At 41.4% G+C, this 56100-nt stretch carries 70 protein-coding genes, 1 tRNA gene and 1 pseudogene (1 of these 72 only partly in view); 25 read left to right on the forward strand and 47 right to left on the reverse strand.

The annotated features are described in order from the left end of the window. A partial coding sequence (locus B3J29_RS07350; protein WP_286964755.1) for an IS1595-like element ISAcra1 family transposase occupies window positions 1-485 on the forward strand: 485 nt, incomplete at its 5' end. A 33-nt stretch (window positions 486-518) separates the two neighbouring features. On the opposite strand, the gene B3J29_RS07355 is transcribed toward B3J29_RS07350, so the two are convergent. From B3J29_RS07355 to B3J29_RS07420, 14 genes are all read right to left on the reverse strand, one after another. Then, a complete protein-coding gene (locus B3J29_RS07355; RefSeq protein ID WP_286964759.1) occupies window positions 519-1265 on the reverse strand; it encodes an N-acetylmuramoyl-L-alanine amidase in 747 nt (248 codons plus the stop codon). A gap of 11 nt (window positions 1266-1276) precedes the next feature. After that, on the reverse strand, window positions 1277-1672 hold the full coding sequence (locus B3J29_RS07360; RefSeq protein WP_034171137.1) for a hypothetical protein: 396 nt from the start codon (window positions 1670-1672) through the stop codon (window positions 1277-1279). Between the two features lie 63 nt (window positions 1673-1735). Then, window positions 1736-1969, reverse strand: a complete 234-nt coding sequence (locus B3J29_RS07365) for a hypothetical protein (RefSeq protein ID WP_180011301.1) — start codon at window positions 1967-1969, stop codon at window positions 1736-1738. Next, window positions 1962-3950: a hypothetical protein gene (locus tag B3J29_RS07370; protein ID WP_286964764.1), complete on the reverse strand. Its 1989-nt coding sequence runs from the start codon at window positions 3948-3950 to the stop codon at window positions 1962-1964. Before B3J29_RS07370 ends, B3J29_RS07365 begins: the two co-directional genes overlap by 8 nt. Window positions 3951-3962: 12 nt before the next feature. Then, window positions 3963-4361, reverse strand: coding sequence for a hypothetical protein (locus B3J29_RS07375; RefSeq protein ID WP_286964767.1), 399 nt, complete (start codon window positions 4359-4361; stop codon window positions 3963-3965). Then, on the reverse strand, window positions 4358-4618 hold the full coding sequence (locus B3J29_RS07380) for a hypothetical protein (protein WP_286964770.1): 261 nt from the start codon (window positions 4616-4618) through the stop codon (window positions 4358-4360). The genes B3J29_RS07375 and B3J29_RS07380 overlap by 4 nt, the downstream gene beginning before the upstream one ends. Beyond that, window positions 4618-5832, reverse strand: a complete 1215-nt coding sequence (locus tag B3J29_RS07385) for a hypothetical protein (protein ID WP_286964773.1) — start codon at window positions 5830-5832, stop codon at window positions 4618-4620. Before B3J29_RS07385 ends, B3J29_RS07380 begins: the two co-directional genes overlap by 1 nt. A gap of 46 nt (window positions 5833-5878) precedes the next feature. Next, window positions 5879-7495 (reverse strand): hypothetical protein, encoded by a 1617-nt coding sequence (locus B3J29_RS07390; RefSeq protein ID WP_286964777.1) that lies wholly within the window; start codon window positions 7493-7495, stop codon window positions 5879-5881. Between the two features lie 9 nt (window positions 7496-7504). Then, complete coding sequence (locus B3J29_RS07395) at window positions 7505-9469, reverse strand: hypothetical protein (RefSeq protein WP_286964780.1); 1965 nt, start codon at window positions 9467-9469, stop codon at window positions 7505-7507. Further along, window positions 9459-9878 (reverse strand): hypothetical protein, encoded by a 420-nt coding sequence (locus B3J29_RS07400; RefSeq protein ID WP_286964782.1) that lies wholly within the window; start codon window positions 9876-9878, stop codon window positions 9459-9461. The genes B3J29_RS07395 and B3J29_RS07400 overlap by 11 nt, the downstream gene beginning before the upstream one ends. Beyond that, entirely contained in the window at window positions 9875-13624 is a 3750-nt protein-coding gene (locus B3J29_RS07405) for a tape measure protein (RefSeq protein WP_286964784.1), read from the reverse strand. Before B3J29_RS07405 ends, B3J29_RS07400 begins: the two co-directional genes overlap by 4 nt. 61 nt (window positions 13625-13685) lie before the next feature. After that, a complete protein-coding gene (locus tag B3J29_RS07410; RefSeq protein WP_286964786.1) occupies window positions 13686-14378 on the reverse strand; it encodes a hypothetical protein in 693 nt (230 codons plus the stop codon). A gap of 2 nt (window positions 14379-14380) precedes the next feature. After that, the gene (locus B3J29_RS07415) at window positions 14381-14662 is read right to left on the reverse strand and encodes a hypothetical protein (protein WP_286964788.1); all 282 of its coding nucleotides are present in this window, start codon (window positions 14660-14662) and stop codon (window positions 14381-14383) included. A 53-nt stretch (window positions 14663-14715) separates the two neighbouring features. Next, the gene (locus B3J29_RS07420) at window positions 14716-15276 is read right to left on the reverse strand and encodes a hypothetical protein (protein ID WP_286964790.1); all 561 of its coding nucleotides are present in this window, start codon (window positions 15274-15276) and stop codon (window positions 14716-14718) included. A 499-nt stretch (window positions 15277-15775) separates the two neighbouring features. On the opposite strand from B3J29_RS07420, the gene B3J29_RS07425 reads away from it, so the two are divergent. Further along, entirely contained in the window at window positions 15776-15946 is a 171-nt protein-coding gene (locus B3J29_RS07425; RefSeq protein WP_286964793.1) for a hypothetical protein, read from the forward strand. A 30-nt stretch (window positions 15947-15976) separates the two neighbouring features. Here B3J29_RS07425 and B3J29_RS07430 read toward each other — a convergent pair whose 3' ends face one another. The 26 genes from B3J29_RS07430 to B3J29_RS07555 form a co-directional block, all read right to left on the reverse strand. Further along, window positions 15977-16315, reverse strand: a complete 339-nt coding sequence (locus B3J29_RS07430) for a hypothetical protein (protein WP_159122992.1) — start codon at window positions 16313-16315, stop codon at window positions 15977-15979. Window positions 16316-16698: 383 nt separating this feature from the next. Continuing rightward, the gene (locus B3J29_RS07435; RefSeq protein WP_286964799.1) at window positions 16699-17442 is read right to left on the reverse strand and encodes an NYN domain-containing protein; all 744 of its coding nucleotides are present in this window, start codon (window positions 17440-17442) and stop codon (window positions 16699-16701) included. Between the two features lie 283 nt (window positions 17443-17725). After that, window positions 17726-18487, reverse strand: a complete 762-nt coding sequence (locus tag B3J29_RS07440; protein ID WP_286964802.1) for a hypothetical protein — start codon at window positions 18485-18487, stop codon at window positions 17726-17728. Next, window positions 18487-18657 carry a hypothetical protein gene (locus B3J29_RS07445; protein ID WP_162835337.1) on the reverse strand — a complete coding sequence of 57 codons (171 nt, stop codon included), beginning with the start codon at window positions 18655-18657 and terminating at the stop codon, window positions 18487-18489. Before B3J29_RS07445 ends, B3J29_RS07440 begins: the two co-directional genes overlap by 1 nt. Before the next feature lie 9 nt (window positions 18658-18666). Beyond that, a complete protein-coding gene (locus B3J29_RS07450; RefSeq protein WP_286715218.1) occupies window positions 18667-19089 on the reverse strand; it encodes a phage tail terminator protein in 423 nt (140 codons plus the stop codon). Next, window positions 19064-19561, reverse strand: a complete 498-nt coding sequence (locus tag B3J29_RS07455) for a phage virion morphogenesis protein (protein ID WP_180011240.1) — start codon at window positions 19559-19561, stop codon at window positions 19064-19066. The genes B3J29_RS07450 and B3J29_RS07455 overlap by 26 nt, the downstream gene beginning before the upstream one ends. Window positions 19562-19568: 7 nt before the next feature. Beyond that, window positions 19569-20021 (reverse strand): gp436 family protein, encoded by a 453-nt coding sequence (locus B3J29_RS07460; protein ID WP_034171153.1) that lies wholly within the window; start codon window positions 20019-20021, stop codon window positions 19569-19571. Window positions 20022-20028: 7 nt separating this feature from the next. After that, entirely contained in the window at window positions 20029-20388 is a 360-nt protein-coding gene (locus B3J29_RS07465; RefSeq protein ID WP_286964809.1) for a hypothetical protein, read from the reverse strand. Window positions 20389-20398: 10 nt separating this feature from the next. Then, window positions 20399-21472, reverse strand: coding sequence for a major capsid protein (locus tag B3J29_RS07470; protein WP_005236581.1), 1074 nt, complete (start codon window positions 21470-21472; stop codon window positions 20399-20401). Window positions 21473-21475: 3 nt separating this feature from the next. Then, entirely contained in the window at window positions 21476-21862 is a 387-nt protein-coding gene (locus B3J29_RS07475; protein ID WP_005236582.1) for a hypothetical protein, read from the reverse strand. After that, a complete protein-coding gene (locus B3J29_RS07480) occupies window positions 21859-22836 on the reverse strand; it encodes a hypothetical protein (RefSeq protein WP_005236583.1) in 978 nt (325 codons plus the stop codon). The genes B3J29_RS07475 and B3J29_RS07480 overlap by 4 nt, the downstream gene beginning before the upstream one ends. 502 nt (window positions 22837-23338) lie before the next feature. After that, window positions 23339-24544 (reverse strand): phage minor head protein, encoded by a 1206-nt coding sequence (locus B3J29_RS07485; protein WP_286964816.1) that lies wholly within the window; start codon window positions 24542-24544, stop codon window positions 23339-23341. A 3-nt stretch (window positions 24545-24547) separates the two neighbouring features. Continuing rightward, window positions 24548-26005 carry a phage portal protein family protein gene (locus B3J29_RS07490; RefSeq protein ID WP_286964818.1) on the reverse strand — a complete coding sequence of 486 codons (1458 nt, stop codon included), beginning with the start codon at window positions 26003-26005 and terminating at the stop codon, window positions 24548-24550. 9 nt (window positions 26006-26014) lie between these two features. Then, on the reverse strand, window positions 26015-27421 hold the full coding sequence (gene terL / locus B3J29_RS07495) for a phage terminase large subunit (protein ID WP_286964821.1): 1407 nt from the start codon (window positions 27419-27421) through the stop codon (window positions 26015-26017). Then, window positions 27411-27875 (reverse strand): DUF2280 domain-containing protein, encoded by a 465-nt coding sequence (locus tag B3J29_RS07500; protein ID WP_286964823.1) that lies wholly within the window; start codon window positions 27873-27875, stop codon window positions 27411-27413. Before B3J29_RS07500 ends, terL begins: the two co-directional genes overlap by 11 nt. A gap of 47 nt (window positions 27876-27922) precedes the next feature. After that, window positions 27923-28564 (reverse strand): putative metallopeptidase, encoded by a 642-nt coding sequence (locus B3J29_RS07505; protein WP_286964824.1) that lies wholly within the window; start codon window positions 28562-28564, stop codon window positions 27923-27925. After that, window positions 28524-28964, reverse strand: a complete 441-nt coding sequence (locus B3J29_RS07510; protein ID WP_286964825.1) for a hypothetical protein — start codon at window positions 28962-28964, stop codon at window positions 28524-28526. Before B3J29_RS07510 ends, B3J29_RS07505 begins: the two co-directional genes overlap by 41 nt. After that, window positions 28954-29130 carry a hypothetical protein gene (locus B3J29_RS07515; protein WP_180047644.1) on the reverse strand — a complete coding sequence of 59 codons (177 nt, stop codon included), beginning with the start codon at window positions 29128-29130 and terminating at the stop codon, window positions 28954-28956. Before B3J29_RS07515 ends, B3J29_RS07510 begins: the two co-directional genes overlap by 11 nt. Before the next feature lie 905 nt (window positions 29131-30035). Next, window positions 30036-30112, reverse strand: a tRNA-Arg gene (locus tag B3J29_RS07520). A 57-nt stretch (window positions 30113-30169) separates the two neighbouring features. Beyond that, window positions 30170-30406 carry a hypothetical protein gene (locus B3J29_RS07525; RefSeq protein ID WP_005262234.1) on the reverse strand — a complete coding sequence of 79 codons (237 nt, stop codon included), beginning with the start codon at window positions 30404-30406 and terminating at the stop codon, window positions 30170-30172. Between the two features lie 162 nt (window positions 30407-30568). Beyond that, window positions 30569-31075, reverse strand: a complete 507-nt coding sequence (locus B3J29_RS07530) for a hypothetical protein (protein ID WP_200230658.1) — start codon at window positions 31073-31075, stop codon at window positions 30569-30571. Beyond that, window positions 31072-31482, reverse strand: coding sequence for a DUF559 domain-containing protein (locus tag B3J29_RS07535; protein ID WP_200230656.1), 411 nt, complete (start codon window positions 31480-31482; stop codon window positions 31072-31074). Before B3J29_RS07535 ends, B3J29_RS07530 begins: the two co-directional genes overlap by 4 nt. A gap of 250 nt (window positions 31483-31732) precedes the next feature. After that, entirely contained in the window at window positions 31733-32476 is a 744-nt protein-coding gene (locus tag B3J29_RS07540; RefSeq protein WP_286964831.1) for an ATP-binding protein, read from the reverse strand. Continuing rightward, a complete protein-coding gene (locus tag B3J29_RS07545; protein WP_200230644.1) occupies window positions 32473-33372 on the reverse strand; it encodes a replication protein in 900 nt (299 codons plus the stop codon). The genes B3J29_RS07540 and B3J29_RS07545 overlap by 4 nt, the downstream gene beginning before the upstream one ends. A gap of 49 nt (window positions 33373-33421) precedes the next feature. After that, on the reverse strand, window positions 33422-33913 hold the full coding sequence (locus B3J29_RS07550; RefSeq protein WP_286964834.1) for a phage regulatory CII family protein: 492 nt from the start codon (window positions 33911-33913) through the stop codon (window positions 33422-33424). Window positions 33914-33970: 57 nt separating this feature from the next. Continuing rightward, on the reverse strand, window positions 33971-34195 hold the full coding sequence (locus B3J29_RS07555; protein ID WP_180047666.1) for an XRE family transcriptional regulator: 225 nt from the start codon (window positions 34193-34195) through the stop codon (window positions 33971-33973). Window positions 34196-34324: 129 nt separating this feature from the next. On the opposite strand from B3J29_RS07555, the gene B3J29_RS07560 reads away from it, so the two are divergent. From B3J29_RS07560 to B3J29_RS07585, 6 genes are all read left to right on the forward strand, one after another. After that, window positions 34325-35059: a LexA family protein gene (locus B3J29_RS07560; RefSeq protein WP_376745462.1), complete on the forward strand. Its 735-nt coding sequence runs from the start codon at window positions 34325-34327 to the stop codon at window positions 35057-35059. 186 nt (window positions 35060-35245) lie between these two features. Further along, window positions 35246-35749, forward strand: a complete 504-nt coding sequence (locus B3J29_RS07565) for a hypothetical protein (RefSeq protein ID WP_180033905.1) — start codon at window positions 35246-35248, stop codon at window positions 35747-35749. After that, window positions 35746-36228, forward strand: coding sequence for a helix-turn-helix domain-containing protein (locus B3J29_RS07570; RefSeq protein ID WP_180033906.1), 483 nt, complete (start codon window positions 35746-35748; stop codon window positions 36226-36228). Before B3J29_RS07565 ends, B3J29_RS07570 begins: the two co-directional genes overlap by 4 nt. A gap of 15 nt (window positions 36229-36243) precedes the next feature. Beyond that, window positions 36244-36612: a hypothetical protein gene (locus tag B3J29_RS07575; protein ID WP_180033907.1), complete on the forward strand. Its 369-nt coding sequence runs from the start codon at window positions 36244-36246 to the stop codon at window positions 36610-36612. 224 nt (window positions 36613-36836) lie between these two features. Then, window positions 36837-37784, forward strand: a complete 948-nt coding sequence (locus B3J29_RS07580) for a GGDEF domain-containing protein (RefSeq protein WP_034171175.1) — start codon at window positions 36837-36839, stop codon at window positions 37782-37784. A 46-nt stretch (window positions 37785-37830) separates the two neighbouring features. Next, entirely contained in the window at window positions 37831-38064 is a 234-nt protein-coding gene (locus B3J29_RS07585) for a hypothetical protein (protein ID WP_180011278.1), read from the forward strand. Between the two features lie 23 nt (window positions 38065-38087). On the opposite strand, the gene B3J29_RS07590 is transcribed toward B3J29_RS07585, so the two are convergent. After that, window positions 38088-38384 (reverse strand): hypothetical protein, encoded by a 297-nt coding sequence (locus tag B3J29_RS07590; RefSeq protein WP_180031395.1) that lies wholly within the window; start codon window positions 38382-38384, stop codon window positions 38088-38090. A 25-nt stretch (window positions 38385-38409) separates the two neighbouring features. On the opposite strand from B3J29_RS07590, the gene B3J29_RS07595 reads away from it, so the two are divergent. From B3J29_RS07595 to B3J29_RS07630, 8 genes are all read left to right on the forward strand, one after another. Then, complete coding sequence (locus B3J29_RS07595) at window positions 38410-38844, forward strand: hypothetical protein (protein ID WP_286964838.1); 435 nt, start codon at window positions 38410-38412, stop codon at window positions 38842-38844. Next, the gene (locus B3J29_RS07600) at window positions 38841-39377 is read left to right on the forward strand and encodes a hypothetical protein (protein WP_286964839.1); all 537 of its coding nucleotides are present in this window, start codon (window positions 38841-38843) and stop codon (window positions 39375-39377) included. Before B3J29_RS07595 ends, B3J29_RS07600 begins: the two co-directional genes overlap by 4 nt. Beyond that, window positions 39377-40453, forward strand: a complete 1077-nt coding sequence (locus B3J29_RS07605; RefSeq protein ID WP_286964840.1) for an ATP-binding protein — start codon at window positions 39377-39379, stop codon at window positions 40451-40453. Before B3J29_RS07600 ends, B3J29_RS07605 begins: the two co-directional genes overlap by 1 nt. Beyond that, a complete protein-coding gene (locus B3J29_RS07610) occupies window positions 40450-41595 on the forward strand; it encodes a hypothetical protein (protein ID WP_034171180.1) in 1146 nt (381 codons plus the stop codon). Before B3J29_RS07605 ends, B3J29_RS07610 begins: the two co-directional genes overlap by 4 nt. Window positions 41596-41671: 76 nt before the next feature. Next, entirely contained in the window at window positions 41672-41956 is a 285-nt protein-coding gene (locus tag B3J29_RS07615; protein WP_257227228.1) for a hypothetical protein, read from the forward strand. Continuing rightward, window positions 41956-42120, forward strand: a complete 165-nt coding sequence (locus B3J29_RS07620; RefSeq protein ID WP_180003601.1) for a hypothetical protein — start codon at window positions 41956-41958, stop codon at window positions 42118-42120. Before B3J29_RS07615 ends, B3J29_RS07620 begins: the two co-directional genes overlap by 1 nt. Next, window positions 42113-42265, forward strand: coding sequence for a hypothetical protein (locus B3J29_RS07625; protein WP_179992479.1), 153 nt, complete (start codon window positions 42113-42115; stop codon window positions 42263-42265). The genes B3J29_RS07620 and B3J29_RS07625 overlap by 8 nt, the downstream gene beginning before the upstream one ends. Further along, window positions 42265-42543, forward strand: a complete 279-nt coding sequence (locus tag B3J29_RS07630; protein ID WP_180053630.1) for a DNA-binding protein — start codon at window positions 42265-42267, stop codon at window positions 42541-42543. Before B3J29_RS07625 ends, B3J29_RS07630 begins: the two co-directional genes overlap by 1 nt. Here B3J29_RS07630 and B3J29_RS07635 read toward each other — a convergent pair. Continuing rightward, window positions 42540-43559 (reverse strand): tyrosine-type recombinase/integrase, encoded by a 1020-nt coding sequence (locus B3J29_RS07635; protein ID WP_286964841.1) that lies wholly within the window; start codon window positions 43557-43559, stop codon window positions 42540-42542. The genes B3J29_RS07630 and B3J29_RS07635 overlap by 4 nt on opposite strands. Before the next feature lie 280 nt (window positions 43560-43839). Here B3J29_RS07635 and tusD point away from each other — a divergent pair, with 280 nt between their 5' ends. From tusD to B3J29_RS07655, 4 genes are read left to right on the forward strand one after another with little or no spacing between them, the layout of a single operon-like run. Further along, window positions 43840-44208, forward strand: coding sequence for a sulfurtransferase complex subunit TusD (gene tusD / locus B3J29_RS07640; RefSeq protein WP_004785936.1), 369 nt, complete (start codon window positions 43840-43842; stop codon window positions 44206-44208). Between the two features lie 44 nt (window positions 44209-44252). Then, entirely contained in the window at window positions 44253-44603 is a 351-nt protein-coding gene (locus tag B3J29_RS07645) for a hypothetical protein (protein WP_004785939.1), read from the forward strand. A gap of 17 nt (window positions 44604-44620) precedes the next feature. Beyond that, a complete protein-coding gene (locus B3J29_RS07650; protein WP_286964842.1) occupies window positions 44621-44905 on the forward strand; it encodes a DsrH/TusB family sulfur metabolism protein in 285 nt (94 codons plus the stop codon). 14 nt (window positions 44906-44919) lie between these two features. Beyond that, window positions 44920-45231 carry a TusE/DsrC/DsvC family sulfur relay protein gene (locus B3J29_RS07655; protein WP_005235445.1) on the forward strand — a complete coding sequence of 104 codons (312 nt, stop codon included), beginning with the start codon at window positions 44920-44922 and terminating at the stop codon, window positions 45229-45231. A gap of 109 nt (window positions 45232-45340) precedes the next feature. Here B3J29_RS07655 and B3J29_RS07660 read toward each other — a convergent pair whose 3' ends face one another. The 3 genes and pseudogenes from B3J29_RS07660 to ybaK all read right to left on the reverse strand — a co-directional run bounded on the left by B3J29_RS07660 (window position 45341) and on the right by ybaK (window position 47817). After that, window positions 45341-45823: a hypothetical protein gene (locus B3J29_RS07660; protein ID WP_286964843.1), complete on the reverse strand. Its 483-nt coding sequence runs from the start codon at window positions 45821-45823 to the stop codon at window positions 45341-45343. 64 nt (window positions 45824-45887) lie between these two features. Then, a pseudogene (locus B3J29_RS07665) lies at window positions 45888-47089 on the reverse strand (YncE family protein). 260 nt (window positions 47090-47349) lie between these two features. Continuing rightward, a complete protein-coding gene (gene ybaK / locus B3J29_RS07670) occupies window positions 47350-47817 on the reverse strand; it encodes a Cys-tRNA(Pro) deacylase (RefSeq protein WP_286964844.1) in 468 nt (155 codons plus the stop codon). A gap of 1033 nt (window positions 47818-48850) precedes the next feature. Here ybaK and aroQ point away from each other — a divergent pair. From aroQ to accC, 3 genes are read left to right on the forward strand one after another with little or no spacing between them, the layout of a single operon-like run. Beyond that, window positions 48851-49306: a type II 3-dehydroquinate dehydratase gene (gene aroQ / locus B3J29_RS07675; protein ID WP_004785950.1), complete on the forward strand. Its 456-nt coding sequence runs from the start codon at window positions 48851-48853 to the stop codon at window positions 49304-49306. Between the two features lie 16 nt (window positions 49307-49322). Further along, entirely contained in the window at window positions 49323-49739 is a 417-nt protein-coding gene (gene accB, locus B3J29_RS07680) for an acetyl-CoA carboxylase biotin carboxyl carrier protein (protein ID WP_004785952.1), read from the forward strand. An 18-nt stretch (window positions 49740-49757) separates the two neighbouring features. Continuing rightward, window positions 49758-51128, forward strand: coding sequence for an acetyl-CoA carboxylase biotin carboxylase subunit (accC, locus tag B3J29_RS07685; RefSeq protein WP_286964845.1), 1371 nt, complete (start codon window positions 49758-49760; stop codon window positions 51126-51128). A gap of 61 nt (window positions 51129-51189) precedes the next feature. Here the strand turns inward: accC and B3J29_RS07690 are convergent, their stop codons facing one another. Next, window positions 51190-51636, reverse strand: a complete 447-nt coding sequence (locus B3J29_RS07690) for a hypothetical protein (RefSeq protein WP_286964847.1) — start codon at window positions 51634-51636, stop codon at window positions 51190-51192. Window positions 51637-51961: 325 nt separating this feature from the next. On the opposite strand from B3J29_RS07690, the gene B3J29_RS07695 reads away from it, so the two are divergent. Both B3J29_RS07695 and B3J29_RS07700 read left to right on the forward strand, forming a co-directional pair. Next, on the forward strand, window positions 51962-53392 hold the full coding sequence (locus B3J29_RS07695) for a sensor domain-containing diguanylate cyclase (RefSeq protein ID WP_286964849.1): 1431 nt from the start codon (window positions 51962-51964) through the stop codon (window positions 53390-53392). Window positions 53393-53441: 49 nt separating this feature from the next. Further along, window positions 53442-54932 carry an amidase gene (locus B3J29_RS07700; RefSeq protein WP_004785962.1) on the forward strand — a complete coding sequence of 497 codons (1491 nt, stop codon included), beginning with the start codon at window positions 53442-53444 and terminating at the stop codon, window positions 54930-54932. Between the two features lie 15 nt (window positions 54933-54947). Here the strand turns inward: B3J29_RS07700 and B3J29_RS07705 are convergent, their stop codons facing one another. Next, window positions 54948-56100, reverse strand: the 3' portion of a protein-coding gene (locus B3J29_RS07705; RefSeq protein ID WP_286964851.1) for an MFS transporter. 14 nt of this gene lie beyond the right edge of the window; the window shows 1153 of its 1167 coding nt (coding positions 15-1167); the start codon falls outside the window, past its right edge — the gene reads right to left on this strand; it ends in the stop codon at window positions 54948-54950.

Below are 56100 nucleotides of genomic sequence, written 5' to 3' on the forward strand. Positions count from 1 at the left end.
GTGGGGCTCAGCAGACGCTTACAGATGAAAGCTATTTTGGAGCGAAAAGGCAACGTGGGTTTCATGGAAAGTTAAAGCGTGGTCGTGGGACTCTAAAACAGCCAGTATTTGGAATATTTGAACGTAATGGGCGCGTCTATACTGAAATCGTACCTGACTGTAAAATGAAGACTTTACAAGAGGTTATCATTGGTAAAGTTTCACTTGAGAGTGTGATTTATAGTGATGGATGGCGTGGCTATAATGGTCTTGTTGATGTGGGTTATTCAAAGCATTTTAGGGTAAATCACGGAGCAAATGAGTTTGCTAGAGGAGAATGTCATATAAATGGAATAGAATCATTTTGGAGCTTTTGTAAAAGAAGGCTAGCAAAGTTTAACGGCATATCAAAAGAGTACTTTGATTATCATCTTAAAGAAACTGAATGGCGTTGGATGAGGGAACCTAATGAGTTAGCAACTGAGCTGTGGAACCTCATTAGGTAAAATTAAGTGTAAATCTGCTAGTCTAGAGCCATCTTAATTGCACTTTTCATAATCAATCAGCACTTTGGCCACAGCTTTTGCTGCAATCCAATAACGTGCCTGGTATGCTGCAAGCTCAGCTTCATTCGAAATAAAACCAAGCTCCACAATCAAACCGCCAGCATTCACGTATGCCAAGCGGCCACGTGCTGACTTAGATTGGTCAATCCAGCCATTATTGCCACGTAATCGGCTGCCCAATGCAGTTGCTACAGCTGCAGATAGATCCTGTGCCAATTTCTTATCTTTTGGCAAGGCAATTGTCTCTACTCCATTCGCTTGTCTCGAAGTCGCAGCATTCATATGGAATTCAACCGCAACACTAGATCCTTTGATCAACTTGATGGCCGATGAAAGCGGATCATTCTGTGATCCGGTACCATCATTTTTGACCTGAATGCCTGCCTCACGTAAATAAAAAGAAACCGCATTCCTGAAATTAGTCACCAAATCAGCTTCTTTAATTTTGCCATTCACTGCACCAGGATCAGAATTGCTATGCCCTGCCGTAATAGTGGCAAATCCAAAAGATTGAGATAGATTTGGCTGAGCCTTTTTACGGCCAATCAGCACCGCCAAAAACATCAAGCCCAATGAAGCAATCGTTTGATACGGTTCAGGCAAGACATTGGCGTTATACACTTCCTGCAAAACTAAATGTACGCAGGATAAAAAAAGCGCCATATAGGCGCCGTATTTTACTGAGTCAAACTTCCAAACACTTTCATTAATTAATTTCATCTTATCTCTCTTCACTGTTTGTTTTTTTGTTGATCAATCTGGTTCCGCATTGCTGCTAGGTCTGTATCCATGCGGATCTGCTTTGATTCGATAATGGCTAATTTTTGATTTAGTCCTGCATTTTCTTTAGCAAGTGCTGTGCTCCCTTGAACTATCCATGAACCAAAGGCAATGAGCAGTCCAATAGCAGTTCCACCTAGGGCTTTCGCAAAGGTGAGCCCTCCTTTAGCCTGGTTCATATCCGCCTGAAGCAGATCAATATCCCGTCGGTTTGCCACAGCTTGTGACTGGTAATATTCATTCCGTTCAGTTAAGCGAATGACGTTGTTGTTTAATTCACCCATTTCCAAGCGCAGTTGATCTAATTTTTTCTCAACTCGCACCCCATACGTTTCACTGTCAGGCATACGCCCCCCTATTTTTTTGGCAATAAAAAAGCACCTAAAAAAGGTGCTGTCATTTGGTTAAGTTTAGACTTCTATTTCTGAATGCTGACCAGTAGGTGCTGGTCTTAAAATCACCTGGTTTGAAATGAATACTCTAGTACCTAAATTGTAGGCTGTACCGGACGTACATAGTACCGGACCAGATCCACCGTCAATCTGTACCCGATACTCTGGATGTTTCACTGATGTAATGGTGCCAATATATTCTGCATGGGTCGGATTCAAGAGCTTTCGCAATTCAAATAATGGATTACTCACGGCTGATACGCTCCACGGTAATAGTTTCATTGACCTTTTCATGTGAAAAGCTGCCTGAAACTGAATCAATTACACCCCACCACTGGCCATTAAAAGCAATGGTTTTACCAGGTAGCATCTCACCTATTTCCTGACTGACCGGGATATCAGAGAATGTGTGCAGTTCCTGAATATTGACTTTCACCAATGCATTCTTCCCATAGCTGGCACCTGACACCACATTGAATAGTGGACCAGTGACTGACTCAAGCGGCACATCACCTGAGGTACCCCGTTGCTGTACTTTCAGGCTCTCACCACTTCGACTATTTACTACAGTGATGGCATTGAAGTCAGCAATGTATTCATCGTTCTTTTTGATGTTCTGCTGCATGACCAGGCTTTCAGACAATAGAATATCGTAATCATCCACGGTCATCGTATCCCAATAGCCTTTCTGGTACCGGGGTAAAATAGTCAGGGTGTTGCCTGCTTTCTGGCTATAGATAAAGCCACCGCCTGAATCAACGACCTGCTTGATTGCATCGATTGGTGCAAGTTCTGCATAGCTCAGGCTTTCAATCGGCACAATCCAACCCAGATCATCAATCAGTTTCCAGTCCAAGTGGGTACCACTATTCGCTCGGTCAATTTCAGCCTGAACCAGTTGAACCGATGTGCGTTCGTTATCCTGGATAAACGAACGTAAAGGCACGTATTTATCCGAATTTAATGCAGTCACACTTCGACCTGGATAAGTGTATAAAACACTGGCAAAACGTCGGGTTTCTTCTGGATCTTCTAGTAAGACATGATGCTCAAAACCATTGATCATAACTTTAAGAATCACGGGCTGACCATTGATTGGTTGCAGCTTGTCTTTCTCGGTATGAGCCACGGTAATTGAGTAAGTCCAGCACCATTGCGACCGACTGGTGCTGTAGGTGCCATCCATGACTTTAATCTTCTCGCCGGTATCTAGTCGCTCGGCTGTTAATGTATTCACGATATACCACCAGTTTCTTTTTGGTTTTACGGGTAAATTGGAGCACTGATCTTTTTCAAAGTTCAGCTGAACATCAAAACGACCATTATTTCTTGCTGGACAGCAAAAGTTGAGAATAACTGGTTGTCGTTTAGGTCTTTCAAGCGGTTTAGGCCAAGGCTTTACTGAGTGCTTGCGGTAGTGAATAGCATTGGCTTTATCCCAAGGCAGGTCTGACTTGGTAACAATCTCAAGCCCTTTATCCCATTCAAACGAAAATCGGTGCTCAAATACATGGGCCACTTCATGCGAATAAGTCAAAGTCTTGCGTCTGCGAATCATCTCCTGCCAAACAGTTTCGCGGTTATGACGCAGCTTAATGGTTTCTTCATGTAAATAGCGCTGGTGAATAAAGCGTTTAATACCCTCTTCCCAGTGCACATAAGCATCCGAACTTAAACCTGTTGCTTGCTCATGTATGGATCTAATCGCCCGAGTTAATGATCCTGCTTGCTCATACTGAATATTTGCCTGATTGGAAATCACCAAGCCTAAGTCATAAAAAAGAGCCTCGTTTGAGACTCTTAATATTGGTTTTGACCATGGTATTTCTGTGACACTTAAGCACGCAATGGCTTTTTTAAATCGAGTGGTTAGACCAAACGACACACCCAAGATGTGATTAATATTGTTTGCACCTAATACTGTTGCTTCAATTGCTGTATTAATGCTTGATAAAGCTTGCCCTCGATTATCAACATTTTCCCAATTTAAACCACTGATTTGCGCATTAATTTGCGTACCAATTTCAACAAGTAGCTGACCACGATTAATCAATATTTCAGTGTTTGAGCCACTAATTTCAACATTAATGCGCGTATCAATTGCAGCATTTAATCGGTTTAAATCAGGTGCGTCTGCACCAAAATTTAAAATTAAATTAAAGCGACTTTGCGCCACATTTAATTTTTCAAAATTCAGTACAACATTGTGCTTATTCGGTGGTGTGTAAGACATAACCACCTCATCTTAAAATGGTTTCAATATAATACTATCGAGTTTTTGTGTAGAGCCAACTGCAATATTGATGCTATTTAAGATAATATCCGCATCAGATGTGCCGATCGTAAAATCAGCATACGCTTCATCATTACCGTTATATAAGCGCGCCCAAACTGCTGTGCCTGCTTGTGTTGCTAACGCTGTCGCAGTTTCATGCAATTCAATACCATCAACAAGTAGTTGCTTAAAACACGGCTCAGGTAATGTTAGCGTACATAGTGCATTTGCGGGATTTGCACTTGTTTCGACGCTTGCAGGCTTTGTATCTGAGTAATACACAAAGTATGCAGATCCACTACCACTGTCTAAAAAAGTAGCATGAGCTTGTAGAGCTAAAAGCCCTGCTTTTTTTGACACTTTAATCATTTTACATTGTCCTGGGTTGCTGGCTGATGTTCTTTTGATGGATCAGTAGCGACAATATAGTTTTCACTATTTACTGAGCCAAAAACTACAAAATCACCATTGTTGCTTGATATTGTTTTGTTGATAAGACCGCCATTTTTACGCAAGTAAACAAAAACATCGCAAGATAGTGGTATATTTTCTTTCAGTACCACCCCTTTAATTAATAAGTGTTGATCTGGCTGACTAAATATATGACTTGTTCGATTTAACAACATCACATCACCCCCAAATCAAAACACCAGCCACCGTACTGATAACCAAAACTACTATTTGCTTGAAATAATGCTCTGCACATCAAAAATGCGGCACGATCTTCATGAATAGTTTGATAATCAGCACCCGCTGAAGCGTTATAAAATAAAAATTTAATTAAATCTAATTCACCAGCGAAGTTTGAATCCTGATCTTTTACATAAAGCGGAGCTTTAATAATACCGTCGCGCGAATCATGTGTGAAATTTGATACATGTCCGGAATACATACCTATTGGCGACAAATGACTCATAAACCTAGTATTAGCCAAACCACCTTTTATATTCTTAACTGTTGCGATTGCTTGATTTGTTAGATTGTTGAGCGCAGAATTAAAATACAATGTTGAAGAAACAGGTGTGTCTTTTATTGTAGCAATCACTCCCGCTTCACTCACAACCCCTTTCTCAATAGTTGTGAATGCGTATGTGTTTTTCAGCACGCTTGATTTTGTTGTTGGTAAAAACGACGGCATTAGATAAAAAGATTTGTCATTACCGATTAAAATCCACGATCTAACCCCTTCGTCCGGTGTGTTTTGCTCGTTGTAATTTCCCGGTGAAACATTGTTAAATGCCGCATAAAACCACTTAAACCAACCAGTCCCTACCCAGTTTTTATTTGGATTTGCTGAATTGAATGGTGCTTGATTTCCTGATAAATCATCAATACCGCTACACGTTTCTAAAATACCAACCTTCGCAAATTTTGCATACGTTGTGACATATGCGGGATCTAAACTATTATCAACCCTTAAATAATAGGGGTTTTTTGCGATATTTTTGGCACGATAAACTGCTTTCTGCGAACCTGAAAACTCCTTGGTCCAACCAAGTGATGCTAATCTGCATGAAATTGTGCCTGTTGATATTTGATTTGGTGCACCTACTAAAAACTCAATCGTATTTGCTGTTAAGCCTAAAATCTTAAACTCACCATTCAATACAGATTCGCTCGCACCAGAGATCTCGACCACCTGAAATTGCTTGAAATTATGAGCCACACCAAATGTTGCAGTTGCCACCCCGTCTTCAATCACAAGATTGGATACAGGTTGAGATCCAAAACCTGTCACAAGACATGCATCTAGCACATCAATCATGCAACCCCACGTATTAGTGAGCTGAGGTGCATTTTTATTATCAAAACTAAACCATTTAATATCAGTATTTGACATTATCATTATCCATAAAAAAAGACCGCCGAAGCGGTCATGTTTAATTTTAAAGCACGCGATCAATATCACCACGTAGCATGATCTGAAATTGGTCTGACAATACTGCAGGCTCGGACTGCTTCACTGTTCTGATCACCCAGACTGGGAAATTTGCAGCAATGGTATTAAAGCGCAGTACGTTCCCATTCGCCCAGCCACTACCCCATCCTTCCCTTCTGATAGTGAAGTACGGCACACCAGTCACCGGGTTAATTGGCGCATAGTCAGCATTGACATTACCTGTTCCAATCTGGCCAGAGTACTCACCCACTACTCTAAAGTCAGTACCACTCGTAAATATCAATGCCCAGCGTTCTTGAATAGCACCTCTATTTGTCACCACGAATGGATAAAGCGCATCGTTGTAGTTCGCCGGTATGGTTGCACCCACGGGCTCATCTGCCCAAGCGCCATTCCACGAACCTTGTACAAACTTGCGTGTATATCGCGCCTGCATATCCCCAATGACTAAAGCAGATCCCACAATAGTATCCACCGCATCATAGTTATGCGTTAAAGGCTTGGTGAAAGTCAGCTGGCCATTGATCTGCACATCACGAATCAAACCCATATCCTGATAGCGATATTTCACTGTAAGCGGTGCAACCAGATTACCCAGCATAAAGTCACCGCCCAATGTCACGCGGCCGTAGTCATAATCAACCGTGTACAAATCAAAAGGCACTTTCGTTCCGTTGGCATCTTCAAGTTCTGCCCATGAAATGCGCTGATCATTCAAATCGTATGTAGTGCCTGCAATTGCACTTGGCAATTCCTGAGACTTACTTGAGCTGACAATCCCGATACCACCGACCCTGAAAATTGGCACCCGCCCATCGATCGGCAAGCGTGTAGCAGAGAGACCGAGAATTTCTGAATCCAGCGGGATATAGGTATAAGCCACAGCGTTATAGCGTACAGATGAAGCATCGACCCAGACCGGCACATTGATATAGGTGTCTACTCCTTCTTGGTATTCCAGCAACGGGTCATACCAGTCATTCGCTTCAATCTCTGCCCGGTTGGCTTCAGTGATTTTGGTTTTGGTGTAGAAGTAAATCGTGACAAAACCATTATCCCAATTCATCTGCCCATGCGCCCGACTGGTTTCAATCACGCCATTTTCATCAGCGGTTAATGTCAGCTGACCAAATTCAGTGGTACCCACAACCACAGTTAAGGATTGTGGCCGGATCGGCATGATCGGCGTTCTAAAGCTGATCTTATTGACTGGCAACAAGTCGGTTGTGGTGGTTAGGGATTCCAGTGTAATTGTGTTATCTGCATTCGGAGTCCAGGAATCGATTTCAACGATCCCGGTACCGTATTGAATAACACCCGACTGAATCCCGCTATTATTGGCTGGATTCACATTGCGATACAGCAAGCCAGTACGATCCAGGAAAGTATCAGCACCCACTTTGAAGCGAGCTGAACCTGTCAGGATCTGCTCATCAAAGCCAGAAGATAAATCCAGTTTGAGCTTATTGGCCGTCACCATATGGGTTGCCGAGTTCGATCCTGATGTATCACGATATTTAATCTGAACATCTACAGCACCAAAAGCTTTCAGTTCAACCTGTTCACCATAAATACTGGATGTTTGTGGAGAATAAAAAGACATATTTCCTCTCTATGCTGCGGCATAAGTGGCCATAGGTGTAAATGTGGATTTGAAACGATGACCCACGCCCTGAGGTGTAACTTCAACCGCACCGGTAGCGTATGTAATTGAACCTTGTACTTGACCACGCTCATTAACAAGATTGCCAATCGTTGCATTTACAGGTGTGTCAATCAGCGTCACAAAGCCAGCTACCATACCATCACTACTTTTAACCGGAATTCTTAATTCCACACTATTTGGCTGAATTGCTGATCCCGTACCAATGGTAAAGGTCAGCTTTTGATTTACAGGAGTAACATCCATCTTGGTCTGCTCAAGTGAAGTGCCGTAGTTATAGATCACCGAAAAGACCGTACCTTTCTGTGGCAACTTATTCGGAATGATCTTGCCGGTACCCGTGGCATAGTTAATTTCACCCGTGGCATCACCAGTAAACTTGCCTTGAGCATTGGAGGTTGCTGTTTTCTCTTCACCTTCTAGGGCCCAGTTAATCGTGATACCCGGCAAAACACCTGGTCGACCTAAATCAAAATCAAATGCAGCTTTTTCCACGGTTAAATTTGATCTTACGAAGGTGACAATCGGTGTGCCCCAGTTCAATAAAATCGGTGTGTCTACATCAGGCAAAGCGCCAGTTGTGAGTAACCAAGAGCCGGTTTCATAGTTGATCATGCCCGAGCCAAAAGATGGACTAGCAGCTTTTAACTGCCCCGAGCCATCATCTTTAAGCTCATAAAACTTGCCTTGCGACATATACGAGATCGACAAAGCGCCTGGTGCCGGAATTGGAATTAACACTCCAGTCCAGTTAGTACTTTGATTATTTTGAGTTACCGGAATGGCATGGCTTTGGTAATACTGATTCGGTGCAGCTGCCGGCTTAAATGTAATATTCAAACTGACAGTGCCAGCTGGCGCTGCTGCAGTCCATTGAATCAAGCCACGCTGATAATCAATCGTTCCGACCTGGGTGCCTTGGGTATTTTTAAGCAGGCCACCCTGATCATTAATCTGCTGGCCTTGCAGGCTAAACGACACACTTGATGGAATCACTGCAGAGCCGATATATAGGTTCTGACTGACACCAATTACCATGTTTGGATAACTGGCTGTAATGGTGCCTTCATTACCTGCAACCAGCACTACACTCTCACCTGCAGCGTTGACATCAATAATTGGGGTCTCTGTCTGAGCGGAGGGAATCAGCTGGGCAAAGATGCTTTTGGCATTTACGGTAAATTCGCCCACATTGGCATCAGAAGCTAACGCTGTGGATGAGTAATATAGGCCGGTATCAGCGACCAAGGTATCGCGGATAATGGTTTTTGATGGCTGCAACTCATACCATTGTTTTGCAGATAACCCAACAAAGTCTGCTTCCAGTGGGTCATTGATAGCGTAGGTTGCAACTTTATATTCAATCTCTTCTTTATCAATCACCATCTTGGCAATGCGTGTCTCTACTTTCGTGATCCGCACATACTGCTCGCGTTCTAAAGCCTTCCCTTCATCAGAAATCAATACAATGGTATCACCTACCGATGCTTCGACTTCTTGTGGCCACATCACAACCTGAAGTGATGACATACCCTGCCAGTGTGTATCAAGTGGTGTACCAGCAATTTGACCACCTTTTGCCAGATAGTTTTCTACGCGGTTCTGGGCAGACTGGCGTTCATCGGTCCAGTTTTTGGTGCTGAAAAGCAATGCTGACACGTTTGGATCTTCTGGTAACTCAGATACAAAGACCGTTGCGCCCATCAATAAATCAGTGTCTTCAGTAGTCACAGCTGGAAAGATTTTACGCATGGAGACATCACCCATGGTTTGATCCATTTCCGACACATCGTTAAACAGGTTATTGCTGATGCCATCCTGAACTACTACGCCAGAGTATTTACCACCGCCATCCGAGTTATCAGTCAAGCGTTCAGACTTGTAGATTACTAAATCCTTGGTTTCAATCGCCATCGTCTAACTCCGTAAAGCGCAAAGTCACATTAAAATAATCATCCAGTGATACCGCTGGAATTCCTTTTACCGGTGCAGCCTCTAAAGCCCCATCCTGGTGGTTAAATTTGACTATGAATTCTCGATTGTCATGAGGTTGCTCAAACTTCAGCTTGAAATTTTCTTCCTGCAGTTTTGACCACTCCAGAACAGTCCGCAGTTCACGTAGCTTGATCCAGCCCATTTCCTGATCTGCTGGCTGTAAAGTAATAGGCCGACCAGATTTCTTTTTGCCTTCCTGAATGATCAGAGATCCATCCATGGCATAAGCTTGGGTTTGCTCAATGACCTTCCAGGAGAATTCATCAGGCCATAAAAAACCGTCCTCTAATGGGACGGTTTCTGATGTTGCTAAGCGAATTAGTTTCATGTTGATCTCGCCTGTACTTTTAACTGATTCACAAGTTCATTCATTAAAGATTCCTGTCCTGCTGGCCCGCTAAATTTCATCTGCTTACCATTGAAGTCAAAGTTGTATGTAACTTCCTTGGCAGGCTGATTGGTGTCTCTGACAGACGGAGTAGAAGGAATCGACGGCGCATAGTCATTCAGGTTGCTGGATCCAGTCTTACCAACCGATGGGCTCATTTTCTGCAACATTAAATCAATATAGTCCTTGTTGTTCGCAGCCATAAGGTTTACAGCTTTAAAGTCCAAGGCGAATCCAGGGATATTCTTCCCAGCTTCATACTGATATTGCATTAGTGCATTTTTACGAGTTGATGCAGACGCATTAAATAGCTCATTGGCTTTACGATTGATCTCCTTTTCATCGGTATAACCTTTGGAGCGTAGTTCCTGTTTAACACCCTCTAGAGTATATTCAGTACGTGATTTTCGGCCCGCCATACCGCGTTCAGTAACTGAGTTTGCTGCATCAGCGGCAGCTGCAGCTGCCAGTCTAGCCTCTTCCCATGCATCGCGCGTTGCATTACCACTCGCCACACCTCTACGACCTAGATCATCAAATCCGTCACCTGCATTTCCTGTAGCATTGCGAACACGGTGTAAGCTTTCTTCCACAGCATTATTGGCTTTTACTGAAACTTGGCCGGTTTCACTTACCTGGATCGATAAACCTAGTGAGGCAGCTTTGGCATTTGCTGCAGCAATACTTTGAGCATCACCCGAGGCATACGCCAGCTGAATTGTCTTTTCATAAGCCTTTTGAAGATCCGCTTGAGTAGCCTGGCCACTCTGGCGTACTGTTTCAAAATCAGCCAATGCCATTTGAGCCGACAATCGAAGTTGCTCCTTGGTTTTAATGCCGAGGCGCTCGAAAGCCTTCCCTGTTTCATCTAAGGCATCAGGTAGTTCAGAAGTAGCTCTCTTTATTGCAGTAATACCAAGTTCAACCTGCTTGGTTGAGAACACACCTTGCGCTTCAAACTCACGCATCTTGGCATTTGCCGCATCAATCTCAGCTTGACTTTTCGCCTTACTAAGCCACTCCTCCCATGCCTGGTAAAGAACATCACCAGCCTGTTTACCAGTATACCCTGCCTCACCTAACTTAGTCTTAAGCCCATCCAGTTCATTTCCAGAACTAGAAAAAGACTTAGAAACCTTGTTTAGCGAAACATCCAGATCAACACCAAATAGCTTGGCAGCGGCAGATGCTCTAGAATATGCAGTTTCAGCCACTTGACCGGATCCGGTATTAGCCTTATTTAATTCAGCTATACGTAAATCACGGTTATTGGCCAGCTCAGCCTCTTTGGCGTTGATGGCGGTAATGGATGCTTGAGCAGAGGCTAAAGCATTTAAATCACCAGATTTTTTGGCTTGCTCAATCTGTTGTTCCAGAAGTGCACGTTCAACTGCAGCCTGTTTCTGATAAGCCAAATATTCCTCATCGGCTTTCTTAACATTTTCCTTGGCCAGCTTAAGAGCTTCTTCCTTTTTGGCAGCACTTTCAGCAGCCTGTTCCGCACTCTGACCTGCCTGAACACTAACCTTGCCAGCCTCATCGATGGTGACGATATAGCCCTTGGTTAATAGATCGGACTGCATCACGCCGTCCATGACACCACCATTGGCTTTGATAGCTGCCTCGGCATAAGCCTGAGCAGAAGCCAACATATCCTTATCCAATGCAGCCTTATTGGCTGCATGCTCCTTCTCACGACCTTCTAGCTCATTAGATTTTTGGATGATTGAATCAATGGTCGACTGGTTGCCATCCTTACGAGCTTGATTTAATTGCGCATTGATGGCAGCACGCTCGCCTGCCAATTCCTTGGACTTTAGAAGGAATTCTTGATCTTGTTTTATTAGCTCCGCAAAAGTGGCATTGCTCTTTTGTAGGGATTCTTGGTTTTTCTGATCCTGAGTTTTTCCGATCTCTTGGATGGCCGCTATGCCCTTTGATTTAAAATCTGTTGCCCCATTTGAAGCCCGATCATAATATTCTTGGGCTTTCTTAGCCATTGCCTCCATGTCTGCAATAGCTTGGTCTTTAGCATCACCCCATTTAAGTTTAGACTTAAACCCTTCCCATGCGGCACCAACGTCATAGAACACACCAGCAAGCAAATTAGAAACAATACTAATTGCCTCGAAACCATCACCGATAAAACCAAAGACCACATTAAGAGCCTGTAAAGCTTTGGTGAAACCATTAGTTTTATCTGTTGCGGTATCTATACCACTATCAAAATTAAATATTGCCCCAAGGAGTGTATTTAACTGATCTACAGTGTTTCCAATTCCAGTCCCTATAGTACTGGCCATAGACTTTACAGTCTCATAAGCAGTACTTAATGCCTCTTTAAGTGCTTCAATTGTGGCCGGGTCAATCTTCTTAAGCTGATCCCCTACCCAGATAAATCCCTCGCCAATGTCCTCAAGTATGGTCTCTATTACATCCATGTTGTCAGCAAGGGTTACCAGCCACTGTGCTACTGTTGCAGATGCACCGTTTGCCTGATCCATTGTACCAATCAGGATCTGCCATTGTGTAGCGATACGCTGCAAGGCATTGCCGATGGTTGTTGGGAACTTAGCATAATCAGCTTCAATTGCTGTTGACTGCTGCTGTAGTGCCTGAATGACCTTCTCAGCTGAGAGTTCGCCATTCTCAGCCATCTTACGCAGTTCACCGGTGGTTACCCCGAGTGACTGAGCCAAAGCTTTAGAGATACCTGGAGCTTGCTCCATGATGGAATTGAACTCATCACCGCGCAATACGCCAGATTGCAGTGCTTGAGTCAGCTGAACAATTGCAGCCTCACTGGCAGCAGCATCTCCACCACCAGTTTGGATGGCCATATTGATGGTCTTAACTAGATCCAGGCTTTGCTGCTGGGTCATTCCCATCTGCTTGCCCACATCATTCACTTTTGTGAATAAACCTGCAGTAGCATCAAGACTAGTATTGGTCATCAGCGAAACTTGATGCACCCCAGCCATAGCTTGGGTAAAGTTTCCACCCTCACTGGTTGCGATGTTAATTCGTGCTGAAAGGTTGGTATAAGAATCTGCAGCTTGTGCAAGCTCACGAATACCCAGACCAATACCAATACCACCCATTACCCCGATAAGGGCGGTGTATCCAGTTTTTAGAGCTCCAATACCTTTTTGCGCCGTCTGAGCTGCTGTATCCGTATTTTCTAGACTTGTATTTGCTTTATTTACTTCTGCTTGAAAACCGTTAAATGCCTGGTCTGCCTGTTGAACTTCTTTTTCAAGCTGATCAACTTCTACCTGTGCCTTTTCAATATCTGCTGGTGAAGCTTTGGTTTTGGAAAATGCTTCAAGATTCTGCTTAGCTTGGGCTAAATCCCCTTTAAGCTGATCTAGAGCCTTTTCAGCCTTATTTCCAAAATCAGTAAAATTACCTGCTGTAGATTTTGCATTATCACCAGCATCCTTAATGATTCCTGTAGCAGCATTTAAGGATTGTGAAAGCTTGTCCGCTAACTCACTGGTTCCTTTTGGGATAATATTTCCCATCTCTTTAGAAGCATCAGTAGTCGCTTGTTTTAAAAGTTCTGATTCTTGTTTTATTGCATTGAATACTGACTTAGCCGCATCTTCAGACTGCTTGATATTGCCAACAAAACTTTTAGTGTCGGCATCCATGATTAATTTGAATGTTAAGTTTTTACCAGACATGCTGACCTCTAAATTTTAGGCATTAAAAAACCCGCCGAAGCGGGTTTGGGTAAAACAAAATCTAAATTGTTTTATCTTGCTTGGACTGTGTTAAACAAAAGTCCTTGATCTTCGAAAATTGCTCACCACCATTGCTTGAATCTATTTCATATGTTTTATAATTATCAGTAGCAGTAGTTATGCGAATCAGAATTCTGGAACTATTTTCTATTTGCGCCCTATGATTTTCACTTAAAACAATAACCTTATTTAATGAAGATAGGTTTGAAGTACCGTCTGACATTGGTTGGTTATCAAATCTAATTTCATAATTACCAGTGGCGCCATCTTTTGTAAAATCTCGAATTTTTATAGGGGTATCTGCGACAAAAACTGCACTTAATCCACCGTAATATGAACAACCTATTGTTAAACCAGCATCTGTTTGCAATCCTGTTTCAGCATTAATCGCCTTGTTAGACAAATAAAGACCTTCCTTATCTGTCATTTTGTCGATCTCACGCTCTAACTGCCATTTAGTTTCTTTTGGTTTATCATTTTTATCAGGATTGATTATGGTCTGTACTGTCTCCTTATTATTATCAACATTCCTGATTGCAAATGTGTCCCATAAAAAATACCCCAGACCACCCATAATCACTATTATTACCACTAGAATTAATGGATTATTTTTATAGTGTGCTCCACATGTTTTACAGTGAGTATCTGCCGGTCTCATTGGTTTTTTACAAGATTTACAGTATTTAATACCCACTATTATCGCTCCCACTCAATCTTGTATATCTGGCCATCCACCACAGTAATTGTGTAGTTCTGACCATTTACAGTGTAACGATAAGAAGTAGCTTTATGCGGCCAACCTTTACGGTCATGAATCACGTGATGATAAGAAGATTCAGGTTCACCAAATACATCATACATTTGCCCCAATGAAAAGCCGGGTTTCACATAGCTGGTACTACCACGTACAGAACCCACCTCTACCGCAAAAGCAACTGAGCTGACCATTAATGCTATTGTTAATAATAATTTTTTCACACTACCCCCCCTAAATTATTATTTTCACATCATAACTTTAGGGTAATGCGTGATCAATCAGAAACCATCTCTTTCTTAAATGACTCAAAGCCTTTTTTATCTGATTGAGCCACACGTCCGGCAACAGCGTTATTGAAGATTCCCTGCTTGTATATCTTGTTTGCTGCCTTAACATAGCCTTGGAATGCGCCGTAGGTCATTTCCATAATTTCACTATGCTGATGGCCCATTGATACCAGAAACTGGAATGAATCAAACCAGGTAGAGTCATCTTTCTTTTTAATGCCACGTTTAGGCTTTTCGTATTTGAAGTAAGCCTGATTGACCAAAAGTACAGCTTTAAGTAGGTCCTTGAAGGTTTGCTCATCAGCGGCAAGTTCTACCAGTGATTCATTATCCAGATCAGTGACGCATGCCATGGTCGAAATGACCTGCACGCCGTGAGCTTTAAATAGCGCCGTCAAAGTTTCATCTGAATGATTTTGGTCTTTGATGAAGTTTTTCAAAACTTCAGCATGCATTGCCCAGGTGTCAAAGTCTTTTATCTGGATCTGGCGGACTTCGATATCATTAATCCGGATGCTGCGATTTGTTGCTAAGAAAAAATCATTCATGATGGGATCTCGAGATAATTTTAGGCATTAAAAAAGCACCCGAAGGTGCTTTTCTTTTAACTTTAATAAAGGCTGAATTCTATAAAGCCCAATTACGACCTTGCCCCATCTCATAAACGATGAGAATTAAGGCTACTATCATTAGAACGACAACAACGATTTCGGCTTTGGTCAGCATTTTCGGAGCTCCACTTTTCATCATTCATATGATAAGCAAAGCATACAATTAATAACATAAAGATTACAAAAAAAATATTGGATGTTACAAAGATTTAGAAGTTAGGGAAGTTTCTTTAGAGTGTAACTACCTACTGAAGCATTCAAACATTTCGTTAAGCAACTCAACAAAAAGTTTCATCAGAAAAGCATTCTTACGCAAAACTAGATCCTTCTAACTCTAGCCTTGAATATCTTACATATCCCGACATAGCTGCTACATCCACGATTTAAATCATTCTCTACACTGAAATTAAGTTTTAGAAACGTAGAGGAAATTCAAATGAAAAAGTATTCGAAAATTCTAATCTTAACTTTAATGGGATTTACCGGTACCGTAGCTATCGCAGCTGACTCGATTCCAATAGAAGCCACTGCCGCAGCTGAAGCGCAACAGGTTGCTTTAGAGTATGGAAATGAAAAAGATCAAAAATCTGAATCATCTGGTGAATAAAAGAAAGCCCTTAATTAAAGGGCTTTTTAATTACTTCCAGCTTGGCGTACAACCATTCTTCCATGACAACTCAAATTGCTTTTGATCCGTCTGATTTTCTACAAGTACTATATCCTTTGAAAGCACAATAAAACGCTGGAAGGGAACATAATCACTATCTGCTTCTTTATAGCTTACCTCTCCACACTCTCCTATTTGATTGCGGAACTTTGCCGAATCAGGGTTGGGAATGAATTTTTTTGTAGCTTCTTTTGCAAATTCAAGCTGTTCCTTTTTGCTTGTTTCTAAATCAAGATGCTGACCGTTAGATTCCTTGTGTCCACACCCAGCTAAAATCACAATAAAAAAGAATAAGCTTAAATTTTTCATAATATCCCCATGTATTAAGGGCAGCACTTTACATTAATTTTCAATCTTATCTAAAGCCTAGGGAGAGTGGATTTGTAAAGTTATGTTTTACTATTTTAAGTCTTTTTAAAATTGACCCTATATAGCCAAGTGGAACTTCCACTTATCAAAAAACCGCCCTAAAGGCGGTTCTTAGCTTACTAACTTACTGACATACAAGATAAATAAAAGTAGAAATAATTATTACGGCTAGGATGGAGACAAATATTTCTATTTTAGTCATAGCAGTTTTATTCTCAACGTGAACTGAATATCTTTTATAGCCCTATTGAGCGCTAATTAAACTAACAAAATATTACAAAACGATGAAGTATTAAAAAAACCACTCCGGAGAGCGGTTCTGATCATTCAGCAATAGCTAATTTAGGTTGTCTGTTAGGTTGTTTAGGCCTAGGACAGGTTGATCGTTTGCCATCAATATGCTCTGAAAGATCCGGAGGGATTGGTTTATGCATTGGATCTAGAATAAAATCCACTCCCTCTCTTCTAGCCAGCTTAGCAGCTGGCAAAAAATCTGAATCCCCAGACACTAAAATAATCTGATCTACAAATTTTTTATAGGTTAAGCTTGCTACATCGAGACCTATTTTCATATCTACAGTTTTCTGAGTAACCTCAAGCATAAAGTCTTCATCTATTAGGCTAGCGTATTCCTTTCTTCCGGCTAAAAGTTCTTTCATGACTCTAGGTTTAATAATCCATCCACTAATGTCAGACAGATGTCCCATGCGTAGTGCTACCTTTCTTTGTTCTTTTAAGCACTCAAAAAATGCATATCTAAAGGTAGCTGTTTCAGACTTTGCAAAATCGACTGGCTTCTTAGATATTGGATAATGATGTTTTTTGGTTAAAGGTTCACAATCATAATAAAAAATTCTATAAAGCTGATGCTCTCTAGTGAAACCCTTTTGCTCACCATCTCGACCAGATTTTCTTGCATCTCTTCTGCCTTCAGTAAGATGAGAAAGACACATAGTGTATAAATTTCTTGCGGCTGCCTCAGGCGTTTGGTCTTCTGGTTTGGTATAAATACTTTTATAGCGCTTTAGAAAAAAAGCCCCATCTACTAAAATTGCAGTCGTTGACATTCTTATCCCCTAGATACACAAAACCCCTCGGGTTCAGCGGGGTCTAAATGGCAGACTGCGTACAACCAAGGGGTATGACTAAACTATAATATAATAATGACATCATCGTCAATCATGATTTGTCATCGTCGATAATCATTTTTTATCGTTTTATTGTTTCTTGCGTCGTCTAAAGATAAGCAATATGACCTTAAAAATCTTATGAGACGATATTTTCATTTAAAGTTAAACAGGCACAAAAAAGACGCTAATACGCCGTGGAGTTCTTTGTGCCTGCATGAGGTTACGGTGTTGTCGCTGCCGGAATCGTTACGATATGGCCATATAAGCCTAATGCTGGATCTGCTTGCTTCGTTACATCAGATAAAGCCTGACCAGAGATTTCATACTGACCAAGTTCTTCATGAATCAGTGGGAAAGTGGTTTCTGGTGACTTCTTGGTACGCCATAAACGTACAGCCATATGTTTACCATTCGCTGTATTGATGCCCTTGAAGAAAAGCTCATACTCTTTTTCAAAGTCGGATGCCAGAGTGGTGTTAGTCACTGCTCCAGTGGTGTAAGTGGCTAAGATCGGCATAGTCAGATCTGATACATCATGGAAAACCACAGTACCAAATACAGCATCCAGTGTGTAATTCTCTGGATCAACAGTCTTAGCTGTGCCAGTGGTTGAATCCTTGAATGAAACCGTTTTCAGGTTATAACCATCCAGTTTGATTTCTTTACCAGCCACCACAGTACCCAGTGATACATCTGTCGCTGTAGTGGTCGCTACGGCGTGATTCATACCAGACAGGATGTATTGAAGGTTTTCTGGATCAGTTTCTTCCAGCGTTCCCGTAAAATTCACTGATGTTGCGTTGATCATGGTGAAGTCAGTAGTACGCTGACCAGATGTTGATTCTTTATGCTCAACAACATCAGCACCAATTTCTAACTCAAAGTCTGGCACGTTGCCCAAATGGCGCATTGCACTAGCAACATCATTCACAAGTTCTGACAGGTAAAACTTACCTTGCAGCGAAATATATTCTTTAGCCATTACTTTTCATCCCCTGTAGTTTTCTTGGCTGGAGCAGCTTTAGGTTCAGGTAGTTCCTGAATTACACCATCTGCAAGTAATTTTTTGATTTGTGCATCACTCAGCCCACCGACCACATCGCCCTTTTGAAAGCGACCTACAGGCTGTAATGCTTTGTATTGTTTTGCCATGACTGGCTCCTAAATGAATTTTTGTGATTCAAAAATAATCGTGATGTATGCAAATCCTGGGCTATAACCATCCCGAACCGAAATCATTTCTAGTGCCGTTCGTGATGCCTGAGGCTGCCAGCCGGAAAGCAATTGAATTACCTTCTCAGTTAAAAGACCAGCTTCATCACTCACCACTCGGCCATCAGTCATTTGAGATTGAGCATTACGACATGCAACCGTAACCGCCCATTGCTGACCGATCTGATTGATACTTCCACGACCTGCGCTGGCTTTCTTGTCAATACGGACAAAATTGACATGCGCAGATGGCGTGACTTGTGACATCTCGGTGACCATAACTGAATTCAACGGCGTATAGATCTTTAGAAGTTCTGGAATTTCCTTCAGCTTGTTTGCGATCTCATCACGTACCGCGAAGAAGGTGCTCATCGATAAAACTCCCGACAATGTCTAAAACCATGACTTCATCTTCAGCATCAATACCAAGCTGAGTCCGAGGTGGAATAATGGATTGCTTAACCTTTCGATACTGGCCACCAACTGCGAATGTAATGTATTGGCCATTCTTGGGTAGGATTGTTGCGCCGTAATGCAGATGGGGTGCATACGCAACATCTGTACCCACCTCCACACCATTTGAAAGAACATTGTGTGTGTAGGAATTCATCAGGCGGCCAGTATCTCGAAGCGTTTCACCACCCTGCATACGTGCACGCCATGAAATCTTCCACGGGTTCCCATCTACATCAGTACCCGTTAAGAATCGATGCTGCACACTATCCACAAGTCCAGCACCAATCTCATCAAACAGCTGGTTCTTTAATGATTCAAAGTTACCTAATTGATTAAGTATTGCTTCAATCGGTGAACTATCTGCCTGAATGGTTATTGCAAAAGCCATAAGCACCTCACTTCAAGCTGGGCATCTGGTCCAGGATAGAATCTCCAAATACACCACCGGTATATGAAGTACCGACTGGCGCCGTTGAAGGTCGTCCTTTAGGTTGGTCATCCACGATCTGGTTTGTTTCAGGTAACTGAATCTGCAAATGTGCTTTGTTATCAGCCACACGCTTTAAGAATGCAATTGCATCTTCATAGCGTTTTCGCACCTCATCGGTTGGCTGCTCAAAATGAAGGCGGTAGCGTGCAATATCACACGCCATACGCTTTAAATTACTCGGCACATTGGGAAGCGGCAAAGGATAACGACCACCGATATGACCGTTAATCTCCTCCATTGCATCCTGGATTGCATCATTAATTGCTTGAGAACCTTTTGCTGCATCTTCATACATCAATTTCAGGTTCTCAATTGAAGCCCCAAATCGTGCGACCAAATCTGCTTCAGTCGCATACATAAATCACCTACTTGGCATCGTCAGCAGGCTTTGAGTCTGCCTTAGGTTTTGCAGCAGGCTTCGCCTTTTCCAGTTCAGCCACCTTGGCTTTGAGCTCAGCAATTTCTTGCTCAGCTTTAGCCTTGTCGACAGTTGCTGTCTGATTGGCTTTGGTTAAGGCTTCATTGGCTGCTGTCAGCTCAGTATTGGCTTTTTCAAGTTTAGCTAAACGTGCAGCGGCACCATCTGCCTTAGGTTCTTCCGGCTCTTGATATTCTTCAATAGCCCCAGACGCTAAAAGGGCCTGAAGTTGTTTAGCTTCAAGCCCCTCAATTTCCTGACCTGGACGGAAGTGTCCGATCGATTGTTTTGCAATGTACTTTGGCATTTTGATCTCCTTATACAAATCCACGTCCACCGACTAAACCGTTCTTGTTATTAGGAACAGCAAGTGGAGATGATTCAGCTAATAATTGAATGCTTGAAGGGTTCTTTTCCTGCCATTGGCTTAAATAGAATTCTAGAGCTTGGCCAAATGCTTCAACGTTTTGCAATGCACAGTGAGCAATCCAACCATTAGCATCAGAAACCAGCCCAAAGAAATCTTCTGGAATGAAACGCTCAACACTTCCATTCATGCTGTGTTTAGCATCATAGGTCCAGATTTCTAGGTTATCGATGGTACCGCGGAATTGGGGTTTATCAGATTGATCAAAGGTTGGAGTAAGTGGAACACTCACACCCGCATATGGAGCAATGAACTTTTCCTTAAACTCAGGATCTTTAATCAGCGTGTTATACACTTTTGACGTAGTTAAGGCCATGATTGGTGATGTACCAGCATGCTCAACAGAAAGATCAATCATCGCTTGAATATCTTTGACTGGAGTAGCACCCGCTTGGCCCCATTTGATCAACGGCGTAAAGTTACATGCTGCATTACGTTCATAATCTACTTCATACATCGGGAAGTCTGCAGAAGCAAAAGTGGTTTTACCGTAGAGAAGCACATCACGAGCAATTAATAGCTTTCGGTTTTCGATAGACTGACGCAGATACAATGCTTTTTGAGCCTGATCAATCAGTAGTAGATCTGCATCAGACAAGCGATTTGAGCCAGTCGCAATCACACCAAACTGACGTAAGCGTGCGATCAGAGCAGTGTTTTGCACTTCACTTGGCATGACTGTCATCATTGGTTTCAGATAAGCTGGCTTAACGAATTTCACGTTACCAGATTCACCTACTTTAATCTGACGTCCAGCTGCAGTCGGAGTAACAAACGGCGCAAGTGGAGTCGCTGTATTTAGCTCACCTACTGGAACTTCTTTTTTAGTGTAGGAAACACGCTGAGGGAAAAAGCGGTCCATCAGCCAGGTATCTACCTTTTGAGTGGTATCAGTCAGTAATACCAGCTGTGGCACATCCAGTAATTCCACTGGTGCATTTTGAAATGTAAAAGTTTGACTCATGTCTTAGTTCCCCACAACTTTACGAAGTTCGATTTTGTTTTTTAATGCTTGTGCACGTACTGCATCATATTGAGCAGTAGTCAGAGGTGTTCCATTCACTGTAACTACTGCAATATCAAATGGGCCTTGCACGTAGATCGGCATTTCAAGATTATTAGCCGCATGGTAAGTAGATTGCGCTGCGGTGAAATCTGAAACAGCAATTGCATTCCATTCACCTACTACACCTTCAGTGACAACAGGATGATCAGCAACGTTATCGGCACTCACGTTAAGTAAATCGCCGCGCTTATATGCTGTAGCAGTTTTTACTTTGGCATTTTCTGTACGTACGCCGTCACCGACCACTAGCTGTTTATTTTCAATAGTTCCTGTTACGACTTGGCTCATGATTTAGCTCCTTGTTGCTGTGCTGCTACAAACTGATTAAATGCCTGATCTAAAGCCGAGCCTTGTGGAGCTTGACCACCTTGCCCCGGATTGGCTTGATGAGTGAACAAGTGAGTAAATGCCGGATTTACACTTGGTGTTTGTGTTTGCTGTTGTTGTTCAGCTGGTGTTTGTTGACTGCCTGCTGCAAACTGTTTGAGTGTTCCTGCCATCAGTTCAAATGCATCATCTGGCATGGCTGCAAACTTTGTTTTTTCTTCAGCGCTAAACTCTTTGTTTAGAGCTTTGGCCAAAGCGTCAATTTCAGAATTACGCTTATCTGTTGCAAACTGTTTGTTTTGTTCAGTCAAGGTGGAGACCTGACCTTCCAATTCTCTGATTTTGGCTTGCGCCTGTTCTAATTCGGTCACGTCGGTGTCCTCTGGTTGATTAAATTGTTTTGGAGAGTGACTCGCTGCCACTGCGTTTGTGTTGTCATCCGCACCCAAAGCACAGAAAGACACTTCACGAATACGACCACCACGAAAAACCGTGATAGGCCCTTGATGCACTTTTCCATTTACAGTGACTGATGCACCCGCTTGGATTTCTTCGACTGCAGAGGGTTCAATTCGCACTGACATCTGCCACGGAAAGCCATCGTCAGAGTCCTGAGCTACCTGAGTACCAAATTCATTACTCATTAGATCGCCCGAAACTGTTAGTCCGTTCTGGTGATCAATGCTGTGGCTATTGATGGCTCCAGCACGTTGCCGGGTTGAGTGATCCAGTAACGCAGGGATTCGGCCTTTAATTTGCATAGAATCAAGATCAAAGATGATTCGATCCCAATACCAATGATCGGTAATAACTTCACCACTGTATGCAACACCGGAGAAAGTCCGCTTCTTCTTGCCATCTTCAGCTTGATCGACATTTAAGTTACCGACCTGGAAGCAATACTGATTCGGCTTATGTTCCTCTTCTTTTGGCATTTCTCATGCTCCATAAAAAAACCGCCCTTTCGGACGGCGTAAAATAGCTACAAATAAACCCACCGAGGTGGGTAAATAGTTCAAGTATTCTTTATAGGTATCAGCTTAAGTTTCCATTCACTATCAAACCTCTTATTTAGAAAGTTTGTTATCTGGTTCTCACGATCTTTGAACTCATATGGAGTTAAGACTATTGCATTCCTTCCGCTAGATACCCCATACCTTGTAAATCCCGTAAGCGCTCTCCTTGTAGAAGTATTATTTGACAAAAGAACCCTTGCCTTTCCTTCTCTTATTAAACGCTTTCGGCCTCTTATTTTAGGGCACTTATCTGCAGGTATTTCGATCTCAATTGCAAAACAAACCATATCCCAACCAAGTGACTAAGCTGTACAGATTTTATAAGTCTACTTTGCCCCTAATCCAATATTTAAATATTCCATTCGTTGTATAAAAAATGTAGCTTAAACATTGTCCTATAGCAGATTAGTTAATTAAAAGATTAATTAACTAGTGGTCTGATCGTATAAACCATCTGCCCTTCAACCGCTTCAATCGAAACAACCTCAAATGACAATCCCATCGGTATTAAAACGCCGTTACCAGCATTCAACATATCCAGATCAACACCCAAGCCTTTAGCATTCTCAATCTTAATCACGATATCTGAAGCTGTATCAGCCATCAGCAACGGCGCATTCAATTGAAGTGTTTGCCCTACCTGATAAGCCGCTACTTGATTAAGAGTTGCAGCACCTACTACGGTAGAAGCCGTATTGCTTGCCACAGTTTGAATCGCTGCCATGTCTGCACTCAGCCAGCGCTTAAGTACATCATCAGCTAGTGAGCCTGTAGCAGAGTTTAAATAGCCAGTCAGTGCGGCATCATTTCCCTGCACATAGTCCAAGAAGGTGCGAATCGCACTTGGTCGAATGCTTGGATCAAGTGGTATTACTGTATTGGCCACAGTATCGAATAAGTCCCGAGCCTTATCATCCATCGGAGCAAATAGTCTTGTGAGTTTTTTACTCGCCGTCCATTCTGCTTTGATGATCTCTTTCTGCTCGAGTAGATATTCTTTATCTAGTGATGAAGCACTGATCTTTTTATCCACCAGTGATTCAAGTTCACCAAACTGCAATGGATGCGAACTCCAATCCAAAGCCTCAGCTACTTCTGGCAACTGATCATCTGACGTAATGCCATATTTCAGCGCCTGTTTCTCAGTTAAGGAAATCACGGTGCAACGACAACGGAAAGAAATGGGCGGGTAATGTGTCAGCCAGAACGGATGATCAATCGGCAATATAATCCGGTTTAAAGCTAAATGACTAGGACGCACTCGACTATCATCGATAGCTGAGTACATCAGGTACGGTCGTTTAGCCTTATTCCGTTGCTGTTGTTGCCACCGCCCATGACCATAAGCACTTTGAATATTGGTACGAAATACATTATCCAGGTAGTGCTTTGGCAGAATGATTTCAGATTCTTTAATGAGCTTCTGAAAATCTTTAAAAGTACCGCCGTCGGCAATCGATTTATTCACCGCCTTGATGACCGTTTCAATCTGCTCAAGACTCGATAGAAAGCTAACCGTAGTCGCCATCTGTCGGGTCTTAAGGTCCATTGAATAAAACTCATCAGGTAGCACGATCTTTTTACTGTGAGCGTACCGAAGCGCCTCAAGAAACGTGACTGGTTGCATAGCCTACTTCCCGTTTTGAGCCGTCACATACCCCAATACATCTGCAGCATACAAAGCTTGGTCCAGATTAGCTGTGAACTGTGTCTGAGTTGCACCAGGTATTAATTGCATCAGGTTATAGGCCAGACTTTCAGGGCTATCAGACTTGAATACCAATTCCTTGACCTGGTCCGGCTTAAGTAACTGCAATTCATCCTGACCATCAGTCAGTTCTTCAACTTCTTGCTGTTCCGGTGAGAGCTTATTTGCTGTCGCCTTGAAGTTGAATGCCTGGCGAGGTAATGCGGTGAATTGATTGAAGGCAGTTTGGACTTGATCAACCAGATCTTCTTCTTGCAGTCCATACTCACGAATGAAGTAATCTTTAGAAAGATTGGCACCTGCATTTTTTAAGTGTACATCTCGTTCTGCCTGGTCTTTATTCAGTGGTTTTGGTTTTTCACCCAACATAACTGTATATTTAGACCACCCATTCAAGACACATAGTGAGTTGACTACAGCTTGTAGGGTTGGAGTCACCAATCGAATATCTGACTTCAACTTGTCCATTCGTACATTTTCATGCACTTGGCCAAGGCTATAACTTCCCTTTCCATCAGTTCCACTGGTAAGCGTCTGCCCTAATACAACCTTTTGGATCTGGCGAATTAGCTGATTATTGAATGATTCAAACGCAGCACCAGCAGTACCACTTGTCCCTGATGTAGACAAAATCTGAACATCATCATCTGCATCAATCGATAAGACGCTCTGTGCATGTGCATTTAACAATGCTCTGCTCATGTCCTCGGTTTCAGTGTCTTTACACTTACCCAGTAAGATCGGCGTTCCAAAACGTTCCAGAAATTTAGCCCAGAACTTAAAACCATTTTGTTTGAAAAAGAATAGCCAGTACAGGGTCGCCAACAGGGCTTTACCGTATGGCTGTTCATATGTTGCCTTACGGCGTGTTAAAAAGAATTTGAATACCTGATCCACTTCATGCTCGGTACCAATGCCTTCTGGTCGGTAAATTAAGCGGCCATCATTTTTAGGTTCAAACCACTGCATAGGTTTTTCACCGATCCACTGAATACCCACATAGCCTTCTGGTTTTAACTCATAGACAGCTTCCTGTACTGAATAACCAAAGAACAGCGCATTCATGGCACCAGTAGCAATTTCATGAAACCATTCTTTCAAGATCAGATTAAGCTTTTGTGCTTCCTCAGTATCATTGGGTTCAACACGCAACGGCGTAGCTAGCAATGCATCAATTCGCGTTTCCACTACTTGTGCAATCTCATCATCATCAAGCAGTACACGCAATCTGTGACGCGTAATACCTGCTTTACGCAGTACTTCATCCGTATCCGGTTGCTTACCAAAGTTCACCAGAAATTGAGTGACTGCTTCTTGAGTGTATAAATTGCCATAAGACAAAGCCTTCTTTGACGCTTTGTCCTTTTTAGACTTTGCCATGTAAACACCTTAATAAGTTCGAGATCCTGCACCTGCAGGTTTTTTTGGAGTTCTAGCTTCATTCAGCTCGTTAAAGGCATCGCTACCAGCATCCACCTGATCATCATGTTTGCCATTCGGAAAGTTTCGTAATTCCTCAATGAATGCTTTATTCCAGTCACCACGAAGCATTTTCACATTCCCCACGTTGACTTGGGCTGCAAAAGGCTGAGCCCGGGTAATCTTGTCACCCGATACTGTCTCTGCCTTTACATTGAAACCAGATAACTTGGTAATAAAGTTCTTCGCTTGAGCTTTACCCGCCTGACCTGGATCCTGAGGTAGTCGAATGGCAACTGATTTACCATCCATCTCGGCAGTTTGCTTAATGCGCTTTTCAACGCCGTCAGGACCTAGCTGTGCATGCTGCACATCAACGATATAGATATAGCCATCTTGGCTTTTAGCTTCCTTTACGCCTGCAGTGTAATCACCTTCATTTTCAGAAGAAGCTAAGTCCCAAGCACGTACTTGGTGGGTAATATCGGCAGGTAGCGCATCCACAATTTCAATATTGTCAGGTTTAAAAAAACCACCTGCTGGTGGTGATGGTCTCTGTCTATACTGTCCGGCAAAGACATACGGCGCTGCCAACTCCATTCGTTCAAGCGTTTCAATACTGTGTTTAGCTGGCCATAGTGCTGATCCATCAGGCTGAATGGCTGAAAGCTCTAAATGCTCCCATTTTTCACCATTACCGCCGTCAAGCAGCCAGCCTGCCAAATCTTCCTCATGCAAACGCTGCATAATGACAATGATGGGTGTATCTGGTGAGTTCGTTCGTGATTCAAGCGTATTCTGGAACCACTCAATTACGCCCTTACGGATCGTATCGGAACGCGCTTCACTGGCTTTATGCGGGTCATCGATAATGATTGCACCACCAAATGAATCTCGAAATTTACCAGCACCAAAACCTGTAATAGTACCGCCGGTTCCTTGTGAATAGCAGACACCACCTTCAGCGGTACGCCAATCATCCTTAGCCTTACTATCATCACGTAATGCAAAATCAGGAAAAACACGCTTATAGGCTGCTTCCTGCACCAAGTTACGAGTCTGGAAAGCATTATTGGCTGCAAGTGTGGCTGAATAGCTGACATGAATAAACTCACTGTCAGGCGCTTTGCCAAAACACCAAGCCATGAAATTAATCACTGCGAGCTCAGTTTTAGAATATCGGGGTGGAATATTGATAATCAGTCTTTTGGTTTCACCCCGATACACCTTCATTAGCGCATCACATACCACACGGTGGTGCCAGTTATGCAGCCATTTGTACTTACGCCGTTCCTTAAACATAAAACGCGAAAAGAAATATAGATCTTCTTGAGCTTCAAGCTGAATCGCTAATTCCCGTGCTAGGTCAGTATTCATTTAGAACTCGCTCCCGTGCTTTCAGGTAGCTATCCGTAGGTACATTCTGATTGATGGTTTCTATTGGCTTACCATCTTTACCGGTAATTTCCTGCTTAGTCACACGGCCATCCGTTTCTTGAAAGGCTTGCTTCAGCAGGTTTTGTTTTGCTCGCTTATTTTTTCCAGAATCTTCATACATCTTCTGGAGTTCACGCAAACGAAAGGCTTTATTAGCAATTGCAATATCTTCAATATTTTCGCGAAAGTCCTTACGTGTCTGGTGAAATAGCTCTATCAATTTTTTACTTAGGTTTCGTCCAGCCACTTTGGTTGGATCGTAAAGTGCGACCTGCTGCCTAGTAATCTCAATCTTATATTCTTGCTTTACTGCTTCCACTACTTGTTGAGGTGTTTCAAAGCAAGCAAGAGACTGAACTATAAACATTTTTACAGGCTCTTTAAGTGCTGCCATAAACACCCCTTTTGTATAGCTACGTATAGCAAGATAGGCAAAAAAATTTAACCGATGACACAGTTCCCACAACATGCTGCAATATTCGTTTCAGATACAAACGGCGCATTCTTAGCAATTTCAACGAGACGTTTCACTGAATCATCAGCCCCCCATCGTTTGGTTTCACCAAAGAACACTTCTACATCATGGCCAGCTAAGTAATGCTTAGGCAGCCCAGTCATATCGCTATAAATGATTTCGCCATCTTCATCACGCTCTACACCGATGTGATAAAGCTCATGCTCAATCAACCGGCAGAAGTCTCGATCTGTAGCTTGTTCACAATAAGTAGCGTCAACGGTAATCAGATATTGAGGTACGAAACTAAACCAGTCTCGCATCTGTTGTTCCTGGCGTGCTTTCTTCCAGCCACCCACGTTAAACATAACCTTTTCACACTGGCCTAATACCATACGTTTTTTCGCTAGAGCGGCAGATGAAGCCCAGGCAAATGCAAGGAATTCTTCATTGTCGTGAAGTAACTCGGCAATATGATCATGATCCGGGTTATGTAGTTCACCACCTAAAGTGAGCCAATTCTTCACGACCCATTCTTTGAGCTCTGGTGCAGGTGCCAAGCGAATGGCTTCTTCTTCCTCGGCCTGATCAATCAGATCCGTCGGTGGGAATGGTCTGAACTGTTCCATGTGATGCCTTTAAATTTCTAAGCCACTGTATGGCCCTGTTGGATGATGAGATATCAGATACTTCAAAGCGTATATACCGATAACCCATTTCTTCAGCATGATCATAACGATCTATGCTCCAGGCTTTAGTAGCCAGTTTACCTTTACGGCCACCAGACCAAGGACCACCTGCAATTTCAATCAGTATTCGATATTCGATAAGGTGAAGATCAAAACGCCAGTGTTTAGTGGTTTTAAAATGAAAATATTCTTCGTATTTGATTTCCATTCGATCAAGGATCTCTTTGAGCCGATCGAATGCTTCTAAGTATTTCTCACCAGCTTTAGGCAGTGGTCTGTTACGAGGGTTATTTTTGATTGGGCCTTTATCGGTTAATTTTTTATAGTGCTTAGGATCCATACAAAGCGAACCGCAAATTCTTAATACGCTCTTTCAGCTTAATCATGATGCCATCGATTGCCAGCAGCTCATTACGTGTCAGGCCGGATCGACTGAGATTCTGATATTTAGACAGCTCAGCACTGCAAAATTCTAAGTCTTGTTTAGCTTGTACTTTGTCTGTCATAGGTACCACCAATAAGAAAAGAAAAACCCCTCAACATCTAGAATGCGAGGGGCTTTGTTTGCCGTAATACGTTCGGCTATTTAAGGTTTCGATTAAAGTGTATTGTTTGTGTATAATTTACGTTAATAACAACTTAAATTTTATGTTAATTTGATCACGCTTTATTTTTTGAATATATATCTCATCATGAAACTCACTTTTCTATATTCCGTACTAGGCGCTTTTATATGTATGTCTTTGGCTTGTTTAGTGTTGGCTACAACTTCACATGACATGTTCTTTTTAGAAATTTTAGGGCTTCTAGCTTTGTCAGCGGTTTTAGTGATCCTAGCAATCAAGGATACTAAATATGATCCTTTTAATTTTCAATAAAACATAGGCAATATATTCTTATCCAAACCCCATTTCTTAATGGGGTTTTTACTGTTTAACTTCTTTCAAACAATTCCGACACACCTTGATTTCTTCATCATCAACCGTGTAGTCGATCTCAGTCGCACTATGTAGGCCGAATAAACAGAATAGGAATCGGAGCATACTTTTCTCCAGACAAAAAAATACCTCCTTTATGGGAAAAGGAGGCAGAAACTTGAAAAAAGAAACTACAGCGATAGAATCTGGGCTGAATTATATACTTTAAAATATTATATACAAGACCATGTTATTAACTTTTACTTTCAAATAAAAAACCTGCTTAGCTGGAGGGCTAAACAGGCAGGATTTAAATCATCTTTTATTTGTTTTCGTAAGGTTCTAGGAATGAACACAAGATAGCATTTGCTCATCACAACTAAGTATAAGAAATATATGCAGAATGTTTTAACACGTAATAATTAAGTTATATTTATTAATAACTTGATCATCATTTACTCAAAAAGATCACTTAATAATCAATCTTGTCTATCTGGCACGCCATGCAGGATTCGAACCTGCAACCATTGGTATAGAAAACCCATGCTCTTTCCAGTTGAGCTAATGGCGCTTTATTTCAGGCAATAAAAAAGCCCACCATTTGGCGAGCTTTCCTTGATGCTTAAACCTATTTTTGACATTTCACGTTAAACTGGTATTCGTCTTGAGTGACCTTAATTTTAATATTTTTATATTTTCGTTTGTTTGGATCCATTGCCGAGCCAGCCACTTCCTCAAAAAAGCTACGATCATTCATTAGCTCGCCATACGCTTTATAGCCTAATAAAATCTTTTCAGGCTTTTTACCTTCAGCCACTAATTTACCGAGAGTATCTTCTAGTTTTTTAACAGTTAAAATCGCCATTTCAATTAGAGCTCAAAAACAAAAAGACATTATCACTTAATTTTATGAATAAATAATGTCAAAAAAGCCCACCATTTGGCGAGCTTTCTTTAATAACGACAGTGCAATCAACTTACACTTCGTCGACTGTAGCATGAATATCGCATACCCCGTATATACACGTCAAGCACATTTTTCACTCGCTTCTTTTTTGGCAAATTTGTCAAATTTAAAGTGAGGATAACGCGATTTAATAAATGCCAATCCGCACTTGATATCCTGTTGAATCTGCGCAATATGGGTATCATTACTTTCCGCTATATCTCGAATAGAATTACTCATCACATAGTGCGACCAGACAGCACTAATCCATTCCTGAACAATCTCATCATCAATAGATTGCAGATCCAAAAATAGCTTATGAATTGCACGTGCCTCATTATTGTCTAATTGACAGCATGTACCTGTACGGCGTACACGTAGACGATCAATCAGTGATTCATCACGCATATACATCGCAAGCAAATCTTCACGCTGTTTCTGGGTAATGCGCTTGGTTGGCATAGTCTTTACAACCATCACCATTACTTCACTATCACCATTGATCCAAGCCCCAAGCTGACGTGACCAGTCTTCAAAGCTAAACTTGCCCCAATTCGTCGCCTGCATAATCGTTACTGCTGCATTCATCGTATTTCCCCTACCATCTTCTCTATCTGCTGGATCGCGTGACCTGACTTCACTTGATCTGTACTAAACCGTATTACCTGAAAACCCATCATTGTTGCTGCGTTATATTTTTCTATGTCCCCAAGGTAGCCTTTACCCCTTGTATGCCTTCCTCCGCTCCATATCCCGCCTTCAATCTCTACCAGAATCTTTTTATCAATTAAGTGAAAATCTGCTCTCCACTTGCGATCAGGATGAAAATAAAACTCCTGCTCAAACTTAATTTTTAATGTTTTTAATTCTCTAGCCAGCTTCGCTTCAAACTCATTCGGTACTTTTTCGCCTTTGACATTAGGGCGTGTGGAGCGCCCTTTCGATCTGGTGGCTTTCACCATTTTTTTGTATTCAGCGATTGAGTAGCTGGTCATGTATCCCCCACAGCACGCACTCCAAATAGCTGTCTGGTCTTTTCTGTAGCCACATACAACCTTGTGCAGTGATTACATCTAAAAGCCTGATATCCCGCCTGAACCAGACCGCGCAATTTTTGATTTAAAGAAGATCTAGTTTTGTCACATACATGCTCTTCAAGCTCAGCTGACGTGACCTCATGTTTAGAGAAAGCCACATACACCAGAATGTCTTTGATTTCTTCGAATCGTTGGATGCTTGGTATGTTCACACCCCACCTCCTACACGATGATCAGCCCAATTGCACTCCATTACGGTTAAACCACCTTGCTGAAATCGAGACCAAAGACGGTCACCCAAGTCTCTTTTTAGTTCCTCAAGGGTTAAGTTCGAAATCAGCATGGTCGGCTTCATGCGGTCATAGCGTGCATATAAAACTTTGTGCACCAGCTCTCTACGCTTATCCCGGTCATGCAGTCCATATTCATCCAGGATTAACAGGTCATACTGAGTGAAGTCATAAATCACAGACTTCTCTGTAGCGTCCGGCTGCTCCCAGGCATTCATGATTCTCTGTGCCATGTCCTCACTGGTGATGTAACGTGCATATTTTCCCTTGTTGAGCAATGTCCGAGCTGTTGCGCAGCTGAGATGAGTTTTTCCTGTACCAGTAGGCCCTACCATCACAAAGTTATTTTTGTGGCCACTGATCATGTTTTTGGCAAAGGAAACAATCAGATTCAATGCATTCTGTTGACCAGCATGCTGAACGATATAATTCTTAAAACCTGACTCAGCATGACGTTCTGGAAGCATTGCACCAGCAAAGTGTTTTTCACGTACGGTACGATCAATTTCGGCCTGTGCATTTCGCTTTTGTTCTTCCAGGAACTCTACGGCGCATTGTGGGCACTTCTGGAATGGCCCAGCTTGTACCATAGGGGTTTTGTGTTTCGAGCAGATCTCTTGTGTTTGTTTCAATCCCTGATTCAGCATCGACATTGCGTTCATACGAAGTCCTCCGGGATATGTACTGGTGAATTCACTGGTGCATGTTGCTTTACCGGTTGATTGTTCCAGGCAGTGTTCACATCCAGATTAGAATTTTGTTTTTCAGAGGATTGATATGTTTTTTGAGTGTATTTACGTTTGATCCACTTCACAAAGTTTGAATACATCTGGGTGTCTGTAATCAAGCCTGCATTCAAACGTGGTTCGTAATGGGCATTCACTTCAAGCAAAATCTGATTCACCAGCTCTTGAGTCATCGGAGTTTCACCTGATCGTTGTAACCAGGAATTCAGAGAATGTAAATCTGGTGTCCAGAGATTCAATACCTGATCAACTGAATTTTCTTGCGCGTTTTTCTCTTTAAAGTTTTCTTTAAATGTTTCTTTAAGTGTTTCTTTAATAGTGCCCCGTTCAACGGTACTGGTCCCGTCACCTTTCGCGGTACTGGTCCCGTCCCGTTTGGTGGTACTAGTCCCATCACCTTTAAGGGTACTACCCTCATTTGGTACTAGTCCCTTTTCGCGGTACTGGTCAGGAGTAAATTGATATTCGTTTAGGCAACCTGTTGTTCTCTCAACTTTGATTAAACCCAGCTCTTCCAGATCACGAATACATGCCATAACTGTATCGCGTTTTTTGATACCGCAATATTTTTGAAATTGAGTAATAGCAATTGGGTGTGATGCGCGGTCAAATCCTATAGTCTGGCGCATGACAAACATTAAACACTTGAATGCCTTGTCGTTTAACTGGGCCATGATCTGGCCGTCAATTAACGTGTTAGGCATTTTGGTGTAGCGCTCTTCTTTATTCGACATAGCTTTGCGCTCATTTTTTGGAAAATGAACTACTTGCCCTTGAGGTATTGGTGGTTCATGTGCTAGATTTGATTTCATATTCATTGGTTCCAATCATTAATGAATTGAATAAGCCTGACCTCGCACATCAGGCTTTTTCTGTTTGTAGAGCTGATAAATACTTTGCACACTCACCTTTCATGGCTTTACGCAAAGACTGAATTTTGTGTTCAATTCCTTCCAGGATGTGATCTGTCTCATCCATTTCAGCAGGTGTCACCACACCATCTTCCAAAGCAGACAAAACCTGCTTATTCGCTGCGCCATTCCCAACATTCATACCCAGCAGTGACTCAAGAACACCCAATTCATGACCCTTACCCTCTGCCGCATCTACTGGAACCAACATAAAGCCCAATTTATGCGCCCATACTTTTAATGGAGCTGGGTTTTGTGTATAGATCAGCATCGCTTCAAATGCTTTTAGACTTGGCAAATGGTTTTCCATATTTGGATTGGCATAATTCAAAATCGTGTTATGAGACACACCAACAACATCAGCAATCTCTTTGGGTGCAATCCCATTTGATTGGTGAATCATCTTGTGTAGTGCGGTTTTACTTTCCTTGGATATATCCATGTGAACACCTTGATTAAGTTCACGTTTATTAAAAACGTTAAATTATTGATAATTGGTTTAGGCGGCGTCAGGCGCTTTCTTTAAGAAAAAATCAAACAATTTCTTGTGGGATAGTTTGTTATTGCTGGCATCAACAATTGCTTGGATGGTTTCCATACGGGGCTTTTTTCGACCATGAATTAAATGTGATTCCATGTAGCCGTAAGACACTCCTGCGCGAGAACAAAAAATATGTCTCTCATCCTCGCTTAAGGATTTCCAGTATTCGTATAGGTTTCGCATGAAAATACACCTGATAGGTAAATTAATATTAAATATACCTTCTAGGTAAAATTTATTCAACCTATCAGGGTATTTATTTTTTCTACCTAATAGGTAAATTTAACAATGGAATTAATAATGGGGTTTAGCATGTCCAGCTTGATGCAGATTCACGAAATACGACTTAAAAACACTCGAGATTTAATGAAAAAATCTGGTTTGAGTCGTACTGATTTTGCTGAAAAAGTTGGCCTTTCTTACAATCTACTTAGTCAATACATTGGGAAGAATCCAACTAAAAATATTGGTGATGAAACAGCACTCAAAATAGAAGAAGCATTTGGCAAACCAAAAGGCTTTTTGGATCAAGCAAGTGCTGTAAATATATCTTTAGATGAGGCTAGTCAGAGTGAAAAACTGACTGAGATGACGCCAGTTTCAAATGTAAGACCCTCTAGAAGAAAACTAAGGAAGATTCCGGTATTAGATTTTGTCCAAGCTGGTATATGGCGGGAAGTTGTATACGACGGCGTTCATCCAAAAGATGAAACATATACAAGTTATGAAGGCAAAGATCCAAACGCTGTTTTCTCGTTAGAAATTGATGGCTTGAGCATGGCACCTGAATTTATGCCAGGTGATGAAATTGTTGTAGATGCAGCCTTAGATCCAAAGCCTGGTTCATTGGTCGTTGCTCAGGAAATTCAGCACGGTGTAGCAATGACTACATTTAAAAAATACCGTGTTGTTGGGGTTAATGAGCATGGGGTCGATATTATTGAGCTTGTTCCTTTAAACCCAGACTTCCCTACTTACAACTCATCTCAGATCGAAATTTCAATCATTGGTGTCGTTGTTCAGCACCATAAAGATTTTAAGTACTAATAGAAAAGCAGCTTTTACAACTTTGTTAAATCAACATGAGTAGAATGCAGGAATTAAATCGACTCCTTAGAACAGAACGAGGGAAGAAAATTTTGAATATATAATCAACCAAAATTTTTCTGATTAATTATTGTCGGAAAATATAATTAGTATTTTGCAAAATTGTTGACTTATAAGTAAACTAATATGAATATACACTTTACTAGGTTAGCTACTGGTTTTCCAGAGCCATTAGTTATACCTGAGGATACTGAAGAAAGTTACAAAGTTTTTCATGCGTCAGCATATGCAGATTTCCGAAATTGTTTTTTAAATCAGGATATCTCCAGTATAGAGCATTCTGATCCAGTTAGTGCTAAACATGCTCGTAGCGGATTAATTCAACTTAATGAAAATGCATATCATGGGCTCCCATTGGAAAATTTCTATACAGACAAAGCTTGTCATGAGTCAGGTTTTAGAATCCAAGACACTCACAAAACAATTGATGTGAATGTTTTACGGATTAGAAAAAGCGCAATTCGTATTTATTGGTGTTATATGAGTCATAGTAGAGCGGTAATGGTATTACGAATACTAACAAAGCGTGAAGACGCTAATCTGCATCAGAATCCCAAAATTCAAGAGATTGGAAATGCACTACTGCCATTTTTCAATGACCCTAAAGGATTTAAGGAGAGGATAATATGAACGATAACAAAAAAAATGTCGTTTGCAAAAAAATCTCAAACTTCAGCTCAATTGACGTGAAGAAAATTCAATGGGCATCAGCATTAAATGCACTTATGGTTCACTCTGGTAAATCGCGGACTGAAATGGCTGAAATTTGCAATATTAGTAAAGGGCGAATCACACGTATATTATCTGGAGATTCTAATCTTACTATTGAATCAATTTGTTCTTTTGCAAATTCATTGGGGTACGATGTTGATATAGCATTTTACAATTCTCCAATGACTAAACCATATCAACCTTGGAATTCAGGACAACTAGAATTTGCCACTTTCAAAAAGTTCAAGAAAATTATATCTGAAGAAAGAAGTTTAACCACTACTACTTCTAACTTTAATTCATCTATTCGTGAAATAGCTATTGGATCAGATTGCATTAATACTTGGACAAACGCCTGTATAGCTAGAAGTGATAAAATTAAAGAGTTTATTTTTTAACATAAGGTTTAAAGTATGCCATCAAATCAACAAACTCAGCAGAATTTCTTCGATGCCTCTTTAAAGCCAAAAAAACTAATCAGGTCTGACAAGATACCTACTTATGCTGATGAAATTACAGAAATTAAAATAAATTCACATATAACTCGACTGACTTTTGGTGTTATATCCCCAGACGCAGATACATTGGATAGTAACCATACAATAGTTAATGAATCTGTTACAGTGGCCTTACCAACCACAAATTTTCTTGCTGCAATTTCTCAAATGATTGTCCCACTTGTTGAGAATGAGCAACTCCTACAAGTTATTAGTGAAGATTACAGTAATATATCCGAGTATGCCAAGGCACAACTTGAGCAATTAAAATCTGTGAAAAAATAGTCAAATATTCGTCAATCAACCCACCCCAGCGGTGGGTTTTCTTTTTATTGTATGAAGTAATATTCCTATTTATTAGCAGATGGAATTCTAGAAATTTTAAGTAAAGTGAATTAAATTTTTGAATAATTAGTGAGCTAATCAGTTTAAAATTATAATATATGACGCTGTAGTCTAAAAATTGTTTTTTTCCACATCTCTCTTAGTACAAATAACGGGCTAACTTAATGAATAATATTAACTTTAAGAATTTCGAAGAAGCTGGCCAAGCCATTTTAAAATTCTTATCTCAACGATTTGGATTTAAGTTATGGATGATTACCCGTACTGAAGGTGATGACTGGATTGTGTTACTAAGTGAAGATAATGGCTATAACGTTAAGCCAGGACAAGTATTTCGATGGGCAGATTCGTTCTGCTCACACATGGTACAAAATAATGCGCCCCGCATTGCCCCTTACTCGCCCGATGTTCAAGTTTACGTAGACGCACCTATAAATCACTTAGTCCCAATTAAAGCCTATATCGGCCAACCTCTGTATAAAGAAGATGGGTCCCTTTTTGGCACTCTCTGTGCAATCGATCCTGAACCTCAATCTAAAAATCTGGTCGAGGAAGCTCCATTATTTGAGCTGCTAGCACAAGTGCTTAGCTATAATATTCAAGCTGAATTAAAAGCCGCTGAGTACATACGTAAAGCTGAACGGTTTGAAATGGAGGCATTGTCCGATCCCATGACTGGCCTTTTTAACCGTCGTGCTTGGGACCAGTTAATTGTATTAGAAGAAAAGCGCTGCAAGCGATATGGTCACCCTGTTGCTATTCTCATGATTGATCTTAATGACCTCAAAATCACCAATGATACTTTGGGGCATGCTGCAGGTGATGAACTCATTCAAAAAATGGCTTTAACCCTCAAAAACACTGTACGCAATAATGATATTGTCGCTCGTCTAGGTGGTGATGAGTTTGCTGTACTCAGTATTGAAACCAACCGAGAAAATGCGGATAAACTTGCAACCAGAATTCAAACTGCTATTGCAAAAGCTGGCATTAGTGCTGCAATTGGTTTTGCAATGCGAAATCCCACATACGGTCTATCAGCAGCTATCATAGAGGCAGATGAAAAAATGTATCAGGATAAAGCCCTGAGCAAATCACCTGAGACTAATTAATAAAAAACGCGAACCCGAGCGGCTCTTGGATCGGGTGGAGAAAAGAATGAAAGCCTTGCTTATAATTAATGGTCTCAATATCTCTGATGAGGAAATTAAAAGTTTCAACAGGAGAGAAATTTCTGGTTTTGAGCGCATTAGCTTAAATTCATTTATTTTTAATTTAAGTGAGTCCTCTAATTTATTGGCAGATATTCAGAATTATTTACAATCACGTGGTAACAAGTACAGCATCTTATACTTTGAAAAAGATCCGACTATTTTCACCTACCTTAAATAAGTTAAATATCAATCACGCTTAATTCATTGCTTAACCAAAAAAACATAAAGTTTATTTACGGTATTTATTATAACCTCAGCGTCTGTAAGACCTTGAAGCATTAAGCGATCAACCATATCCTTGCGCCAGTTTGATAAAGCCCTCTCATCCTGTGTGGCTTTATCAAACAATCCACTTTCTCCGATAAAATTTAAGAGCTTATCAGTAACACTAATCAGCACCTCTGCGTCTGTAACGCCATTAAAAATTAAACGATTAACCATATGAGCACGCGGATCATGCTGCAGGCTTTCTACTGTCAAGTAATTTAGCTTATCCATAACAAACTCCAAACAACCCANNATTATGAATGCAAAATTGACTCCACACAATAGCCTCAAGGTAACTCTTGTTGCTACTGCCTTAACTGTAAGCGCATTAGCGTTTGGTTGGCATGCGGACTTTGGCACTAGCCAAGCAGCACCAGCTCAAAACATTCAGTCTGAATACGGCATAGCCTCTTTAAAAATGCTGGACGATGTACGCGGTGAAGCAACCCTTAATCTAGATGGCTTCCGTTTGGAAATCACTTCGTTTGAAGTTGCAGCACATCCAGACGACTACGGTGTGCCAGGTTCCGAGTTCACTAATGTAGAAGTGATAGAACTGGGTGAAATCAAGGTATTCGATGCCAATGGCAATTCTTATAACGACTTCACTGATTATCAGGATCACCGCGAAATCAACGCAATGATCGCTGGCTATATCATGAAACACCGTCTGGTGGAGGTGCAGTCATGATTCTTAAATCTGCCGATCAAATCTTTGAAGCACTTTTGAATGGCCAGCTGGTTTACTGGTGTGAATATGGCTCTGATGATTGGTCCCCGCTTAATGACCAAGCACAAGTTAATTTTGCTGATCTTTACACTGGTTTCCTGCAATTCAAAGCAGATGAACTACCTGTCATTCCAATGCCAGTAGAGTTTGGCTCAACTCATCGTTACTTCTCTGAATACATCAAGACGTTTGAAGGACTTGAGATTTACAGGGTTGGTAAAAATCGGGTGAGCTACTTCGCTTTACGTGTCAAAAGCTCAGGAACTATTGCTGACTATTTCTGCAATACGCTGATCTACTCCATCCAGCCTGACGGTTCGCTGAAGAAAATGGATAAGTCCGCAGCTCCACAGTGGATTCTAGATGGTTTGGAAAATGCGCGAGTCGCCATGCGCAAAAATAAACGACATCAAGTTTTAGAAAGTACCGGCTTCTTTGGGTCTGAGGACTATAAGAACTTTAAACGCAAAAACCGTCATCCAGGAGCTGTGTAATGTCGACTGTATTTTTTAAGAAAGCGGAACGTAAAAACGCGAAATTACGCCTTGCTCTGGCTGGCCCTACTGGCTCAGGTAAAACCTTAGGCGCACTTCTTTTGGCTAAAGGGATTGGTGGAAAAATTGCTGTCGCTGATACCGAGAACAGTAGCGCTGAGCTATATGAAGATGTTGTTGAGTTTGAACATGCAAATATTCAACCTCCCTACACTCCTGAAAAATTTATTGATGCTATCCAGGCTGCAGAGAAAGCTGGTTTTGACACCTTAATTCTGGACAGTATTACTCATGAGTGGTCCGGTGTTGGTGGCTGTTTGGAAATTGTCGACAAGCTCGCCAGTACAACTTTCAAAGGTAATAGCTGGGGTGCATGGAGCCAAGTTACCCCAAGACACCGCAAGTTTATCGATGCAATGCTTCAATCCAGCATCAATATTATTGTGACCATACGCAGTAAGATGGATACCGTTCAGGTTGATGCAGGTAACGGTAAAAAGAAAGTTGAAAAGGTTGGAATGAAAGCTGAACAGCGTGACGGTATTGAATATGAGTTCACCACTGTTCTAGATCTAACTCACGACAACTATGCAGTTAGAACAAAAGACCGTACCCGAATTTTTAATGAACCCATGCTTCTTTCTGAGCAAGCTGGAGTATTGCTTAAACAGTGGTTGAACTCTGGATCCGCTAACGCATGCATCAACGGCAATCAGTTCTTAGAACTTGAAGCACTTATGCAACAAGCTGGAATTGATATTGAAAAGTACTGTGCTAAGCGAGGATTAAACAGTCTTCATGATGTCCAACAGCAGAAGTTTGACGAAACATGCGCCGGTATTCATTCCATTATTCAGCGCAATCAACAAGCACAACAGGCTAACGAACAGCAACTACATGCTGAAAATGAAGCACGTCTAGAAAATGATTATCAAGCTGCATTGAAGGATATCCAGAATGCTAGTCACGTTAATGATCTAAATCGGCCTGCGGATTACTTCAAAGGCACAAAGTACGAACAACAAATTTTAAATGCCTGTCAGGCGAAATCAGATATGGAAGGATGGTCAGCATGAAGATTTTAAATAGCAAAGAAGCTTTTGAAGCAATGATGGCTGGCCGAAATATCATATGCCGCACTGTTGGTGAATCAATGGATTTTGATGATCTATCTCAATTCCCTGCCACTATTTTCGCTATGCCAGGCTATGAGTTCTGCATCAAGGTTGAGACCATGGAGCTGGCTGGTATTACGTTTGCTAAACCTTTAACTCTTGATGACGTGGTGGAAGGTCAGGAAATTTTCTTGGTTTATCCCAATCACATTGCACATACTCAATTCACTTCACTATCTGGAAAGTATGTTGAATGTATAAAAAATGGTTTTGCCCAGATGGATCAGGAGAATGCTGAATTACAGCTACAAGCAATTGGTAAACTTCTTGGGCGAACTATTGCTTACCCTTTGACGATAGAAAGTCATTACAAGCCTGAAAAGAAACGTCGTAGTCGAAAAGCCAAGGAAGATACTGAACAGCCTGGTATTCCAACTGGTCCAGATAATGCTGCACCAAATATTGAGAAACGGCCTGAGCTAGAAGTAGTTCAATCTGTTGAAGCCATAGAGCAAGAAGCCACTGTTAATACTGAAGCACCTACAGAAACTGAAGAAGATTCGGTTGAAACTGACCCGGTAAAGCTGGTTGAAAAGTTTACAGCGCAAATTGACCAGTTTACTAAGGTTGATGACGTTCTTTCATTCCGCCACGTATTTCTGGCTAATGGATACTTAGATCAAAAAGATCAACAGCATTTGTGCAAGCAGACTGAAGATAAATTGCTTGAACTGAATCCTGAGCAATACACGCCTAAGGTTGAACCTGAGTCAGTCATCAAAGAACTAGTTGAACCCGATCAACTAAACATAATTGAAGAAATCGAACATCAAGCCACTAAAGACGTTCAACAAGCTATTTGCAAGGATGCGATGTCAGGCAATGGAAAATCAAGCTATCCAATCGATATGCTTTATACCAAAAAGAAACAGGTACTGATCAATCGGATCTATGACATGAATTCAGTAGAAGCTTTGGAGCGATTAGCACCAGCAATTCCTGCGGCTAAATTACTTCCCGCTGATCATCAAGAATTACTCGGCATATATGCACAGCGCAAAGAGATTTTGATCCAAGCTAGTGAAACTGGTGAAGCTTCATGATCTATCAATATTCCTCTAAAACCCGAGTCGTGCTAATCCAGCATGGCTCCAAAATCAAAAAATGTTGGGGATTGAGATGATTTTCAAAATCAAAAAGAAACATGAAGCTGGTTTCAAACTTTGGCTGGAAAAGCTGGGTTATGCAAAGAAAGAACTTGCAGATGGTAGCTCTACTTTTTCAGGCAAAGGCACACGTAAAGCACTGAGCTATGTGTTTTTAAAGAATGATTTAACAGGTAATGCAGCATGCCAGATGCTATTTGATGAATATGAAATGCATTTGCGCTGCCCGAATGTTTCGAATGAAACCAGCGAAAACTTAGCAAAGATTGTGGCTAATCAGATTATGAAGGTGGCGTGATGGATAGTACTAATCAAGTAGTTAAGCCAACTCCCTATGACGATGCTCAGTTTCTCTGGTGCACCAAATGGTGTGAAGAAAAAGGTTTAAGCCCATACGATGCTAAAAACTGGGCTGATGCGAAATTTGAATATTTAAAACTGCAGGAGAAAAACAGTGACTGAAGTTCAAGAAAACATTGCTGTATCCAAAGGTCAGGAAGAAAACGTTATTGATAGATTTATTGCTGACGGTGGTTTTGATCAGGCTTTTAAGGATGTGTTTGGTTTACCGGAATCAGTACAACAAAGTTTAAAAGAGGTAACTTAATGGCTCGTTACAACATCACTGTAGAAGCTGAAAGACCGCCTCAAATCATGCTAGGCCAGAATATTGGTGGCGCAATAGTGAAGGAGCTTAAAGAGGTTGAAGTCGAACTGGTTTCAGCTTCTTATCTGGCTCAAAAATACAATCTGTCAGTGACCACGATTCGAGAAAAATTAGTTTCGATCAATCAAGGCACACAAGGCAAGGCGCTATACAATCCAAAGTTGGCCCATGACCTGCTGACGACCAAAGTTAAAGTAGGCAGACCGAGAGCTAATTAGCTCTCACTGTCGTTAAACATTTCTACCAAATCCTGAGCATCTGGATTGTAATAAGTATTCACCAGCATTGAGATAGTTTTGTGGCCAGTAATTTTGGCTAGCACTTCAACCGGTAATTTTCTCACCTTCACCATTCTTGTGATGGCTTCATGTCGTGAATCATGGAAGTTGATATGTGTAAGCCCTGCTCTTTTCTTTGCTCTCATCCATGTAGCACAACATATCTGTTTATCAATAGGCAGAAGTTTATCTGTTCCTTTAGGTAATAAAGAAAGCAGTCTTTTGGCTTCACCAGATAAAGGCACGTTTCTGGATTCACCATTTTTTGTCATCGGTAAATGCACAAAGCCTTCTTTAATGTCCTTCCTACGCATTGCCAGTATTTCACCCTGACGCATGGCGGTCTCCAGAGCAAATCGAAATGCCCATGCTACATAGTGGCGTGATGTTTCTGGTGTTGTGGATCCATCCCAACTTAACGCCTTTAGCAACAATTCTTGATCTTCTTCTGTAATACGCTGGCTTCTGGATTTTTCCTTGCTCGGCATGGTGACCGCATGCCAGACGTTAGAATCAATCAAAAACAGTTCTTTCATGGCATAGGTAAACACGGCTGAATAAATGGCGTGTTCATTCCTGAGTGTTGCTATCTTCACTTCTTTTTTACGGTTATTTCGCCATTCTGCAATGTCAGCAGGCTTGAAATCATAAATAGACTTGTCAGCTAAATTTGGTGCAATCCGGTCAAGGTTTTTAATTTTAAAATTGATCGTTCGTGCTGACCGCATGTGTCGGCCATGCTCTTGATAGTATTTGGCACAAAGTTCCCTAAATGGATAATCCGGCTTTTCGCCTTGTTCTATTGCCTTTTTACCAGACCGAAGTTCAAGCAATTTATTATAGGCCCACTGTTCACATTCCTTCGCTGTGTCTCGGGTGGCTGAATATCTTTTCTTGTCAAAAGTGACAATGATGCGCCAGCTGGACCCTCGCTGGATGGGTTTGGGTATTTTCATTTTATTGGTGCAGATTTGGTGCAGATTACTTTGCATTTTATCGGTAAAGTAAAAAAATGAAAGGATATAGAAGGGATTTTGTGCAGTTTTGGGTATGGTTTAGTGACGGGATAGGATTAACATACTGTTTTAAATTATTGTTTTTATTAGAATTAAATCTGATTATATTTTATTTTTTGTCTTTTTATCAGAAAAGATCATCTAAAATCATTGTATACTACCTACTTTCTTTGTAGCCAAGATCATCATCCCGCGTTGATCAAGCCTGTAGTGAATTTCGATGAGCACCTTAATTCTTGTTACCTCCGCACCGACTTCTATTTATGCCTGGCATGCGCTTGGACTCGCCCAAGCTTTACAACATAAACAGGAAGCTTTCCGTGTATTTTTCTATCAAGATGGCGTGTCGGTCGCAAATGCATTGCAATGGGTGCCCGACGACCAGCGTCATCTCACACGTTCCTGGCAGGATCTGAATATCCGCTTACCCGTTTGTGTCAGTGCAGCCTTAGCGCGTGGGATTACAGATCAGGAAAATGCTCAACGTCACAATATTCAGCAACATAATCTTGCTGATGGTTTTGAATTAGTCGGTCTAGGCGAGCTTGCTGATGCTGTTCAGTCCTCACAACGTCTAATTCAATTCTAGATGCTTCATTTTTCAGGATGTGTTGCTTTTAAAAGGAATCTTGTGTGAAATCTGTACTTGTTATATTAACCCAAGCCAACTTAAACAGCTTGCAGGTGCATGAAAGCCTGTCTGCTACGATGGTACTGGCGACCTTCGGCACTGAAGTGAAAGTGCTATTACAAGGTGCTGCTTTGAGTCTTTTACATTCTGAACTCCAGTTTGATCAGCTTAAACATGCCTTTAAACTGGCTTCAAATCTGGTGGATAGTTTCGAATTTTATGACTTGACACCTATTCTGGTTGAACAGAAAAATCAGGACTCTCCTTTTGTAAAGCAAAGCGAACAGGAGATTGAGTTGATTGAATTCAATTCAGAATTCGTTCAAAAATTTGATCACGTATTGTATTGGTAAGGACGAAGGATAGATAAATGTCAGATCAAACCCTTTACCTGATCCAGTCAGATTATGCAGCGACGGTGTCAGTCCTTGATCAGTTAGCAAAGCTCCATGCTTCAGATGATCAGGTGGTCCTGATGGGAGAATCAGTGCTGTATCTGGACCATGCCTTCGTACAGCAACTGCCGCAAGTTTATATCCTGAAAAATGATGCAGAAACTCTGATATCACCTTTATCGGGAAATGTTGCTTTACTCGACTACTCCGAATTTGCAGATCTATGTCTGAAATTTTGTCGCTGCATCTCAATGAAATAATCCATGAGTCATATATGAATCTAGAACTAGACCAAGATGGTCATTTAGTTGATTACACCATCTGGAATGAAGACGTTGCCCAAGTACTGGCAGATACACTAGAACTTCAACTTACTCCTTGGCATTTTGAAGTGCTACAGGCGGTCCGTCAATTTTATCAGCAGTTTGGGCATTCTCCTGCAACCCGCCCGTTGATTAAGTTTTTGATGAAGACAGTGAGTCCGGAAATTAACAATGCCTTATTGCAGGAAAAGTTTAATACAGGTTTAGTGGCACGTCATTTAAGCCGACTGGCTGGTATCCCGAAACCCGCGAACTGCTTATAAGTTTTAATCTAAAAAATGAATGAAGAAAAAGCCCGTTTTAACGGGCTTTTTCTTATTAAGCTTATTTATGATCTGTATTCACAGCTAAGTAAAGCTTTAAACCGGAAGATTAAAAACTTTTCTGATCCAATATATTTAAGGCTTGATCCAGCTGTGGAGAGATTTCAGGCAGAGCTTTCTGTAAAAATTCTATTTGAGCTCTCGCTTCTTCTGGAGCAACGACCTGGGCATTCACCAGATTCTGCTGCTGTACCAGCAAACGATCTAGCTGGCGTTCGTCTGGCTTTTCACCTTGACTTAAGCCATTCATCATTTGGGTAAAATCCAGATAAAGCTGGTTTCTCTGTTGTAATAAGACTTGCTGTTCAGAATCCATTTCCGGGTGCCCAGCGGTTCTTGCCGGTACAGCTGTTTCAGGATTTAAACTGGAAATAATTAGTGACTTTGCTGGAAAAGTCATCTGATCATCAGGTTTCAATATATTGAATTCTGCCTTATAGATATCCTTATGAACCTGATAAGCAATCCCAACCAGAATACCGGTTAACAACATTCCCGCCAGCAGATATAAAGTAAGTGTTTTGTTCCTCATATATGCCACCTACAATGCTTAGAGCAACGTCCATAATACACTGCTCTTTTTAAGCCATTATTTGCTACGGCGTAGACCAGTCTGCTGGGGCATAACCGATCCGGACACGCTGTGGATGATTTCCTACAGGCACACTGGTCACTTTATTTCCTGTCGTGAAATCAATTACGGTCACCACATCCGTTTCACTTTCTGAAATGATACAGCTACGGCCATCCGGACTTCTGGTAGCCCAGTATGGTTTACCTGCAGGAATTAATTTTCTGGCAGTCAGACTCTGACGATCCACAATAGTGGCATAATTATCCATCGTGCCCGCAAAACAGAGTTTTTCACCGTCTGCGCTGATGGATAAACCATGATGCCGGGAATCATTCACCCATTTGGTACGATCTTTGGGAATGCTATCGCTACCTGGCAACTGACCAATACGGGTCACTTTATTCTGGTTTAAGTCATACTCAATCAAACCATTAAAAAATGATACCTGAGCATAGAGTTTGCTTTCATCTTTGCTAAAAACCATCGGCCGCACTGAATTAGATAAATCCTTTCGACCAAACGCATCCAATACCGGTCTAAAGTCAATTTTCTTAAGCACCTGATGGGTATTGGCATCTGCAATAGTGATATAGCGTTTACCTTTGGTGAAATCCTGCCACTGCGCATCAAGAAAGGTTTCTACATTACCAATAGCCGAGTTCAGAATTTTTTTGCCATTATCAAAGTAAATATTTTCATGCGGTTTATCACCTGTCGCAAATCGACCAAGCTCCTTACCAGTATGAATGTCCAGTACATGCACCACATTTCCGGATGATGCAGAAACCGCGACACGCTGGCCATCTGGTGAAACTGCCATGTGATCCGCACTGAAGCCTTCAACTGGAGTACGCCAGTTCATCTTGCCGGTCTTGATGTTAATCGAGACCGCATCGGCAAAACTTGGACGGGATGCGACCACTGACTGTCCATCTGGCGTGGAATACATATCGTCGACCAGCTGATCATTACTTTCACCCGCAGTAGTTTGAATATAGGTATAGGCAATCAATTTGATTGGATTGAGGTAAATCTCTTCAGACGCTCCTTTCGATCAGGAATCATGTTAATCACACCAACCTTGCCAAAGTCACCTGAAGATCGAATCACTGTAACTGTTCCATCCCAGTTATTCCCCACAAAGAAAACTTGCTGGGAATTGGGTGGCTGAGGCTAGGTAGACGAGTCTGCCTGTGCAGTTGAAAAGACTGAGAGCATGGCCATCGTGGACAAGCTCATACAGAACCGTGATAATCGTTTTTTCTGGATTTCCATGCAGTATTCTCCATATTTTCTATTTTATTATTTTTATTTTTGTTCAATCCACAGTCAGGTCGTGGATCTCAATCATCCACTATACAATGAAGAAAAAACCATGCTGAATTTTCCGACAGAATAGAAATATGGGAACCCAGAAAAGTTGAAGCGTCCATTGATATGAACGCTTCTCAGTAAGATAGTTTTATTGAAGAATACTGAAAATTTTAGATATCTAATACATCCACAAATTTTGCATCTAGAACCTTAGCCAGATCCGCAGGACTTAAACCAATATCCAGCCCGCGTTTACCCCCACTGACATAAATTTTATTCAGCTGTTCCGCTGATGCATCAATGACAGTTTTCAGGCGTTTTTTCTGCCCGACCGGACTAATCCCACCGACGAGATAACCCGTTAGACGTTCTGCCTGTTTCGGATCAGCCATTTGTAACTTTTTACAACCAAAGACTGATGCTACTTTTTTCAGGTTTAACTGATGGTTGACTGGAAGAACTGCCACAAAATACTGCTTTTCATCCGTGACCAATAATGTTTTAAATACTTCTTCGACTGCTAGCCCTAACTTTTCTGCTGCTTCCAAACCAAAGCTTTTGGCATTGGCATCATGTTCATATTCGTGAATGCTATATTCAATTTTTTGAGATTTTAATAATTTGCATGCAGGTGTCATAACAGCTTCGATAGTATTTTGACGGGATCTTTATTATAGCTTATCAATTCTGCTTGGGTTTTATTCTGTGATTCTGCATAGCCAATACAATCAATATATGTTCAAAATACAATCAAATACCATTAGCTTTTAATCCAGAATATCTATTCATATTGCACTTTCACTGAACTTAGCTATCCCATTTATCCTTCTAATTCCGCATACCATCTCAGTTTTAAGCTTAAAAATTCATCATTTAAAAACATAGGCAACATTCAGATGAATAACAACGCCTATACATGAAGTGCCATTTTGCCAATGTTATTGAACGAACATAAAGAATTACAAATAAAGGTAAGACTTAGAAAATTGAGCACATTCGTCAATATTAGACGAGACCAGTAAAAGATTAATGAAGAATTATAAGTTTTTAATTTTACGTTTGCGAGCAGCATCATTTAGCCATTGTTCAGTAGCAATGAGCCTATCTCTTTTTGCACAAAGATAATGTGCTATTTACTTTGCTAACGAAATAAAACCCATTCAATAATAAACTTTAGTTCACACCATTTATCAAATAACTTTTTGATTTTTATTCCAAGTTTGATATTTTAATTTACATAATAATGAATAGAATAAAATTTTGATTCATCCAAAAATATAATGAAAACCCGGTCTTTTAATGATCACCACAATTTTTGATATGAGCAGAGACTTCGAGTAATAATTTTTATTTTTGACTAGCCATTGCCGAATAAACACACAATTTAAAAGAATTATGAATAAACATTGAGGTCTAACTTACACAGCATAAATGTAACAATTCAGCCAATTCATCTAAAATATAAAAATGATGTAAAAGACGAAGATTTGGTAGTTTTGAACATTGCTAAATGCTTGCAAAGTTTTCATTATATGGCCACTGCTTGGTACATGCTTTTCTATGTCAATTCAAAGAAATTATAAAAATAATGTAGGAATTCATGCCATAATAGGCGAAGTTTGTAGACATCTTGCAAACCCATCCTGAAAATTTTTAACTGGAGCACCATAGATGACTTCGACCATTTTGGTTATTCATGGACCGAATTTAAATTTGCTTGGAAAGCGCGAACCCGAAGTTTATGGTTATTTAACTCTAGAAGATATTAATCAGCAGCTCACTGCTCAGGCTGAAAAAGCTACTTTACAACTTGACACTTTCCAGAGCAACTGGGAAGGCGCAATTGTTGACCGAATTCATCAAGCCCAACAAGACGGCGTGCAATATATCATTATTAACCCTGCTGCCCTGACGCATACCTCAGTTGCAGTTCGTGATGCACTTCTTGGCGTGGCAATCCCGTTTATTGAAGTCCACCTGTCTAACGTCCATGCACGTGAGGCATTCCGACATCATTCATATCTATCCGATAAAGCTATTGGCGTGATCTGTGGTCTAGGTGCAAAAGGCTATGCTGCCGCACTCGACTATGTCATTGAAAAAATACAATCTTCTAAACAATCTTAATTAGGAATACTGTCTCATGGATATCCGTAAAATCAAGAAGCTCATCGATTTGATGATTGAATCTGACTTACAGGCGATTGAAGTTAAGGAAGGTGATCAGTCGATCGCTCTGACTCGTCGTAATCCAGTAGTTGCAGCAGCTGTTCCTGCAATGCCTGCACCTGCAGCTGACGTCCCTGCAGCTAAATCTCCTCGTGGTGCAGTTGAAAAATCTCCAATGGTTGGCGTGTTTTATGCAGCTCCAAGCCCAGGTGAAGCACCTTTTGTAAAAATTGGCCAAACTGTTTCTGCTGGCGAAACACTGGGTATCATTGAAGCAATGAAAATCATGAACCCGATTGAAGCAACTCAAAGCGGCGTGATTGAAGAAATTCTGGTGAAAAATGGTGAAGTGATTCAGTTTGGTCAGCCACTTTTCCGTTACCGCGCCTAATCACTTCGGGGATTCATAATGTTGCAAAAAGTTTTAATTGCAAACCGAGGTGAGATTGCCTTGCGCATCGCCCGAGCTTGCAAAACTTTAGGAATTAAAACAGTCGGTGTTTATTCAGACGCTGACAAAGACCTGATGCACTTACGCTTCTGTGATGAAGCCGTGTGCATCGGTCCTGGCGCGAGCAGTGACAGTTACCTGAATATTCCAGCTCTGATTACAGCCGCTGAAATCACCAGCGCAGATGCCATCCACCCTGGTTATGGCTTTTTATCTGAAAATGCTGAATTTGCCGAAATCGTAGAAAGTTCTGGTTTTATCTTTATTGGTCCACGTCCAGAACATATTCGCCTGATGGGGAACAAGGTTTCTGCGATTATTGCCATGAAAAAAGCAGGTGTACCAACTGTACCTGGCTGCGATCATGCGGTGACCATTCACAATGCCTTAGCTGAAGCCAAAGATATTGGTTTCCCGCTCATCGTGAAAGCGGCTTCCGGTGGTGGTGGTCGTGGTATGCGTATTGTAGAACGTGTAGACACCCTGCTTGAATCAGTACAAGCTGCGCAGCGTGATGCTGAAATGTGGTTTGGTGATGACACGGTTTATATGGAACGTTTCCTGCAAAAACCGCGTCACGTCGAAGTACAGGTTCTAGGCGACGGTAATGGTCATGCGATCCATTTATATGACCGTGACTGTTCTTTACAGCGTCGTCACCAGAAAGTACTTGAAGAAGCGCCAGCGCCTAACCTGCCAGAACAGGCTCGAGCTGACATTCTTGAAGCCTGTGTCAATGCTTGTAAATTGATGCAATATCGTGGCGCCGGTACATTCGAGTTCTTGTTTGAAGAAGGTGAATTCTTCTTTATTGAAATGAACACCCGTGTTCAGGTGGAACACCCTGTGACTGAAATGGTCACCGGTATCGACATCATTGAACAGCAGTTACGTATTGCAGCTGGCTTAGGTCTGGATATCCAGCAAGAAGATGTACGTGTTCAAGGTCATGCGATCGAATGTCGTATCAACGCAGAAGATCCATCGAACTTTATGCCATCTCCGGGCAAAATCGAGACCTTCTATGCGCCAGGTGGCGCAGGTATCCGTTTAGACTCTCATATCTATCCAGGCTATAGCATCCCGCCGTATTATGATTCTATGATTGCCAAACTGATTGCCCATGGTAAAGATCGTGAAACTGCAATTGCGCGCATGAAACAGGCCTTGGATGAAATGATTCTGACAGGCGTGAAAACCAATATTCCATTACACAAAGATCTGATTCTTCAGGATGAAAATTTCTGTGAACATGCAATGGATATTCACTATCTGGAAAAACATTTGTTAAAGCAGCTTGAAGGTGCTGAAGACAAAGAAAAAGCTTGATTTGAGACATGATCTAATAAAAAACCGCTGAAGTCAGCGGTTTTTTATATCTAGCCTTCAATCAAGGCAAAATGCGTCGAAGCACAGCAAAACATTGTTCTGCTTTTTCATTGGCACAGAAATTAATGGTATTGGAATTCTGCCACTTCACAAAATACTGCGAAATCTCACCTGACTGATCTACCTGATTGCCGGAACAGTCTTTTTCATTATTATCGTATTTAACCTGCATAATCAACGCTGGTATCTGTGCAGCCGGATCTTGTGAAGGCTGATAGTCATACAGCCCTGTGGTCCATTCTGAACCACTTTTAATGACTACATTGTTATTACCTTTAAAATTATAGTATTCAACACATTTTTTATTATCTGGAATTTCCATTCCCCATAGCCCAACAATTTCAGGACGAGTATTAATGGTAAAAGTATTCGGAACTTCGAGAGGTTTCGCAATACTATTTGCAGTTTGATTATTATTTTCTGTTGCCATTAGCCAAGATGAGCTCATGAGCAAGACAAGGCCAAGACAGGTTTTTTTCATATTCACAGGCTTCGTTTCAATCCTAATAATTAATTTTAACTTATCATATTTTTCGGGATCATATTCTGCTCTGCATCAGTTTAAATACCGAAATAAAACAAATTTTTATCATTATAGTTTAAAAACATGGATTTCCTTTTTTAATTTTTTTGTATATATTTCGTATACAAACGTATATTGATAACGTAAGTAAAAACAGATTATTCCAAGAATAAAGTTGTACTTTTGGGTAAAAAGCATTTCCCAAACAAAGTGATATTTCACAAATAAAAATTAGATACAGGACTTAGATTTGCGAATACCTCGAATCACAGACCGGAACTTGAATCCTGAAACATATGCCTACTTGGTCATTCTTTTCATTATTTTAGTGACTTGTTTGATTAGCATTATGACCAGGACACAGGATTACTTAGCCATACTCTGGCCTGCCAATGCTGCCTTACTGGCCATGTTTTTACGCTTCCCCCATTTAAACAATATGGGCGGGTGGCTAGGTGCTTTCTGTGCGTTCATGCTTGCTGATCTGGCGACAGGTAATAATCTTTTACAGAGTCTGTTTCTAACGCTTGCCAACTTGATTAGTACTATTGTATCGCTGTTTTTTATCCGATATTTCCAGATCAATTATAAGTACTACAATACTGGCTTCACTTTCGTGCATATGTTCGGCATCTGTGCATTCGCAGGATGCCTGGCCAGTGCAGTGTTTGCCGTTGCGACCTTACCCAATCTTCCCCATTCCTTTATGACCAAGGAAAATTTATGGATAGATTTTGGGCTGTGGTGGACAGGCGAAATGGTAAATTACATTATTGTCCTGCCGCTTTTTCTGGCCTTTCCTAGAACCAAAGATCTCAAATATTTATTTAAAAACCGCAGAAAGAAGCAGAACTCATTGAGTTATTTACTGCCAGCAGGCACGGTAATCCTGTGTATTATCCTGAGCAATATTTTTGTCGGTCCAGGTGCCCTGCTTTATCCTTTAGCAGCTTTAATCTGGGCAGCACTGACCTATCGCATCTTTACGATTGCAATTATTAATGCCTTTGTAATCATTTTGATGTATTACAGCCTGACCCAGTTCTATACCACTACACATGATACGCTGGCAGACTCGACCATTTATATCTCATTAAGGATCGGACTGTTTATGCTGGCATTGTCGCCGCTGATCCTGTGTATTATCAGTCAGAACCGTAACAACCTATTTAAACGCGTATTGTATTTGGCCAATCATGACTGTCTGACGCGGACCATGAACCGGCATTTTTTCTTGCAGAAAGGTGAATATTTACTACAACATTCCAAGAGTGTGCAGTTCTCCCTGATTATGCTGGATATTGATCATTTCAAACGTTTAAACGATCATTTTGGCCATCATGTGGGCGATAAAGTACTGCAACACTTTGCTGAAATCATCCGTTCTAATTTACGTTCTCAAGATCTGTTTGCGCGTATTGGTGGTGAGGAATTTGTCATTTTGCTTTGGGATACTAAACCTTCTAAAGCCCAATTTATTGCTGAGCGTATTCGTGAACTGGTAGCTAAAACGCCAATGTATCAACCTGATGGCTCACCTTTATCGATTACCGTGAGTCTCGGGATTACGCATCAACATGCGCCACTTTCTCAAGATTTACAGCAACTGGTCAATACCGCAGATCAGGCCTTATATCAGGCCAAACACTTGGGACGTAATCAGGTGGTGCTTGCATCCTGAACTGAAACCCTCTACAACCTTATAACAATATCAACGCTAGGGAATGCAGATGAAATTTGAAGAATACTTACAATACGATGGATTAGGACTGGCTGAACTGGTTAAAAATAAACAGATACATTCAAGTGAACTTTTATCAGTCGCTTTAGAACGTAGTGCGAATATTAATCCTGAAATCAATGCCATTATTATTCCCATGCATGAGCATGCCTTGCAGCGTACCCGGCAAGATCTGTCAGGTCCCTTTGCCGGTGTTCCATTTCTAGTCAAAGACCTGTTTCAGGAATATGCAGGTTATCCGACGTCTTATGGATGTCAGGGTTTAAAGCGCATTGGGTATATAGCTGATACCAATGCCGAGATTGTTAACCGTTGGGAACAGGCAGGTATCGTGACCTTTGGCCGTACCAACACTCCTGAATTCGGAATTAAAGGCATTACCGAGCCAGATGCCTGGGGTAGCTGTAAAAATCCGTGGAATTTAAGACATAACAGCGGTGGCTCATCAGGCGGTTCTGCTTCTGCTGTGGCAGCCGGCATTGTGCCAATTGCTGGTGCAGGTGATGGTGGTGGCTCAATTCGTATTCCGGCTTCCTACTGTGGTCTGTTTGGTTTAAAACCAAGCCGTGGACGTACACCGTGGGGGCCGCAAATGAGTGAAGCAATGCATGGTGCTGCCATTCAACATGTACTCACTAAAACTGTTCGGGATAGTGCAGCAATGCTGGATGCCACCCATGGTGAAGATCGCAGTTCACTGTTTACGATTCAACGTCCGCATACACATTATCTGGAAGTGATTCAGCAACCACCAAAAAAATTAAAAATCGCATTTAATACGCGTTCCAGCATCGATACGCCTGTTTCTCAAGATGCTATTAAAGCGGTAGAACAAACTGCCCGTTTACTGGAATCTTTAGGTCATGAAGTCGTTGAGGATCAACCGCAGATTGATGGCATGCAACTGGCTAAAGATTTTATTACGACGTGGTTTAGCCAGTTTTCTTATATGCTGAACGAAATCCAGAAAGGCTATCCATCCAGATCAGGCGATTTTGAACTGGATTCTCTGGCTCTGGCTGCTTTTGGTGCCAAAACAACGGCGATTGAATATATCCAGAATCTGACTAATTGGGGACAATATGTAACCCAGATGAATCATTTCTTTGATGATTATGATCTCTACCTGACGCCAGCCACGGCCACTGTTGCACCCAAAAATGGCGAAGTCAAGACACCAAACTGGCAGAAGCCGATTCTTAAAGCTTTATTAAAAATGAATAAGGCACATCTATTGGCACAAGGTAAGCTGGTCGATCAGATTGTAAAAGAAAACCTGCAATGGGTGCCATTCACCCAATTAGCCAATATTACCGGCCTTCCGGCAATGTCAGTACCGCTTTACTGGAATGAAGATAACCTGCCTTTGGGCTCACAGTTTATTGCACCATTTGCCCGTGAAGATTTACTGTTACAACTAGCCGCTCAATTAGAACAGGCTCAGCCCTGGTTTGATCAATATTCCAAAATCCGCATTTAATCATTCAATCGTATCTTAAACCTGCTTTTGCAGTTCGACTTTGCTGGGTAAGCCAAATACCAGCAATAGGCCCAGCAAGGTCGAGAGCGCAGCAGCAATAAAGATTGATGTTCCACCCACCTGATCCCAATAACGACCGGCTAGAATGCTGCCACTCGCCACGCCTAAGCCCCACATGGTGCTATACAGTGCCTGCCCACGGCCTTGTTGTCCGGCCGAAAAGTTCTGAAAAATAACCCGCATAGCAATCATATGAAATAAGCCAAAACTCAAAGCATGAATGGTCTGGGCAAAAAACTGTGCCAGAAATGACGATGGAAATATGCCGACTGTTAGCCATCTTAAACCAGTCATTAACAGGCATAGCATCACCAGATGACGCCATGACCAGCGTGTCAGAAAAAATGTGGCATAGGCAAACATAATGATTTCAGCAATAACCCCAACCGACCAAAGCAATCCGATCTGACTGGTACTGAATCCATTCTGGCTGAGATAGTTACTATAAAAACTATAAAACGGCGCATGTGAAAACAGCATGATCAGTTCAATCAGAAAAAAACTGTATACCACCGGACGCTTGAAAATCGGCCATAAAGCTTCGAGTTTTTTCTGTGCTGTCGGTGCTGCTGTTGGTTCTTTGATAGTGAACGACCAGAGAAAAGCCAGAAATGAGATACAGAGTAATAAGACTGGTAGCATACTAATGCTAATAATCTCAAAAATGGCACCTAAACCAAATACGCCAATAATAAATCCAATAGAACCCCACTTACGCACTTTGCCATAGAGCTCTGCCCTTTTTTCACCTAACCAGAATAAAGTTACGCCTTCAAACTGAGCCAAAATCGCATTTTGAAAGAAACTGAAAATCAGCATGAGCAAAGCGACTGACTGGAAGCTATTTGGAGTGATAAAAATCATGAACCAGATACAAGCTTCCATCCAGGTAGCTATACGCACCAGCAACATGCGTTTCCCGGATTTGTCTGCAATCCACCCCCAAATAAATGGCGCAAAAAATCGGGTGACAATCGCAATCGAAGATAAAATCCCAATTTCCTGATAATTAAAGCCTTGATCTTCCAGATACAGACTCCAGAAAGGCATGAATGCGCCCACAATCGCATAATAAAAAAAGTAGAAAAAACTGAGTCTGTAATGAATA

The sequence above is a fragment of the Acinetobacter sp. UBA5984 genome (assembly GCF_002429925.1).
GTDB classification, from domain to species: domain Bacteria; phylum Pseudomonadota; class Gammaproteobacteria; order Pseudomonadales; family Moraxellaceae; genus Acinetobacter; species Acinetobacter variabilis.

Coding starts and splice junctions, on each gene's coding strand:
- B3J29_RS07355 (WP_286964759.1), bottom strand. CDS start 1,265: ATGAAATTAATTAATGAAAGTGTTTGGAAGTTTGACTCAGTAAAATAC.
- B3J29_RS07360 (WP_034171137.1), bottom strand. CDS start 1,672: ATGCCTGACAGTGAAACGTATGGGGTGCGAGTTGAGAAAAAATTAGAT.
- B3J29_RS07370 (WP_286964764.1), bottom strand. CDS start 3,950: ATGTCTTACACACCACCGAATAAGCACAATGTTGTACTGAATTTTGAA.
- B3J29_RS07375 (WP_286964767.1), bottom strand. CDS start 4,361: ATGATTAAAGTGTCAAAAAAAGCAGGGCTTTTAGCTCTACAAGCTCAT.
- B3J29_RS07380 (WP_286964770.1), bottom strand. CDS start 4,618: ATGTTGTTAAATCGAACAAGTCATATATTTAGTCAGCCAGATCAACAC.
- B3J29_RS07385 (WP_286964773.1), bottom strand. CDS start 5,832: ATGTCAAATACTGATATTAAATGGTTTAGTTTTGATAATAAAAATGCA.
- B3J29_RS07390 (WP_286964777.1), bottom strand. CDS start 7,495: ATGTCTTTTTATTCTCCACAAACATCCAGTATTTATGGTGAACAGGTT.
- B3J29_RS07395 (WP_286964780.1), bottom strand. CDS start 9,469: ATGGCGATTGAAACCAAGGATTTAGTAATCTACAAGTCTGAACGCTTG.
- B3J29_RS07400 (WP_286964782.1), bottom strand. CDS start 9,878: ATGAAACTAATTCGCTTAGCAACATCAGAAACCGTCCCATTAGAGGAC.
- B3J29_RS07405 (WP_286964784.1), bottom strand. CDS start 13,624: ATGTCTGGTAAAAACTTAACATTCAAATTAATCATGGATGCCGACACT.
- B3J29_RS07420 (WP_286964790.1), bottom strand. CDS start 15,276: ATGAATGATTTTTTCTTAGCAACAAATCGCAGCATCCGGATTAATGAT.
- B3J29_RS07425 (WP_286964793.1), top strand. CDS start 15,776: ATGAAAAAGTATTCGAAAATTCTAATCTTAACTTTAATGGGATTTACC.
- B3J29_RS07430 (WP_159122992.1), bottom strand. CDS start 16,315: ATGAAAAATTTAAGCTTATTCTTTTTTATTGTGATTTTAGCTGGGTGT.
- B3J29_RS07435 (WP_286964799.1), bottom strand. CDS start 17,442: ATGTCAACGACTGCAATTTTAGTAGATGGGGCTTTTTTTCTAAAGCGC.
- B3J29_RS07440 (WP_286964802.1), bottom strand. CDS start 18,487: ATGGCTAAAGAATATATTTCGCTGCAAGGTAAGTTTTACCTGTCAGAA.
- B3J29_RS07445 (WP_162835337.1), bottom strand. CDS start 18,657: ATGGCAAAACAATACAAAGCATTACAGCCTGTAGGTCGCTTTCAAAAG.
- B3J29_RS07450 (WP_286715218.1), bottom strand. CDS start 19,089: ATGAGCACCTTCTTCGCGGTACGTGATGAGATCGCAAACAAGCTGAAG.
- B3J29_RS07455 (WP_180011240.1), bottom strand. CDS start 19,561: ATGGCTTTTGCAATAACCATTCAGGCAGATAGTTCACCGATTGAAGCA.
- B3J29_RS07460 (WP_034171153.1), bottom strand. CDS start 20,021: ATGTATGCGACTGAAGCAGATTTGGTCGCACGATTTGGGGCTTCAATT.
- B3J29_RS07465 (WP_286964809.1), bottom strand. CDS start 20,388: ATGCCAAAGTACATTGCAAAACAATCGATCGGACACTTCCGTCCAGGT.
- B3J29_RS07470 (WP_005236581.1), bottom strand. CDS start 21,472: ATGAGTCAAACTTTTACATTTCAAAATGCACCAGTGGAATTACTGGAT.
- B3J29_RS07475 (WP_005236582.1), bottom strand. CDS start 21,862: ATGAGCCAAGTCGTAACAGGAACTATTGAAAATAAACAGCTAGTGGTC.
- B3J29_RS07480 (WP_005236583.1), bottom strand. CDS start 22,836: ATGCCAAAAGAAGAGGAACATAAGCCGAATCAGTATTGCTTCCAGGTC.
- B3J29_RS07485 (WP_286964816.1), bottom strand. CDS start 24,544: ATGCAACCAGTCACGTTTCTTGAGGCGCTTCGGTACGCTCACAGTAAA.
- B3J29_RS07490 (WP_286964818.1), bottom strand. CDS start 26,005: ATGGCAAAGTCTAAAAAGGACAAAGCGTCAAAGAAGGCTTTGTCTTAT.
- terL (WP_286964821.1), bottom strand. CDS start 27,421: ATGAATACTGACCTAGCACGGGAATTAGCGATTCAGCTTGAAGCTCAA.
- B3J29_RS07500 (WP_286964823.1), bottom strand. CDS start 27,875: ATGGCAGCACTTAAAGAGCCTGTAAAAATGTTTATAGTTCAGTCTCTT.
- B3J29_RS07505 (WP_286964824.1), bottom strand. CDS start 28,564: ATGGAACAGTTCAGACCATTCCCACCGACGGATCTGATTGATCAGGCC.
- B3J29_RS07510 (WP_286964825.1), bottom strand. CDS start 28,964: ATGGATCCTAAGCACTATAAAAAATTAACCGATAAAGGCCCAATCAAA.
- B3J29_RS07515 (WP_180047644.1), bottom strand. CDS start 29,130: ATGACAGACAAAGTACAAGCTAAACAAGACTTAGAATTTTGCAGTGCT.
- B3J29_RS07525 (WP_005262234.1), bottom strand. CDS start 30,406: ATGGCGATTTTAACTGTTAAAAAACTAGAAGATACTCTCGGTAAATTA.
- B3J29_RS07530 (WP_200230658.1), bottom strand. CDS start 31,075: ATGAATGCAGCAGTAACGATTATGCAGGCGACGAATTGGGGCAAGTTT.
- B3J29_RS07535 (WP_200230656.1), bottom strand. CDS start 31,482: ATGACCAGCTACTCAATCGCTGAATACAAAAAAATGGTGAAAGCCACC.
- B3J29_RS07540 (WP_286964831.1), bottom strand. CDS start 32,476: ATGAACGCAATGTCGATGCTGAATCAGGGATTGAAACAAACACAAGAG.
- B3J29_RS07545 (WP_200230644.1), bottom strand. CDS start 33,372: ATGAAATCAAATCTAGCACATGAACCACCAATACCTCAAGGGCAAGTA.
- B3J29_RS07550 (WP_286964834.1), bottom strand. CDS start 33,913: ATGGATATATCCAAGGAAAGTAAAACCGCACTACACAAGATGATTCAC.
- B3J29_RS07555 (WP_180047666.1), bottom strand. CDS start 34,195: ATGCGAAACCTATACGAATACTGGAAATCCTTAAGCGAGGATGAGAGA.
- B3J29_RS07560 (WP_376745462.1), top strand. CDS start 34,325: ATGTCCAGCTTGATGCAGATTCACGAAATACGACTTAAAAACACTCGA.
- B3J29_RS07565 (WP_180033905.1), top strand. CDS start 35,246: ATGAATATACACTTTACTAGGTTAGCTACTGGTTTTCCAGAGCCATTA.
- B3J29_RS07570 (WP_180033906.1), top strand. CDS start 35,746: ATGAACGATAACAAAAAAAATGTCGTTTGCAAAAAAATCTCAAACTTC.
- B3J29_RS07575 (WP_180033907.1), top strand. CDS start 36,244: ATGCCATCAAATCAACAAACTCAGCAGAATTTCTTCGATGCCTCTTTA.
- B3J29_RS07580 (WP_034171175.1), top strand. CDS start 36,837: ATGAATAATATTAACTTTAAGAATTTCGAAGAAGCTGGCCAAGCCATT.
- B3J29_RS07585 (WP_180011278.1), top strand. CDS start 37,831: ATGAAAGCCTTGCTTATAATTAATGGTCTCAATATCTCTGATGAGGAA.
- B3J29_RS07590 (WP_180031395.1), bottom strand. CDS start 38,384: ATGGATAAGCTAAATTACTTGACAGTAGAAAGCCTGCAGCATGATCCG.
- B3J29_RS07595 (WP_286964838.1), top strand. CDS start 38,410: ATGAATGCAAAATTGACTCCACACAATAGCCTCAAGGTAACTCTTGTT.
- B3J29_RS07600 (WP_286964839.1), top strand. CDS start 38,841: ATGATTCTTAAATCTGCCGATCAAATCTTTGAAGCACTTTTGAATGGC.
- B3J29_RS07605 (WP_286964840.1), top strand. CDS start 39,377: ATGTCGACTGTATTTTTTAAGAAAGCGGAACGTAAAAACGCGAAATTA.
- B3J29_RS07610 (WP_034171180.1), top strand. CDS start 40,450: ATGAAGATTTTAAATAGCAAAGAAGCTTTTGAAGCAATGATGGCTGGC.
- B3J29_RS07615 (WP_257227228.1), top strand. CDS start 41,672: ATGATTTTCAAAATCAAAAAGAAACATGAAGCTGGTTTCAAACTTTGG.
- B3J29_RS07620 (WP_180003601.1), top strand. CDS start 41,956: ATGGATAGTACTAATCAAGTAGTTAAGCCAACTCCCTATGACGATGCT.
- B3J29_RS07630 (WP_180053630.1), top strand. CDS start 42,265: ATGGCTCGTTACAACATCACTGTAGAAGCTGAAAGACCGCCTCAAATC.
- B3J29_RS07635 (WP_286964841.1), bottom strand. CDS start 43,559: ATGAAAATACCCAAACCCATCCAGCGAGGGTCCAGCTGGCGCATCATT.
- tusD (WP_004785936.1), top strand. CDS start 43,840: ATGAGCACCTTAATTCTTGTTACCTCCGCACCGACTTCTATTTATGCC.
- B3J29_RS07650 (WP_286964842.1), top strand. CDS start 44,621: ATGTCAGATCAAACCCTTTACCTGATCCAGTCAGATTATGCAGCGACG.
- B3J29_RS07655 (WP_005235445.1), top strand. CDS start 44,920: ATGAATCTAGAACTAGACCAAGATGGTCATTTAGTTGATTACACCATC.
- B3J29_RS07660 (WP_286964843.1), bottom strand. CDS start 45,823: ATGAGGAACAAAACACTTACTTTATATCTGCTGGCGGGAATGTTGTTA.
- ybaK (WP_286964844.1), bottom strand. CDS start 47,817: ATGACACCTGCATGCAAATTATTAAAATCTCAAAAAATTGAATATAGC.
- aroQ (WP_004785950.1), top strand. CDS start 48,851: ATGACTTCGACCATTTTGGTTATTCATGGACCGAATTTAAATTTGCTT.
- accB (WP_004785952.1), top strand. CDS start 49,323: ATGGATATCCGTAAAATCAAGAAGCTCATCGATTTGATGATTGAATCT.
- accC (WP_286964845.1), top strand. CDS start 49,758: ATGTTGCAAAAAGTTTTAATTGCAAACCGAGGTGAGATTGCCTTGCGC.
- B3J29_RS07690 (WP_286964847.1), bottom strand. CDS start 51,636: ATGAGCTCATCTTGGCTAATGGCAACAGAAAATAATAATCAAACTGCA.
- B3J29_RS07700 (WP_004785962.1), top strand. CDS start 53,442: ATGAAATTTGAAGAATACTTACAATACGATGGATTAGGACTGGCTGAA.